Raw genomic sequence first — 41,538 nt, 5'->3', positions numbered from 1 at the left:
CCCCCCAGGGTGAAGGCGGTGTAGCAAGGGTTACGGCGGTCATACCGTGGGGTAAACGCCCGGTCCCATTCCGACCCCGGAAGCTAAGACCCACAGCGCCGAGGGTACTGCACCCGGGAGGGTGTGGGAGAGTAGGTCACCGCCGTAACATCATTACTGGTCGAGGACCCCCAACCACTGGTTGGGGGTCCTCCCGCATTTAACCAACAAAACCCATCACCTGAGACATCACACACCCCGCGACCCACCCCCACCACCGGCACACCCCCCGGGACGTGAGGGAGGAGCGCGCCGGCACTGCGGGACGTGCGGGAGCACCGCAGCGATCCCTGTCAGACGTGCGGCAGCGTCGGACCGATCAGTGCGAAACGTGCGGGGGCGTCGCGCGGGTAGAGTGGTTGCCCATGGATAACCTCTTCAGCCATGCTCCGTCGAGCGCGCCGGAACCTGAGCCGGCCGACGAACTTGATCCCGTCGTCGTCAGTGTCGTGGTCCCTGGCGCTGTCGCCCGGGCGTTCATGGGCTTCACCGAACACACGCACCTCTGGTGGCCGATGGAGGACCACAGCGTCTATGGCCTCGGCTCCTACGTGGAGTTCGAGGAGAGCCTGATCCTGGAGACCTCGGATGATGGCAGGACAGCCGTCTGGGGCTCGATTGATGACTGGCAGCCTCCGCTGTCCTTCCACGCCAGCTGGCACCCCGGAACCACGGCCATGTGGTCCACTGAGCTCCGGGTGGCGTTCAAGGCGGTCGGTGACGGGACGGAGCTGCGTCTGGTGCACAGCGGCTGGGAAGGCGCCGAGGATCCCGCGGCAGCCCGGGCCGACTATGCGGCCGGCTGGCCCGGTGTCCTGGACCGATTCGTCCGGTTCATGGGCGGCGCCGGTACCGGCAGCCCGGACGCCTGAGCGAGCCGTAGACGCACTCCTGGACGACCGCACCCTCTGACGCGGCCGCGCAGCCCGATGCCTAGTTGCGCAAGGGCCCCTGGTCAACGGGGGGAACAGCAGTGCTGGACCGGATCACAAAGCGAGTGGGGTATTCGGTGTCTGCGGCCCCCGCGTCCTCGCCGCCGTCGAGCCCTGCCAGCAGGCGCCGCACGGCCAGCGCGCCCTGGCCCCGCGCGTCCTGATCGATCGTGGTCAGACCGAAGACCTCGCCCAGCTCATGGCCGTCGATGCCGATGACCGAGAGGTCGTGCGGCACGCTCAGGCCGAAATCCCGGGCCGCGAGAATGGTGCCGATCGCCATCTCATCGGAGGCGGCAAAGACAGCCGTGGGACGTTCCGCCGAGCTGCCTAGCAACTGCCGGGCACTGGCATAGGCTCCCTGGATCGTGAAATCGGCAGAGACCTGCCACTCCGGCCGGACGGCCAGTCCCGCATCCCGCATTGCTTTCTTGAACCCTGCCTGGCGGGTCCCCGGCAGGCGGAAGTCCTGCTCATAGGCCGCGTCGCCGGTCATGTGGGCGATCCTGCTGTGGCCGAGCTGGATCAGGTGCCGCGCCGCGGCCTCCGCGATGCCGGAGTCATTGATGCGGATCGTCGAGGCTCCGGGGAGGGGGCCGCCGATCCCCACGATCGGACGGTGGATGGCCAGCAGCTGGTCAATTTCCGCCTCGGAGAGCTCCAGGGATACCGCGATCACGGCGTCCACGCGTTTGCGCAGCAGGAAGTCGTTCAGCACGCTGTGCCGGCGCTCCTGCCCCTCGCTCACGTTGTACAGCGTGAGATCGTAGCCGGCGTCCAGCAGGGTCGCCGAGACGCCTTCGACCACCGAGGAAAAGAACCACCGGTGGACCGAAGGCACCACGACGCCGACATTGTGGTTACGCCCGGAGGCCAGGCTGGAAGCGTGGTAGGACAGGACGAAGCCGAGCTCGGCGGCGGCGGCCCGTGCACGCTCCCGGCTGCGCGCGGAGACGTTGCCCTTGCCGCTCAAGGCGCGCGAAACGGTGGCGATGGAGAGGCCGGACCGTTCCGCGACGTCCTTGATGCCGGGCATTCCTACCCCTCCGTGTCCTCGATGTAGATTTCCAGCCAAACAGTTTCACCTGAGCTTAACTGATCCCCGGCACTGGACATGTCCCCGGCTGCGTAGCCGGCGCCCGGGGGCGTTGAACTGCGCAGCAGAACCCGTCCGGCAGGCATCTCCAGCGGTTCGGAGCCCGTGTTCAGGAGCACCAACGTGGTCCCGTTGAGGAAGGCCAGGCTCGTGTCCGTGCACAGGTCCTCGTACCAGGACAGGGAGCCGCGGCCCATGTCCAACCCGCGGCGCAAATCCAGCATGCGCTTGTACAGGTTCAAGTGCGACGACGGCGAAGCAGCCTGCACATCGCGCGCCAGGCCCGCGAAGCTCTCTGGCTGCGGCAACCAGGGATCCTGCCCGTCGCCGAATCCTGCGTGCAGTTCCCCGCCCCGCCAGGGCAGCGGGACACGGCAACCGTCGCGGCCCAGCCGCGCGCCGCCGGTGCGGGCGAAGGTGGGGTCCTGGCGCCGGGCGTCCGGGATGTCGATTCCGTCCGGGAGGCCGAGCTCCTCACCCTGGTAGAGGTAGGCCCCGCCGGGCAGCCCCAGCATGAACATGGACGCGGCGGCCGCTCGGGACCGGCCCAGCTCCTCGTCGGGCTGCGGGTCCGAGGTGCCGATTCCGTCACCGTCACGCGGCGCCTGGCCGCTGTATCCGAAGCGCGTGGCATGTCGGACGACGTCGTGGTTGGAGAGCACCCAGGTGCTGGGCGCCGCGACGGCGTCCAGCGCCGTCAGGGACTCGGTGATGACGTGGCGCATGCGGTGCACGTCGAGGCCCGCGTGAAGGTACGGGAAGTTGAAGGCCTGGTGCATTTCGTCCGGACGGACCCAGTCGGCCAGGCGGGGGAGCGGGTCCACATTGGCCTCGGCGCAGAGGATCCGGTCGGGGCCGTACTCTGCCAGAATCCGCCGCCACTGGCGGTAGATGTCATGCAGGGCCGGCTGGCCGAACATCGGAGCGTCGTGGCCGGGAAAGCCGTCGCAGCTGTTGCCGTCGGCGCGGCCGCCCCACTCGGGCAGGCCCGGGGCCTTGACCAGGGCGTGCGCCACGTCCACGCGGAACCCGGAAACCCCGCGGTCCAGCCAAAAGCGCAGGACTCGCTCGAATTCATCGTGGACCGCGCGGTTGTCCCAGTTGAAGTCCGGCTGGGAGGAATCGAAGAGGTGCAGGTACCACTGGCCCGGGGCGCCGTCCGGCTCGGTAATCCGGGTCCAGGCCGGTCCGCCAAAGTGGGACTGCCAGTTGTTCGGCGGCTCTTCGCCAAACGTCCCGCGACCGTCCCGGAAGATGAACATGTCCCGCTCGGGGCTGCCGGCGGGAGCGGCCAGAGCTGCCTGGAAGGCCGGGTGCTGGTCCGAACAGTGGTTGGGCACGAGGTCCACGATCATCCGCAGCCCCAGCCGGGTGGCCTCGGCCATCATGGCGTCGAAATCATCCAGGGTGCCAAACAATGGGTCGACGTCGCAGTAGTCGCTGACGTCGTAGCCGGCGTCACGCTGCGGAGACCGGTAGAACGGCGAAAGCCAGACGGCGTCGATGTCGAGTTCGGCGAGACGGGGCAGTTCAGCGGTGATGCCGGCGAGGTCACCGATGCCGTCGCCGTCCAGGTCCCGGAACGAGCGCGGATAAACCTGGTAGATGACAGCGGACCGCCACCACCCGGGGAGCTGGTCTGCGGCGTGCACCGGGGTCAACGGACCCGTCAGGGGGCCGGCCGGGAAGCCGGCCAGCGCGGCGGGGGAGAAGAGAACTGAATCAACGGACATGGCGGTAATCGTAAGCCCCGGCCACCGAAATTGAAAACGCTTCCAGTCATATTCGGCCAAGTATTTTCGGCAAGCGATTGGACTATTGCCGGCCGCAGCCCCGGCGTCCAGACCAGGAAGGGCGGCAAACGGTAACCCCATAGCGCTGACGCGTCGTGAAGCGGCGGGACCCCGCGGCCCCGCTACTGCTCGGTAGACTGACTTTTCAAAGCCGCACTTAGCGTGTACTTTGGAAGCGCTTGCAGCTGTGAGCCACATCACCGACGATGCCACGGGGCTCTGGAATGGACTTCCAGGGCCTTATGCGTGGATGCAGGATTTTATGAAAGGGACACCAATGAAGGTGCAGAACACCCTCACAAACGGGACGACCCGCCGGGTATTCACCGCGGGCGCGATCTCCGCAGTGGCCGCGCTGGCCCTCAGCGCATGCGGCGGCGCCGCAGCCACCGCACCCGCCACCGCGACGGCCAAGCCTGACCTGAAGGCCTCCGGCGCCAGCACGATCACCATGTGGGTCGACGCCGAGCGCTCACCCGCGCTGAAGGACATTACGGCCAAGTTCCAGGCCGACACCGGCATCGAGGTCAAGCTCGTCGTCAAGGACTTCGCCGCAGTCCGCGACGACTTCATCACCCAGGTTCCCACCGGCAAGGGCCCGGACCTGATCGTCGGCCCGCACGACTGGGTCGGCAAGTTCGTCCAGAACGGCGTGATCGCGCCGGTGGAACTGGGCGACAAGAAGTCCGCGTTCCAGGACTCCTCCATCAAGGCGATGACCTACAACGGCTCCGTCTACGGTGTCCCGTACGCGATCGAGAACATCGCACTGCTGCGCAACACGGACCTCGTGCCCCAGAGCGCCAAGACCCTGGATGAAGTCATCGCCAACGGCAAGAAGGCCGTGGCCGACGGCAAGGCGAAGTTCCCGTTCCTCGTCGGCATGGACCCAAAGCAGGGCGACCCGTACCACCTCTACCCGCTGCAGTCCTCCATGGGCTCTGAGGTCTTCGGCAAGTCTGCCGACGGCGGCTACGATCCCAAGCAGCTGCTGATCGGCGACGCTGCCGGCGTCGAGTTCGCCAAGAAGCTGGCCGCCTGGGGCGACGCCGGTGAGAAGATCATCAACTCCAACATCACCGGTGACATCGCCAAGGAGAAGTTCCTGGCCGGCGAGTCCCCGTACTACCTGACCGGTCCGTGGAACGTGCCGGACGTGCAGAAGAAGGGCATCAAGTTCGCCGTCGACGAGCTGCCCACCGCCGGTGACAAGCCCGCCCAGCCGTTCATCGGCGTCAACGGCTTCTTTATCAGCTCCAAGAGCGCCAACGCCCTCGCCACGAACGAGTTCGTCACCAACTACCTCACCACCGAGGCAGCGCAGGACTCGATGTACAAGGCCGGAGGCCGTCCGCCGGCCCTGAAGGCCTCCTTCGAGAAGGCCGCCAGCGACCCCGTCGTGGCAGCCTTCGGCAAGATCGGCGCCGCCGGCGTCCCCATGCCGGCCATCCCGGAAATGAGTGCCGTCTGGGCGGACTGGGGAGCCACCGAGCTCGCCCTCATCAAGGGCCAGGGCGATCCAGCCGCTGACTGGGCCAAGATGGCTGCCAGCATCAAGGCCAAGATCGCGGGCTAATACAGTCAGCCCCCGCGCGGTTCCCCGGCTCCCAAGGACCCGGGACACCGCACAGCACCGGGCCGGGCGGCACACCATGCCGCCCGGCCCGTTCCTGCACCACCCCCAGCTTTCTCCCGAGGACCGTAGACAGCCATGACAGACACCGAACTCCGCCCGGCCGACGATTCCGCCCCCGCAGCACCCGGCAGCCCCGCCGGGAAACCCGCAGGGAAACAAGCAGTGCCCCGCCGCCGAACTTTCGTCCCCGACACCACCAAAGGAACGGTCGCCAAGATCGTGCTGCTGGGCCTCGTGGACGCCGTCGCCGTCTACGTGCTCATGATGCTGTTTCTCAGCCAGTCTTGGGGTGTGCTGGCCGTCGCCGCTGCCGTCGTGCTGGTGATCAACTGGATCTACCTGCGCAAGGGCGGACTGCCCGCGAAGTATCTTGCCCCTGGCGTGCTGTTCCTGCTCGTGTTCCAGGTCTTCGTGGTGTTTTTCAGCGGCTATATCGCCTTCACCAACTACGGCGACGGGCACAACAGCACCAAGGATGACGCGATCGCGGCCATCCAGCTCACGGCGCAAAAGCGCGTTCCCGATTCCCCGGCGTACAAGGCGGCCGTGCTGTCGAAGGACGAGTCCTTCTACCTGCTGTTCACGGACCCGGATGGCAAGATATCCCTGGGCAGCAACGGCAAACCGTTGGAAGAGGTCTCCGGCGCCGGCACGGATTCCACCGGGAAGGCCAACGCCTTGGACGGGTACAGGACCCTGAACTTCCAGGAGATCGTCGCCAACCAGCAGCGGATCCTGGCCATCACCGTTCCGGTCTCGGCCAACCCCGCCGACGGCACCCTGCGCACCGCCGACGGCAGCTCCGCCTACCAGTTCAAACCGGCTTTGAAGTACGACGCCGGTGCCGGTACCTTCACGGACACGGACACCGGCGCCGTCTACCGGGACAACGGCAAGGGAGCGTTCGCCAAGGACAGCGGCGAGACCCTGAGCACCGGCTGGAAGATCGACGTCGGCATGGAGAACTTCGCGCGTGCCTTCACCGATCCGAGCCTCCGCGGTCCGCTGCTCGGCGTCATACTCTGGACCTTCACCTTCGCCGTCGCGTCCGTGGCCCTGACTTTCGCCCTGGGACTGTTCCTGGCGATCACCTTCAACCGCGAGGACCTGCGCGGCAAGAAGGTCTACCGGATCCTCATGATCCTGCCCTACGCGTTTCCGGCGTTCCTCTCCGGCCTGGTCTGGTCCGGCATCCTCAACCCGCAGTTCGGCTGGCTCAACCAGACCCTGCTGGGCGGGGCCACGATCGGCTGGCTGACGGACCCGGTCCTGGCCAAGATCAGCGTGCTGGTGGTCAATCTCTGGCTCGGCTTCCCGTACATGTTCCTCGTCTGCACCGGGGCCCTGCAGTCCCTGCCCACTGAACTGGACGAGGCGGCCCGGATGGACGGCGCCAGCCCGTGGCGGGTCTTCCGCTCCATCAAGCTGCCGCTCCTGCTGGTCTCGATCGCGCCGCTGCTGATCTCCTCCTTCGCCTTCAACTTCAACAACTTCAACGTGATCTTCATGCTCACCGGCGGCGGTCCCCGGTTCGCGGACACGGACCGGGACATCGGGGCCACGGACATCCTGATCACGCTCGTCTACAAGGTGGCCTTCGGGCAGGGCACCGGGCGCGACTACGGCCTCGCCAGCGCCCTGGCGATCATCATCTTCATCATCGTGGCCACTGTCTCGGCCATCAGCTTCAAGCAGACCAAGGCACTTGAGGAAGTGAACTCATGAACGGGCCCGCACAACGCGTCGTCTCCATCACGGACCAGCCGCTGGCCTCCGCCGCAGGCGACAACACACGCGAGAAAATCGGCGCTGACCCCGCGCCCGCCGGCGAGCTCCCAGCCCTCCGGCGCCGCAAGCCCTTCGGCGCCTGGTTCAAGGACAAGGGCTGGCGGCACGTTGTGGGGATCGTGGTCACCATCTTTGCGATCTTCCCACTGCTGTATGTGCTCTCCGCGGCCTTCAACTCCACCGGCACCCTGGTGGGATCCAACGCGCTTTTCAGCCGGATCGATTTCGGCAACTTCACCGAGCTCATGAACAATCCCTCGCGGCCCTTCGCCCATTGGTTCGTCAACACCATGGTGGTGGGCGGCGTGACGTCGGCGGCCACCGTGTTCCTGGGCGCCATGGCGGCCTACGCATTCTCCCGCATGCGCTTCACAGGTCGCCGGATCGGCCTGCTGAGCCTGCTGCTGCTGCAGATGTTCCCGCAACTGCTCGCCGTCGTCGCCATTTTCCTGCTCCTGAGCGGGATCTCCGAGGTCATCCCTGCCCTCGGCCTGGGCAGCCAGCTGGGCCTGATCATGGTGTATCTCGGCGGCGCCCTGGGCGTGAACACCTACCTCATGTACGGCTTCTTCAACACCGTGCCGCAGTCCCTCGACGAGGCCGCGAAGATCGACGGCGCCAGCCACGCGCAGATCTTCTTCGGCATCATCCTGCGGCTCGTCACCCCCATCCTGGCCGTGGTGGGCCTGCTGAGCTTCATCGCCATCTCCGGCGAGTTCGTGATCGCCAGCGTGGTGCTCACGGACCCGGACAGCCAGACGCTCGCCGTCGGGCTCTACTCCTTCGTGGCCCAGCAGCGCTCCGAGAACTGGGGAGTCTTTGCCGCCGGCGCCGTACTGTCGGCCGTCCCCGTGATGGCCCTGTTCCTCTACCTGCAGCGCTACATCGTCAGCGGCCTCACCCAGGGCTCGGTGAAGGGCTAGGCATGCACGGGACGGGCATGACGCTGCCGGGCGGCACGGGCCCCCTGCCGCACCACGACGGCTCGGCTCTCCACGCGCCGGGGCGCGCGGACCTGGGGGCGGAGATCCGCCTGCGGCTCCGCGTGCCCGCCGGCTGGGGGCAGGCCTCCAAGGTGTGGCTCCGGTCAATCCACGACGGCGAGCCCCGCTACGATCCCGCCCGTGCCCTCGGCGAGGCCGACGGCTGGGTCTGGTGGGAGGCCGCCACGGCGGTGACCAACCCGGTGGCCCGCTACCGCTTCCTCTTGGAAGTCCCCGCCGGTGCCGCCGGCGAAGACGATGCGGATGGCGCCGGAACCGGAGCAGAAGCCGGCGGCAGCCTGCGGTACTGGAGCCTGAACGCGCAGGGACTGTTCAGCCGCGACGTCTCCGACTACGCCGACTTCCGCCTCACGACGTTCCGGCCCGGGCCCGAATGGCTGCGCCGGGGCACGATGTACCAGATCTTCCCGGACCGCTTCGCCCGCTCCGCGTCCGCGCTCGGCCCGGCGCGCCAGGTCCCCGACTGGGCCGTGCCGTGCAGTTGGGACGACACCCCCGTGGAGGGCGCAGGCCCGCAGACCCCCTACCAGTACTACGGCGGCGACCTCCGGGGCATCACCGAACGGCTGGACCACATCCAGGCCCTCGGGGCCGACGTCATCTACCTGACCCCGTTCTTCCCGGCCCGCTCCAACCACCGCTACGACGCCGCAACCTTCAGCTGCGTGGATCCGCTGCTGGGAGGGGACGAAGCCCTCGTGGAACTGGTCGAGGCCGCGCACGCCCTCGGCCTGCGGGTCATGGGCGACCTCACGGCCAACCACTCCGGCGCCGCCCACGAATGGTTCCGGCGCGCCTTGGCGGACCCTGCCTCGGAGGAGGCCGGGTATTACTATTTCAACGCCGAGCACACGGAGTACGAGGCCTGGTACGGCGTCCCGTCGCTGCCCAAACTCAACTGGGCCTCCCGCGGCCTGCGCGAGAAATTCGTCCTGGACGACGATTCCCCGGTGGCGCGCTGGCTGCGGCCGCCGTTCAACCTGGACGGATGGCGGATCGACGTCGGCAACATGACCGGGAGGCTCGGCGGAACGGACCTCAACCAGGACGTCGCCCGGCTGATCGCGGACCGGGTCCGCTCGATCAACCCGGATGCCGCGCTGCTCGCCGAGGCCACCAACGACGCCGCACCCGATTTCAGCGGCGAGCACTGGCACGGCGCCATGACCTACTCCAACTTCACCCGTCCGCTGTGGTCCTGGCTGGCCGGGGACGCCCGGCACGTGAACTTCTTCGGCACCCCGCTGCCCGGGCCCAACCGGACCGGCGCCGAGGACTTCCTGGCCACACACCTGGACCTCGCCTCCGCGTTCAGCTGGGACGTGCGACGGCAGAACATGAACGCCCTAAACAGCCATGACACCGCACGGGCGGCCACCGCGATGATCGACGGCGGCCAACGGCTCGGCGCGCTGCTGATGTTCACCCTGCCGGGGGTTCCCGTGCTGTTCGCCGGGGACGAATTCGGGCTCACAGGCGACAACGGGGAGTTCTCCCGGACACCCATGCCGTGGAACGACCCCGGCCGCATCCCCGCCGACCTGCGGGCGGACTACGCGGCCCTCAGCGCGCTGCGCCGGGAACAGCCCGCACTCACCGACGGCGGCGTGCGCTGGCTGTACGCCCACGGGGACGTCCTGGCGTTTGTGCGCGAAACCGCGCAGAGCGCCGTGCTGGTGGTGGTGGCCCGGGCCGGCGCCGGGGTTCGGTTGGCGCCCGGCGCGCTCGCCGACACCCAGCTCGCGGCCCTGGGCCAGCCGCCTGCATACGCGACGGCCCGGGTCAGCGTGACGCTGAGCCCGGACACGGCGACGGAGGCGGAGACGGACACGGACAGGGAGACCGGCACTGGACAGGCACCGGAACTGGAAGCGTCTACCGCGCAGATCAGGGCGGACGGGGCTGGCAGAAGTGCCCTGATCTGCACCCTGGGCCCGGCGGCCGCCGCGTGGGTGCTGCCGGGGACCCGGGTGCCGGCCCCGCAGTCTTAGACTGGGAGCCGGATTCGACCGAACTGGAGACCGCATGCGCAACATCATCGACGAGCTGACCTCTGCCCTGGGCCCGGCGAAAATTGCCGTGGACCCCGCCACCCTGGCCGCCTACGCCGTGGACCAGGCACCCGTCCTGGACTACCAGCTCCCGCAGGCCGTGGTCCGCGCCGAATCGGTGGCCGACGTCCAGGCCACCGTGCGCGCCTGCGCCGCCCGCGGTGTCGCGCTCGTGGCCCGCGGTGCCGGTACCGGCGTCTCCGGCGGCGCCCACGCGATCGAGGGCTGCGTGGTGCTCAGCCTCGAGAGGATGAACCGCATCCTGGACCTCAACCCGGATGACGAGACCGCCGTCGTCGAACCCGGCGTCATCAACGCGGACCTCAACGCCGCCGCCGCCGACCACGGACTCATGTACGCCCCGGATCCGGCGAGCTTCAAGATGTCGACCATCGGCGGCAACGTGGCCACCAACGCGGGCGGGCTGCGGTGTGCGAAGTACGGGGTGACGCGGGACTCGGTCCTGGCCCTCGACGTCGTGCTCGCGGACGGCACCCTGATCCACACCGGCCACCAGACGTTCAAGGGCGTCGCCGGCTACGACCTCACGGGGCTGTTCGTCGGCTCGGAGGGGACGCTGGGGATCGTGGTCGGGGTGACCGTGCGGCTGAAGTACCTGCCGCGCGAGGTCCATACGATCGCCGCCTTCTACCCGGACTTCCGCAGCGCCGCGGCCGGCGTCCTGGCGGTCGGCAAGGCCCGCGTGCAGCCGGCCATCATGGAACTGCTCGACGGCGGCTCGCTCGCCCAGCTCGACGACATCCACGGCTCGGACCTGGCGGCGCGCGGGGCATCCCTGCTGCTGATCCAGACCGACGGCTTCGGCGCGGCGGCCGAAGCCGCGGCCATCCGTCCGGTCCTCGCCGCCGGGGGAGCGGTGGTGACCATGGAAGCCAACGCCGAGGCAGAGCAGCTTGTCGAACTGCGCCGCAACAGCCGCGGAACCGAGGTGGATGACGAATACCGGGTGGGCGAGGACGTGGCTGTGCCGCGCTCGCGGCTGGTGGATTACGTCGCAGAGCTTGAGGCCATCGCGGCCGAGCACCGGGTCCAGCTCAAGGTCGTGGCCCACGCCGGCGACGGGAACCTCCACCCCACCTTCTGGATCGAGCGCGTGGACAACGCCGTGGACGCCGATGCCATGGCCCGGCTCGGCGCCGCCCTGGACAAGTCCATTGCTGTGGCCCTGGCCATGGGGGGCACCATCACGGGCGAACACGGGATCGGGCAGTACAAGCTGCGCTGGCTTGGCCTGGAGCAGAAGGAACCGGTGCGTGAGCTGCAGCGCCGGATCAAGGAGCTGTTCGACCCGGCCGGGATCCTGAACCCCGGAAAGGCGATTTAGCCCGCCCGTGCCATAACGCGCCCGGCGCTGGGATTAGGCGCGTAGCCTAGTCGTCGGAGTCCGGGTATTCGGCGATGGATTCGTCGGCGCCGTAGCGTGATTCCTCGGTTTCCACCTCGAGGATCTTGAGCAGCCCTGTGTCCGGGTTGAGCATGATCGCGGCCTCGTCCCGGCGGTGGCGGAGCTCGTTGTCAATGTAGGACTGTACGGCCTCGGCCAGCGGGATGTGCCGGTTCTCCGCCTCGGACATGTACCAGCGGTGCTCCAGGACCTCGTGCACGGCCTCGGCCGGCTCAAGCTTGCCGGAGAGGTCGCGGGGGATGGCCCGCACGATCGGCTCGAAGATCTGGCTGACCCACAGGTGCGCGCTGTATTCCTCGTCCATGCCCGGGTTGTTGTCGGCCCGGAACGAGTCCATGTCATTCAGGAGCCGGCGTGCCTGGTTCTCCTGGGCGTCCAAGCCGGTCAGGCGCAGCAGCCGGCGCTGGTGGTGCCCGGCGTCGACGACCTTCGGCTGGAGCTGGATGGTGGAGCCGTTCTGCGTGGTCTTGATGGCGTATTCCTCGACATCGAAGCCGAGCTCGTTGAGCCGCCGGATGCGGGCGGCCACCCGCCAGCGCTCGCCGATCTCAAACGACTCCTTGGCCGTCAGTTCGGTCCACAGCCGCCGGTAGCTGTCCATGATGAGCTCGCTGGTGGCCACGGGATCGACCTTTTCCTCGATCAGGCCGCCGTCGAGGAGGTCCATGAGCTCCCCGGCGATGTTGACCCGGGCGATTTCGAGGTCGTACTCGCGCTGCCCGGTGGAGAGATCCGGGTACAGCTCGCCGGTCTCGGCATCCACAAGGTAGGCGGCGAAGGCACCGGCGTCGCGGCGGAACAAGGTGTTGGAGAGCGAGACGTCGCCCCAGTAGAAGCCGATCAGGTGCAGCCGGACCAGCAGCAGCGCCTGGGCGTCGATGAGCCGGGTCAGAGTGTCCTTGCGCAGCATCTGGGAGAAGAGCGCGCGGTAGGGCATCGAGAACTTCAGGTGCCGGGTGACCAGCACAGGGTTCAGCGGCCGGCCCTCGGGGGTGGTGCGTCCGGTGATGACGGCCACCGGCTCCACGCAGGGCACGTCCAGCCGGGCGAGCTTGCGGAGCATGTGGTACTCGTGGCGGGCGACGTGCTCCGAGGTCTCCTTGATGGCGATGACCGACCCGCCAAGATGGGCGAAGCGCACGATGTGCCGCGAGATACCGCGGGGCAGCGCCGCCAGGTACTCTGCCGGCCAGTCCTCGAGGGCGATGTGCCAGGGCAGGTCCAGGAGCTCGGGCTCGGTGGCCGCGGCCGTGATGCTCAGCGAACTGGACGCCATGGAGGCCTTGTCATCATTGGCGCTGGCGGCCTCGAACCGGGGCAGCTTCCCGATCTGACCGTAGTCGGTGGGCTCGTCGTGCCACTGGGCACTGTTTTCCTCGGTCATGTGGGGTTTTCCTCGGTCATGGGTCAATTCTTCCGTGTTTATGGTGCCGCGCCTAACGCGGAGCAGTTAAAGCCCGACGGCGGCCCTCCACTGGGGGAGGACCGCCGTCGGTTGCAGCCTAGGGGGCCGGTGGGGACTAGTCGCCGAGGCGCAGACCGGTCTTGGTGTCGAACAGGTGCACGTGGCCTGACTGCGGGCGGACCCAGATGGACTCACCCTTCATCGGGGGGCGGCGACCATCGACGCGGGCCACGATGTCGTGGCTCGTGCCGTCCAGCGTGGTGTGGCCGTAGACGTAGGCGTCGGCGCCGAGTTCCTCGACGACGTCGACCTCGACCTGGAGGCCTTCGCCCTGGGCGACCGTCTCAAGGTCTTCCGGGCGGGAGCCGAGGGTCACGGTCTGGCCGTGGGCCTCTTCGAGGACGTCGCGCGGGACCGGGTAGACGGTCCCGCCGAACTGCACGCCGCCGTCGACGACCGGCAGTTCGAGGAGGTTCATGGCGGGGGAGCCGATGAAGCCGGCCACGAAGACGTTCTTCGGCTTGTCGTAGAGGTTGCGCGGGGTGTCGACCTGCATCAGCAGGCCGTCCTTCAGCACGGCGACGCGGTCGCCCATGGTCATGGCCTCGACCTGGTCGTGGGTCACATAGACCGTGGTGACGCCCAGGCGGCGGGTCAGGGATGCGATCTGGGTGCGGGTCTGCACGCGCAGCTTGGCATCAAGGTTGGACAGCGGCTCGTCCATGAGGAAGACCTGCGGGTTACGCACGATTGCGCGGCCCATGGCAACACGCTGGCGCTGGCCGCCGGAGAGTGCCTTCGGCTTGCGGTCCAGGTACGGCTCGAGGTCCAGGAGCTTGGCGGCTTCACGGACGCGCTCGGCGCGCTCTTCCTTGCTGACGCCGGCGATCTTCAGCGCGAAGCCCATGTTGTCCGCGACAGTCATGTGCGGGTACAGGGCGTAATTCTGGAACACCATGGCGATGTCGCGGTCCTTCGGCGGAACGTCAGTGACGTCACGATCGCCAATCAGGATGCGGCCGGAGTTGACGTCCTCAAGACCTGCAAGCATGCGCAGGGAGGTCGACTTTCCGCAGCCGGAGGGTCCAACGAGGACCAGGAATTCGCCATCGGCGATGTCAATGTTGAGCTTGTCAACAGCGGGCTTATCGGTGCCCGGGTACAGACGTGTTGCGTTATCAAAAGTAACTGTAGCCACAGTTATCAATCCCTTCACCGGCAGGTACGTGCCGGACGATCCGTAGTGAATGGTCTTTTTATGCAGTTGTTAATTCAATTGTGGGTTTTCATGCGCATACTCCTCGGCCGAAGCCGAGGAGTATCCAGTGACGCCGCACGGTAGCTGTGCGCCACATCACAAACAGAGTATGTCAGATTTGTGGCAATTGGGCCAAAAAGTTACGGATGTCACATGTGATGCTGCCCACCCAGGCCCGCTTGGCGGCCGTTTTTCGTGGCCCCGGCGCTTTGAGGTTCAGGCCCCGACGGCGCGTTTGCGCTCCCGGAGGAGGGCTTCGAGCAGTTCGCAGACGTGCACCGGCGACTCGATCCGGAACTCGGCCCGGGTGAAATCAAGCCCGACTTTCACGCCGAGATCGCCCGGGATGAGGCTGGCCAGGGCGTCCTCGTCAGTGGTGTCGTCCCCTGCGAAGGCCACCGCCGTGGCTCCGGTGGCCTGCCGCAGGAAAGCGATGCCCTCTCCCTTGGAGGCGTGCACCACAGAGGTCTCCAGAACACGGTTGCCGGTTTTGAGGAAGACGCCGCTGCGGTCCTGCAGGACGGCCCGCGCCGCGGCGACGGCGTCCTCGGCGACGTCGTCGGCGGCCAGCCGTGTGTGGAGGACGACGCCGGCCGGCTTGTCTTCCAGCAGGGTCCCGGGGGCCTGTTCGACGATTCCCTCAAGCTCCTTCCGGACTTCGGCCAGGAGTTTCCGTTGGGCGTCGTCGAGCATCAGTTCCGAAGAGCCGGGGCCCATCCAGACCTCGGCGCCGTGGCTGCCGATCAGCAGGGTGTGTTCCGGCGGGGATGCAACGGCCCGCAGGCTGTCCAGGGCGCGCCCGGAGATGAGCGCCGTCGTCGTCCGCGGAAGTCCGGTGAGCTCGGCGAAGGCCGCGGCCGAACGCGGGAGGGCGCGGGCGTCGGCCGCATGGTCCACGAGGGGGGCCATGGTGCCGTCGAAGTCCATCGCCACGAGTAGCTGCTCGGTGCCGGCGATACGGCGCACCGCCTCGAGCAATTCGGGTGAGAGGGAGAGCGGGGCCGTGTCTGAATTACTGGTGTCTGAATTCCTGCCGGTGGCATCAGGAGTCATCGCGCACCACCTTTTCGGCCAGGGCGGCCAGGAAGTCCGAGGACCAGAGGTCGACGTCGTGATCCAGGATCTGCTTGCGCATGGCGCGCATGCGCCGGGAGGACTCGGCCGGCTGCATGTTGACGGCCTTCATGATGGTGTCCTTGAGGCCGTCGATGTCGTGCGGGTTCATCAGCAGGGCCTGTTTGAGCTGGTCGGCGGCGCCGGCAAATTCACTGAGCACCAGCGCGCCGTCGTTGTTTGTCCGGGCGGTGACGTATTCCTTGGCCACGAGGTTCATGCCGTCGCGCAGCGCGGTGACCAGCATGACGTCCGCGGCGAGGTACAGCGCCACCATCTCCTCGATGGGGTAGCTGTGGTGGAGGTAGCGGACGGCGGTGCTCTCCATGGTGTCGTAGGTGCCGTTGATGTGGCCGACGGTGCCCTCGACTTCTTCGCGGAGCAGGCGGTACTGCTCCACGCGTTCCCGGCTGGGGCTGGCCACCTGGATCAGGGTTGCGTCCTGCACGGTGACCTTGCCGTCGGCGAGCAACTCCTCGTAGGCCTTGAGCCGGTGGCGGATGCCCTTGGTGTAGTCGAGGCGGTCGACGCCGAGAAGGATGGTTTTCGGGTTCCCGAGGTCCCGGCGGATCTGGCGGGCGCGCTCAATGACTTCCGGCTTCCGCGCCAGTTCGCTGATCTGCTTGACGTCGATGGAAATCGGGAAGGCCTGGGCGCGGGCGATGTGGGTGGTGTCACCGTCGTTCCCCTTGACGTGCACCTGCTGCTGCTTGACGCTGGCGCCTAGGAAGCGGCGGGCGGAGCGCATGAAGTTCCCGGCGTCGCTGCTGCGCTGGAAGCCCACGAGGTCCGCGCCCAGCAGGCCGTCGATGATTGCCCGGCGCCACGGGAGCTGCGCGAAGATCTCCGGCGGCGGGAACGGGATGTGGTTGAAGAACCCGATCTTCAGGTCCGGCCGGGCCTCCCGCAGCATCTTCGGGACCAGCTGCAGCTGGTAGTCCTGCACCCACACGGTGGCCCCCTCGGCCGCGTGGTGAACGACGGCGTCGGCGAACCTCCGGTTGACCTTCCGGTAGGAGTCCCACCAGGTGCGGTGGAACTCCGGCGGGGCGATCACGTCGTGGTACAGCGGCCACAAGGTGGCGTTGGAGAAGCCCTCGTAGAAAAGTTCGATGTCGGCCGTGCTGAGATGGACCGGGACCAGGTCGATGCCGCCGTGGCTGAAGGGCTTGACCGTTTCATCGGGCGCGCCGTGCCAGCCCACCCAGGCGCCGTCCGTCTTGGTCATCATGGGAGCCAGTGCCGTCACGAGTCCGCCGGGGGAACGGCGCCAGCCGTCCTCGCAGCCCGTGTCCTCGGGAGAGCAACGATCAACGGGCAGCCGGTTGGACACTACGATGAAGTCGAACTGGCCCCCCGCTCCGGCAGCGGTTGCTGCCCCGTCGGTGGCTGTATTCGCCGCTTCAGTGGTGTCTCGTGCGCCGTGATCGGCGCTGTCCGTTGCTTCCATTGGTGCCCCCTGGGCTCGCTCGTGGCTGTCTATCAACCCTAGCTGTACGGAATCTTCCGGGCTATTCGTCCGTTGGGCAGGCGGAGGGAAACTTGAAAGCGCAAGTTCTCGGGTTTCTCCCCTAAAATGATGAAGTTGCCACTGAGTGGACCGCCCCTGGCCGAACGACCCGAGGAACCAATGAGCCCCGCAAACGAACCCCGACAGTCTAAGGCAGAGCGCACCGCTGCGGCGCGCGAGAAAGCCCGTGAGATCCGCGAGGCGCAGCTGAAAAAGGACAAGCGCAACAAGCTGCTGATCGGCTGGGGCATTGTTGCCGCCGTCGTCGCCATCATCGTGATTGTGGCGCTGGTTGTCACGTCCAACATCAAGAACAACGCCCCGGTTGCCGACGAGGGGCCCACCCCGGCCAACGGCAACATCCACGGCGGCGTCACCCTGCTGGCGAACAACCAGGTTGCCAAGACCGATCCGGCCACGGTGAAGCTGTCCGACCTCCCCGCCGCGCCGGCCACGCCGCCGTCGCCGGTTACGGCCCCGGGCGCCGAGGCTGAGGCCGGCAAGCCGGTCAAGGTGGTCCTCTATGTCGACTTCATCTGCCCCGTCTGCAAAAACTTCGAGACGCAGTACAACGAGACCCTCACCAAGCTGCGCAATGACGGCAAGATCACGGTGGAATACCGCCCGCTCGGCTTCCTCGACAGCCGGTCCACCACCAACTACTCCTCCCGCGCGGCCGCCGCTGCAGCCTGCGTCGTGAACGAGTCCCCGGAGAAGTACTCGGACTTCTTCGACCAGTTGTACGCGAAGCAGCCGGCCGAAGGCAGCGCCGGGCTCTCCGATGCCGAGCTGAAGAAGATGGCCACCGGCGTCGGAGCCAAGAGCATCGACCAGTGCGTGGATGACAAGACGTTCCGTCCGTGGGTTAAGCACACCACCCAGGAGGCCGCGGTGATCGGCGTGACCGGAACCCCGACCGTCTTCGTCGAAGGCAAGCAGTGGGGCGTCGGCGACAGCGCCCAGACCCCGTTCGACCAGTACCTCCAGGCCGCGGTCGACGCCAAGAAGTAACCGGACATCACGCGGCCGCAGTTGAAGCGGCTGTTGAGGGCAGCTATTAAAGGCCCGCAGTCGAGGCCCGGCCCCGGATTTTCTCGGGGGCCGGGCCTTCCTGGTGGCCGTCGCGTTGGCCGTTGCTTCGCGGCGGGGGCGTTGCGCGTTTTTCTCACCGGGCGTCGGTGGGCTACCCTTGTCTAGCGTCCTGATATCTGCCCCATTTTGCATCTGATGTGGGTAGGCCGGGCCGCAGGAATGCCTCCTTAGCTCAGTTGGCCAGAGCACCGCTCTTGTAAAGCGGGGGTCGTCGGTTCGAATCCGACAGGGGGCCCCACGAACCCCTCCGTTCCGGCTATTTTGCCCGGACGGAGGGGTTTTTTGTGTGCAAAAACGGAGCACGACACGCCTACAACACGCTTTGCAGGAGTACCGATGCCGCCCGTCGCGCATCTGGGGGCGTAGAAACAATATGCAGACAAGCAGCAAGTCCCGGGGGACCGAATGCCGTCAACACGCGATTCCTTCGAAGTCCTGCTGAGAGCAAGCTAGGCCTACCCTAGGCGGCAGATACCGCACCCTGTGCATCAGTCCGACAGCTGTTGTTTTCTGGTGTGGGAGAGGCGGTAAGAGTCTGTGCCAGTTTCGATGATGGTGACGTTGAACCTGTGGTCGGTGGAAGACTACTCCGTCATCCCGGCCCCTGACCTGCAACAACATAGCGGGGCATAGAAGTCATGGCGCTACTATCATCAAGAGGCCAGGGGGACCGGCCCGAAGACCCTGGGGGAACAATTGAAAAAGATGGCCATCCGTCTCGGCGCCGCCGGGGCCCTCACCGCATTGCTTGCCGGTCTCGCCGTTCCGGCGCACGCAGGCTTCGTGCCGTCCTGCGGCCCGATCGTTGATTCGATCAAGCTCTGCACGGCGCCGGACGGGAGCCAGGAGCCGGTGATGGTCAACACCCCGGTTGCCGGCCCGCGGCCGATTATCGGGGGCGCCCTGCTGGTCGGAAACACCCTCACCGTTTACGACGGCGTCTGGGATCCCTCCAACGCGACGCTCATGCACCAGTGGCTGCGCAACGACGTACCGATCCTGGGCGCCACCGGTACAACGTACCGGCCGACCAGGCCGGACCTCGGAAAGGGCATCCGGGTCAAGACCACGGGCCGTGCTCCGGAGTACAAGGCAACCACCGCCCTGTCGACCAAGACGCCGCCGATCACGGACGCCGCCGGCGCTGTTCCGACTGTCCGGGCGGGGTCTGTAGGCTTCGAACCCCTGGGCGCAGAAGACGGCGAATACTGGCCCGTCGTCGTCGCCCAGCTGGGGGACTGGGGCCCGAATGGCGTCCAGTTCCGGTATCAGTGGCTCCGTGACGGCTCGCCCATCCCTGGCGCCACTGCCCCAAGATTTGATAGGACAACGTGGGGCCCGACGGGGCTGCTCAGCCTCCGCGTCACCGGCTACGCCGCCGGCCTCGACCCGGTCTCCGTGACCTCCGCAGCCAGCCGCGGAACCTTCACCCCCGAGACGCCCGGCGCTGTGGTCACCGGCGGCACCGAGGTGGGGGACATCCTCACCGCTGTCGACCTTCCCTGGTTTGACCACACAGACCGGAACACCAGCGATTGGAATGAGCACCGCTTCCAGTGGATGCGCGACGGCATACGAATTCCCGACGCCAACGAACTGACCTATACGATCACCGCCGAGGACCAGGGCCACACCCTGGAGATGGTGACCACGTCTGGCGGACCGGAGGCCAGCTCCAACCCAGTGACCGTCCCCCCGGCCGCGGGCACCGTCATCCCGGCACCCCCGGCACCCCCGAAGGTTGAGCTGAAGCCGCTGACGAACGTCACCAAGCCTGTCCTGACCGGTGACGCCGTGATTGGCACGGCGATGACCGCGACGGCCGGCACGTGGTCCGAACCTGCCGAAAACCTGACCGTCATCTACTACTGGATGTCCCCGGACGGGAAGGTATCGGCCGCCGGTCCGATGTTCACCCCCAACATGACCCAGCTTGGGACGACGGTCACGCTCATAGCGACCGCCACCGCTCCCGGATACACCACCGCCTGGGCAAAGGTCACCGCGCCCAAGCCCGTGGCCGCGCCGGACCCGACCCAGACCAAAGCCCCGGCCATCCGGGGCAACGCGACCGTGGGGATGGAGCTCTACACCTACACCGGTGACTGGTCCTTCCGTGATTCGGAGGTGAAGGAGTCCCGCCGGTGGCTGCGTGACGGTGCCCCGATTGCCGGGGCCACCGGTCGGCGCTACACCCTCGTAGGGGCAGACTTCGGCAAGAAAATCTCTCTCCGGGTTACCTCCACGCTGGACGGCCGGACACTAAAGATCCAGACGGTCGACGCTTCGGCGAAGGTGGCTGCTGCAGCGTTGAGCTCGGCCACGCCGACGATCGCCGGCACCGTCAAGGCCGGGACAGTGGTGACCGCGAATCCCGGCACCTGGACTTCGGGCACTGCCTTTAAGTACCGCTGGCTGCGCAACGGTGTCCCGATCTCCGGAGCCACGGAGTCGACTTACAAGGTCCGCACGGCCGACAGGGATAACAAAATCACCGTCCGCGTCACGGGCTCCCGGCTCGGCTACACAACCGTCACCCAGACCAGCGGAGCGTACTTCGCCCGCTGACTGGCGGCCTTCCCGGACGTCAACGCAGGAGGACCCCGTCAGTGACGGCGGGTCCTCCTTTGCCGGGGTGCCCGGGCCCTGTGGAAACGCGGCTCAGCTGTAGTCGTGGCGGAGGACGGCACGCAGTTCCTCATTGCGGGTGCCGACCCGGCTGGCCTTGCCGACCTTCTGGTGCCGGGCGAACCGAAGAGGCCACGGCCATCAATCCTGCACCCTGACCTGCAGCGACGTAGCCGCAAACCGATTCCGGGCGCTACTATCATCATGGGCCCGGGGGGACCGGCCCGAAGACTTGGGGGAACAATTGAAAACACAGGCCATTCGTCTCGGTATCGCCGGGGCACTCGCCGCTCTCTCGCTTGCGGGCCTCGCCGTTCCGGCGCAGGCCGATGAGGAAATGTGGGCCACTCCGAACGCAGACTCCTGCGGCCCGGTGGTCGACTCCGTCAGGTTCTGCACGGCGCCGGACGGGCATCCGTACCCGGTGCAGGTCAACGGCGGTGCCGTCGCCGGCCCGCGGCCCGGCATCAGCGGGGCCCTCCAGATCGGCAGCACCCTGACCGTTGTTGACGGTGACTGGGATCCCGCCGACGCGACGCTCACGCATCAGTGGCTGCGCAACGACGTGCCGGTCCTGGGCGCCACCGGTCCCACCTATCTGCTCACCGCGGCGGACCTCGGCAAGGGCATCCGGGTCAAGACCACGGCGGCAGCACCGAGCTATGCAAAGACGACCCTGCAGTCCACCAAAACCGCCCCTGTCACGAACGCCGGCGGCACCGTCCCGTCTGTCGTGTATGCGGGGTACGTTGGTATCTATTCATTTAACACCCACCCGGATAGGCCCAGCCGCCTCGTGTCCGGTGGGGCGAATTTTAAGGGCGCACCGGTCATCTACCGCCAGTACCAGTGGTTCTGCGACGGCAAGCCCATCCCGGGTGCCACCGCGGACATGTTCGACCCGAGGGGCTGCCGTTCAACGGGGCTGTTCAGCGTCAGGGTCACGGGTCACGCGCCCGGGTTCACGCCGGCCACCGTGACCTCTAAACAGCGAAAGGTTTCTGACTTCGATCCAGCCCCCGGCGCCGTGGTCACCGGCGGCACCGGCCTGGGGGACGTCCTCACCGCCGCTGATGATGTTCCCTGGACTTCCAGCCCGCGCCCGCACACCTACCAGTGGCTGCGCGACGGCGTCGCGATTTCCGGAGCCACCGCGCTGACCTACACGATCACGGCCAAGGACCAGGGCCACACCCTGGTCCTTGAGTCCGGTACTTGGTACGACACCCACATCTACTCCAACGCGGTCGCCGTTCCGGCGGCCGGGGAGCTGAAGCAGCTGACGAACGTCACCAAGCCGGCCGTGACCGGGGACTCCGTGACCGGCTCTGTGATGAAGGTGTCGGCCGGCACCTGGTCCGTACCCTCCGACAAGCTGACATTCACCTACAACTGGTTCTCCTCGGCCGGGGAGAGCGTGTCCAGCGGCCCGACGTTCACCCCGGACCAGCCCCAAGTGGGCAAGACCCTCACCGCCCTCGTGGCCGCCTCCGCCCCCGGCTACTCCACCGCTTGGGTACAAGTCACCGCACCCAAACCCGTGACTGCGCGTGAGTCGACGCGGGCCATTAGCGGGACCCTGACCGTCGGGTCGAAAGTGACCTTGACTCCCGACCCCTGGTATGACCGGTCGGGGATCACCTCGGACGTCCACTGGCTGCGCGACGGCGTCCAGATCGCCGGGGCCGACGGCTGGAGCTACATCCTGGCGAAGGCCGACGCCGGCACGAAGCTCTCGGTCAACGTGAACCCGACTACATCGGGCGGCAACGGCCAGACGCTCACCGCTTCGGCGAGGGTGGCGGGTCTGCCCCTGACGTCGGCCATCCCGACGATTGAAGGCACCGTCAAGGCCGGGAACGTCTTGACCGTGAACCGGGGCACCTGGTCCTGGGGAACTGCCTTCACGTACCGCTGGCTGCGCAACGGCGTCCCGATCTCCGGCGCCACGGAGTCGACTTACAAGGTCCGGACCGCCGACAAGGGCACCAAGCTCACCGTCCGCGTCACGGGCTCCCGGTTCGGTTACACGACCGTCTCCCGGACCAGCGCGGCGCGAATCGCCAGCTAACCCACGGCTCCCCGGGCGCGCGGCATGACGTGGTCCGGGGAACTTTGCCCGGTCCATCCCGGCTGCCGCGCAGCCATGAAAGAACAGCCTGAATCGCCTTCGCGGGAGTGCTTAAGCCTGCCGCGGAGGTGCCGGCCTGGGGCCCGGCCGCCCGCTTGGGGTAGCCGACGTCGGATTCGCCCATTCTTGTGAGACAACTGACCGACGCCGTGAGCCCAATAGGGGAGCCGGCATTCACCCAGACGGAAGCGTCCCGGCTTATGATCCGGATAGGGACACGTACGGCTACGTGCGGAATACGGCTAAATCCCAGGCAGTAACGTGCGGGTCCTTCACCCTGCCGTTCGATGGCGGTACAGCCCGTCGGTAACGCTTCAGTTCACCGAAGACAGACGGAGGGCTCATGAAAGTTTCATCCATTACGGCCCGGACCGCCTAGGCCGTCGCCGCGCTCGCGGGCCTCGTCCTGCTCTGTTTGGGTCTGGAGCAGACCTTCTACCTCGGAACAGTCACCAATGCCTTCGAAATCGACCGCACCGGGAATACGTGCATTCTGGCCGGCGCCGTGGTGGGCCTGGTCGCCGTCGGCTGGTCGCGGTACCGGGGCGATGCCTTGTGGGTCACCATCTGGGTGGGGCCCCGGCCCTGATCATCGCCGGGCTCAACCTGATAGCCGGCGACAGCCTGCTGCCTCACATGGGCGCCCTGGCGGCCGTACCGTTGGGACTGGCCGGGATCATCGGCGGCGTCGTCGTCCGGTCGAGCCGCATTCGTTCCTGACCGCCAAACCGGCGCTTGGAGGGTAGGCGGCGGCCGTTTCCGGCGCAACACGGCGGGTCGGCGCACGCGGTGCAGGGCAACGCAGGCACAAAAACGTACGGCCCTGCTCCCGGAGTCCGGGGAGCAGGGCCGTACGGGTTTGGAAATCCGGAGGTTACTCCGGAACCACCAGGGCGGGGGTGTCCTTCCGGATGGTTTCGCCGCGGAAGAAGCCCGGATGCTTTTTGGAGGCGAGGAGCATGATCACGACGCCGAGGGCGAGGATGCCGATCCCCAGGATGAACACCAGGCCCACGCCGAAGACCTCCGAGCCGCTACCGAATTCCGGCGACCAGCTGTCCACAGCGGTCTGGAAGAAGACCACGGTGAGGACGAGGCCGCCCACTACCGGGAACAGGAGCCGCATGAAGAAGTTGCGGACGCTGGAGAACAGGCTGTGCCGGAAGTACCACGTGCAGGCGAATGCGGTGAGGCCGTAGTAGAAGCAGATCATCAGGCCCAGGGCCATGATGGTGTCGTTCAGCACGTTCTCGCTGACCACCTTCATGACGGCGTAGAAGCCGCCGGAGATCACGCCGGCCAGGATCGTGGCGTAGCCGGGGGATCCGAAGCGCTTGCTGACCGTCGCGAAGCGCGGCGGGAGCGCGCCGTAGTGGCCCATCGCGAGCAGGCTGCGGGCGGGGGAGGCCATTGTGGACTGCAGGGACGATGCGGTGCCGGAGAGCACGGCCAGGGACATCAGGATGGCCAGCGGGCCCATGACGGGGGAAGCCAGTGCTGCAAAGATGTTCGACTGGTTGTCCGGGTTGTTGAGGCCGATGCCGTCGGTTCCGGTGCCGGCTACCATCATGGTGGCCACGATCGCGACGAGGTAGAGGGCCAGGACGGCGACCGCCGTCGTGGTTCCTGCCCGGCCGGCCGTGCCCTTGCCGCCCTTGGTTTCCTCGTTCACGGTGAGGCAGACGTCCCAGCCCCAGTAGACGAAGACGGCCAGGGACATGCCGGCGGTGAACTGCTCGAAGCTGCCGATCTTCAGCGGGTTGAACCAGTCCCAGCTGAAGGCGATGGAGGTGCCCGCGTCACCCGAGGCGGCGTGGGTGAGTGCCATGACGACGAAGAGGCCCAGGACCAGCACCTGGAATCCGACCATGGTGTACTGCACGAGCTTTGTGGCGTGCAGGCCGCGGTAGCTGACCCAGACGGCGAGTGCGACAAACACGAGGCACGTAATGATGTTCACGGCCGTGTTGGAGGTCAGGTCCGCGAGGTCGGGGTTGTTGAACATCTGGGCCAGGAAGAGATAGAAGAAGTCCACTGCGACGCCGGCGAGGTTGGACAGGACGATGATGTTGGCAGCCAGCAACCCCCAGCCTCCCATCCAGCCGACGAACGGCCCGAACGCCTTCGTGGCCCACGTGAAGGTGGTGCCGCTGTCCGGGGAATCGGCGTTGAGCTCGCGGTAGGCGAACGCCACCAGGATCATGGGGATGAACGCGACGATGAAGATCGCCGGCAGCTGCAGGCCGACGGCGCCGACCGCCGGACCCAGTGAACTGGTGAGGCTGTAGGCCGGTGCCACGGAGGAAATGCCCAGGACGACGACGGCGAGCAGGCCCAGCTGGCCGCCCTTGAGTCCTTTGCCGGTGATGCCGTGCTTGGAACCGGCCGGATCGACGACGTCGTGCGCGGTGGTGATGCCGTCTTCGCGGCCGATAGTTTGACTCATTGGTGACCTGTTTTCTGGGAAACGGATGATTGCTGTCGGGTGATGCCGTGGATGCCACCGCCGCGGGCGAAGAGATGGCATGCGTCGAAGATGTCGATCATGGCTACTCCAGTGAGACGGGCATCACATAAATGAACTGTGTTCATTTAGTATTGGGGCGATCCCGGCGCGGGGCAAGACCTAATATGAATAAAGTTCATTTATTTATTCGGCGCTGGCCTGTGCCTGCGGCAGGGCAGCGCCGGGACGTGTACCTGCGGCGGGGCCGAGACCTGCGCCTGCGGCCGGCCCTCGGGGCCGGCCCGCCACGGGCGAGCCCTCCCCGCGGCGCGGGCCGTAAGGCCCTAGACCATGGAATGGACACAGCAGACTCTGGGCGTATGACTGAAATGAACCCGGGGCCGGCTCCGGACATCAAGACCGCCCAACTCAAGGAGCAGCCGACGGCGGTAGTACGCGAGACCGTCCCGATGAACGCGCTCCGTGACTTCTTTGGCCGTGCCTTCGGCGCCGTCACGGGCGCGGTCCAGGCGCAGCATGTCCAGCTGGCCGGACCCCCGTTCGCGCTCTATCGGGGGATGCCGACCGACGTCGTCGACGTCGAGGCGGGGTTCCCGCTCGCCGCGCCCTTCACAAACGCCGGCGGTGAGGCCACGACGGTCACGGCCGGGACTCTCCCTGCCGGCCAGGCATACGAGGCACTGCACATTGGTTCCTATGAATCGCTGCAGCACACCTACGGGGCGATCATGGAGCGGATGCGGGAAGACGGAGTGAGTCCGGGGGAGGCAATGTGGGAGTACTACCTTAGCGATCCGGGCGCTGAACCGGACCCGGCAAAATGGCAGACCCTCGTTGTCTGGCCGGTCGCCTGAAATGCCCGCCGGAACAACCGCCGGAAGGATGTCCGGAACGGCGTCTGGAAGCGAGCGGCCGGCGCTGTTGGCGCCGTGTCCACGGCGCTGTTCAGGGCGCCGTTTAGGGCGCCGTTTAGGGCGCCGTTTAGGGCGCCGTTTAGGGGCTTCGCCCCCTGGCTTCCGGTGCCGCCAATGACTCATAGTGTCTGATTGGCCACACTTTTCTTCAACTCCATGCATAATGTCCTAAACTGCTTCACTGAGGTGCCTGAAATGGCGCTGCGCAGCAACGAAAGTGAACCCCGATATGGCTACCGATTACGACGCCCCACGCAAGACAGAAGAAGAGTCTCCCGCTGAGTCACTGGAGGCCCTCCAGGCGTCCCGCGGTGGTGGCGCCCAGACCGCTGTGATCGACGTCGACGAGAACGACACCGCGGAAGGCATCGATCTTCCGGGGGCGGATCTGTCCGGCGAAGAGCTGACCGTCATTGTTGTTCCCGAGCAGTCCGATGAATTCACGTGCTCCTCCTGCTTCCTGGTCCGTCACCGGTCCCAGGTGGCCCGCGAAAAGAACGGCATGAAGTACTGCCGCGACTGCGAAGGCTAAGGAACCAGCTGGCAGTCTGGCTGCCCCCGCAGCGGCTGACACAACACTGATGGCCCAAGACTGATGGCCCAAGACTGATGGCACAGTGAAGCAACTTGAGGCGCCGGACCCGCAAGGGTGCCGGCGCTTCGCCGTTCCCGGCACGGACCGCCGCTCGGCCTGCGATGAGGCCATGGCCTTCGCTGGTGACATCAGTCCGTGATCAGCAACGCGTCACCTTAACAGTTGGGCGCCGAAACGGTCGAGGGCCTCGCCCGCCGCTTCGGGCACGCCTACGCTGAGAGGGTCTGATCGTGCTGGCTGTTCAGCCAGTTTCAGGGGGTGGCGGCTTTGAAAAAGACTCAGGTCAAGAAGACCCGGTTGAAGAAGATCCAAGCGTTGCTTGGGGCAGTGCTGATGGCTGTGGGCCTCGGGGTGCTGTCGCCATCCCCGGCCGCCGCGGACCCCTACTGCGGCCTGGTATGGGGTTCATTGCTCAAGACGGATCCGGCCATGAGCCAGGCCAAAGTGGTCAACGTCCGGACCGGACAGCATTACTGTTTTGACCGGCTGGTCATTGACCTCAACGGCCCCGTGGCTGGCTACACCGTGCGCTACGTTCCCCAGGTGGTGCAGGATGGGTCCGGGCTGCCGGTTCCGCTCCGGGGTCAGGCTTTCATTCAGCTCACGGTCAACGCGCCGGCCTATGACGACGCCGGCAACCCCACCTACAACCCGGCGAACAAGAATGAACTCTCCAACGTGGCCGGGTACCAGACGTTCCGGCAGGTGGCGTGGGCGGGCAGCTTCGAGGGCTACAGCAGCCTCGGGCTGGGGGTCCGCGCGCGGCTGCCGTTCCGGGTCCTTACCCTGCCCGGCCCGGGCTCCGGCTCACGGCTCGTGGTGGACGTCGCGCACTTCTGGTAAGTCCGACGGCGTCGGGCCGCTTTGAGCGGCAGGCGCGCCAGCGGCTGACTACAGGGAGTCGATTTCGGCCCGGAGCGGGTAGTCCCGGCCGTCCAGCACGAGCTGCGTGCAGCGTCCCGTGCCGCGGTTGAGAATGATCGGAGCCATGAGGTTGACCGTCGTGGAACCGGGGGCATGGTTGACCACGATCAGCACCTGGAGTGCCTCCCGCTCGTCGAGCCCGAGAGCCTCCAGAGAGGCTGCCGGGATCGGCGGAGCGTAGCTCGGCGCGAACACGGCGGCATCGGCCAGGAACAGCCGCACCGGGGTGGAAGCGGCCTCCAGCGCGAACAGCCCTGTCGCGCCCTGGACGCTCCGAAGCGAGAAGTCGTGCAGATCCTCAAAGCCCGGCATGGGCGCGGTGAATGTGACGGGCAGGCTGGCGACGGGGGTGTCCATGACGGGGGTGCTCACCGCAGGAAGTCCATCAGGGTGGGCTGCAGGACCCGGGCCGTCGCGGCGAGAGCCACCTGATAGTTGGTCTCCTGGAGTTTCAGGTCCATGATGACACTGCCAAGATCTGCCTTCTCAATGCCCGTCTTCTGTGCATCCAAGGTGGCCTCCAAATCTGTGTTGACGCTGCTGGCGCGGTCCAGCTGGGCTTGGCGTGTTCCGACCTCCGCACGCCCGTTGATCACGTTCTGGGCAGCGGTCGTGAGCTGGCCGGCGAGTGCGGTCACGTCCGTGTTGTTGCGCAGGCCCGCGACAATACCGCTGACGGTCTGGAAGATCGACGAGGCGCCGTCACCGAAGATCGCCGCGCCGTCGGCATCCACCCGGACGGTCTGGGTATCACTGATGCGGCGCTCCACGGAACTGTTGGCAACGCCGTTGAACGTGGGCGGGTTGCCGGGCGTTCCGGCGGTGAACGCGCTGGCGGCATCCGAGCTCCCGGCAAAGATGTTGCGGCCCAAGTGCTTGCTGTTGGCGATCGACAACAGGTCCTTGTTAAGGCCTTCCAGCTCAAGGGCGATTGCGTCCCTGCCCGTCTGGTTGAGCGTGCCGTTGCCGGCCTGGACGGTCAGGTCCTGCATCTTGCGGACCACGTTGGTGGCGTCCGACAGGGCGGAGTCGGCGGCAGTGAGCCAGCTGTCGCCGTCGTCGATGTTCCGGCCGTACTGGGCGGCGGCGGCGATCCGGGAGCGGGTCTGGAGGGCCTGGGCCGTGGCTGCGGGATCGTCCGAGGGCCGGGAGAGCTTGTTCAGCGTGCCGGCCTTGTCCTGCAGCTCGGCGAGCTTGGACTGCTGTGCCTGGAGGTTGCGTTGGGCGGCAGAGGTCATGGTCAGGTTTGTTACCCGGTTCAGCATGGCTACCTTCCTACCAGTCCGGTGTGATTGATCAAAACATCCAGGGCTTCGTCCACGGCTGTCATGACCCGGGCGGCGGCCTGGTAGGCGTGCTGGTTGGTGAGCAGGCTGACGTTTTCCTCGTCCAGGCTGACGGACGCGGACGACGCGCGGTTGGCGAGGGCGGCCGACTCCGAAGCGGTGGTCAGCGACTCATGCTGCTGGGCGCCCCGCGACTGGACGCCGATTCCCGTCACTACGCCGGCCCAGAGGCTGTCCGGGGACCCGGGGCCCGTGCCGAGCTGGGAGATCTTGTCCGCCACGCTGTTGTCCAGCTTCCCTGCGCCGGCGCCAATGCCAATAGCGCTGGCGTCCTGGGGCAGCACGGCGAGACTCAACGCCGCCGGCATGCCCGAGGCGGGGCTGAAGAAATCGCCGGCCACGGCCCCGGTGGAAGTCTGGGCGCCGTTGTGAAGAGCGTTGACGGCGTCCCGCAAATTTCCGGCAAACGTGTTGTACGACGCCGCCGCCTCGGCGATCGCGCCGCCGGTGCCGTTGCTGTTTGCCGGCGCCAGGACGGACAGCGCGCCGGCGATTTCGCCGTCGGTGACCGGTACAGCCTGGCCAGGCCGGTCGGCCCATTCAAGCTGGACCGAAGACCCAAGCGAATCCCCGGACTGGGTGCCCGAGAGGGCCAGAGCCCTGACGGATGTTCCCATGACAAGGGCATTGCCGCCGACATGGATGTCCACCGTGCCGTCTGCCTGTTCGCGCACGGTCCCGCCGGTCAGCCGGGAGATCGTTTCGGTGAGCTTGGCCCGCGCGTCGATGAGTTCGTTGGCCGAACCGCCCGCTGCGGTAGTGGAACGAATGGTGGCGTTGTAAGCGGCCACTTGAGCGGCCGCCGCGTTGACGGCGTCGACGTTGTCCTGGGCCTGCCCGCGAACGCTGCTCCATTGCGCGGTGAGCGACTGGTAACCGGACGAGATCTTGGCGGTGAGCTCATTGCCGGCCTGCAGGAGCTGCCCCGCCGGAGCGGTTTCCCCGGGCTGGTTGGCCGCGCCCTGCCAGGCGGACCAGAACGTCTGCAGGGATGCGGAGATCCCGTTGTCGCCGGGTTCCTGCAGGATTCCCTCGATGCCTTGGAGCACGGAGGACCGGACGCTGGCGAAGCCGGCCTGGGCTCCCGCCGAGCGGACGCCGGCATCCAGGAAACTGCTGCCGAGCCGGGCGATGCCGTCCACGGAAACACCGTTGCCGGACTCCGGGCGGCCTGAGCCGAAAAGACCCGGGGGCGGGGCAGCAATCGAGGACTGCTGAACGCGCTGCCGGGTGTAGCCCTCGGTGGCCGCGTTGGCGATGTTCTGCCCGGCGACGTTCAGGCCCTGCTGGGCGGCGGTCAGCCCCCGGTAGGCGGTATTCAGGGCGCCAAAGGTGCTCATGGTCGCTTCCTTAGAATTGCTTGTCGAAGAGGCGGGAGCCGGCGGTTTCCCCGGTCTTGCCGTGGGCGTCGTAAGTGCCGGCGGCCGCGGCGGGCCGGAGATCGGCCAGGGACTCCTGGGTGGAGCGGACTGCGGTGCGCAGGTACTGCTCGTTGGAGTCGCGCAGTTCCTTGATGAGGGCCGTCTGGCGGGTCAGTGCGGCCAGGTGCGCGGTCAGGACTTCGGACCAGGCACCCTCCGGGGCCGCGGCAGCCAGCTCGCTGAGGGACGCGTCCGACGGCAAACCCCAGGTTTCGGCCACGACGGCGGCCTCGATGGTGCGCGCCAGGCTCGCCTTTGAGAGGTGTTCGAGGACCTGCTCGACTTCTTTGGTGCCGTGAGCCAGCCAGCGGGATTTGCCTGAGGTGAGGAGCAGTTGCTCTTCCTCCAGCTTGAAAGTGAGAACGTCCAGGAGTTCACGCTCCCGCCACAGCAGGGCTGAAAGTTCGTGGATGGCCATGTTCGGGACGGCTCCCTCATGTGTGAATGTAGCGGGCGACAGGTGCGGTGGTGCCGGGGAGGCCGATTGATCGTGCGGACGATTCAGCCACCAGCAGGGTTCGTAGAAACTATCGGCAGGGCTGCGGGATGCGTTAGCAGCAATGAGGCGGATAACAAGGGCGTTCTTGGCAATCGGGCAGGAGCGCGGACAAGAGCGCGTGAACTGGGAAAACTTTTTTCGGATTCCCCTTACCTGAGTTATCCGCCGGGCGATAACTACTCCTGAAGGCCCACGGATGGGCCGTCGCTTACAGTCCCAATCACGGAGGAAACACCATGGGCATGATGATCAACACCAACACGATGGCGAACAACGCCTACCGCAACCTCAACAACACCCAGGACGTTGTGTCCAAGTCGATGGAGAAGCTCTCCAGCGGCCTGCGCATCAACCGTGCTGCTGACGATGCTGCCGGCCTCTCCATCTCTGAAGGCCTGAAGTCCCAGGTCACCGGCTCGGCGCAGGCTGCGCGCAACGCACAGGACGGCATCGGCGTCATCCAGACCACTGAAGGCGCCCTGACCGAAGTCCACTCGATTCTGCAGCGCATGCGTGACCTTGCTGTCCAGGGTGCTAACGACACCAACAACGGCGCATCCCGCACCGCTATCAAGAGTGAAGGTCAGTCCCTCGGCCAGGAGTTGGACCGCCTCACTCAGGGCACCAACTTCAACGGAATCGACCTGCTCAAGGGCGGTTCGCTGAACATCCAGGTTGGCACCGGCGGCACCGCCAACGACACGATCGCCGTCACACTCGGCGACGTGTCAACTGCCGTCGGCGCGCTCTCGGCCAACACCGCTGCAGGCGTTACGGACTTCGATGTCACTAGCAACGCGAACGCGCAGGGCACGATCGGCAAAATCGACACCGCCATTGCTGCCATCTCCGCTCAGCGCGCAGACCTGGGTGCAACCCAGAACCGCCTGGAACACGCCACCAAGACCCTCCAGGTCTCCGGCGAGAACCTGTCGGCCGCTGCGTCCCGCATCACCGACACCGACATGGCCCAGGAAATGGTCAAGTTCACCAAGGCCAACATCATGTCCCAGGCCGGTACGGCAATGCTGGCTCAGGCCAACCAGTCCGGCCAGGGCGTTCTGTCGCTCCTGCGCTAGTCAATAGCGGAACCGTAACAACGGATTCCATGGTCGCCTGTGGCGGTTAGGTCGGGCCCATCCCGCCTGACCGCCACTGGCGTCTGACCTACGCCGCCGGTCACGGCCCCAAACTTTTCCGGAAGGAACCCCTGTGGGAACAGCAATCGACGGACTGTCCAGCGGCCTGGACACAACGTCCATGATTAACTCCCTCATGGCCGTCGAGGCACTGCCGCAGACGCAACTCAAGACGAAGCTGGCCTCCGACCAGTCGATGATCACATCGCTGCAGGGCCTCAACACCCGTCTGACGCTCCTCAACAGCACCGCCTCCGGAGATGCCACCGTCAACGCACTGAATCTGTTCACCGCGAGCACCTCGGCGCCGTCCCTCACCGCCACCGCGAACACCTCTGCGGCGGCCGGGTCCCTCGATGTCACGGTCACCAAGCTCGCGCAGACCCAGGTCGATGTCACCGCAGCGATGGCCTCGTGGCCCGTCGATGCCGGGGGAGCACCCGCGAAGCTGACAATCGTCGATGCCACAGGCAAGCAGACCGAGATCGCCCCGGCCTCCACGTCGCTCGACGACGTCGTCACCGCCATTAACGCCGCTTCCGGAGGCGCCGCCGCGGTGAAAGTCCCGGCCGGCAATGGCACCTACCGCCTCCAGCTCACCGCGACCGCATCCGGTGCAGCTGGCGCGTTTCAGATCTACCAGGGCAGCGCCGCGGACGTCACTGCCGGCACCGCCACGGACCTGATGTCTGATCCTGCCGCCGCCGTCGTGAGGACCGCCCAGGACGCCGAAGCCGTTCTGTACGCAGGCACCGCCGCCGAGCAGAAAATCACCTCGGCAACGAACACTTTCACCAACCTGCTCCCCGGCGTCTCGGTCACTGCGACGGCTGTCAGCGCCGCACCGGTAACCGTGACCGTAGCCAGCGACACCGCGGCGATATCCCAGAGGGCATCGGATCTCGTCAAAGCTGTCAATGATGCACTCGGCTTCATCTCCGACAACAGCTCCGTCACCACCACCACAACCGCGGACGGAACCTCGGCAGCCAAAGGCGGAATCTTCACCGGCAACTCCAGCGTCCGCGCCGTCGGCGATGCCCTGCTCACCGCGATGGCGGCCCCGGTCAACGGCAAGTCCCCGTCCGAGTACGGGATCGTGATCACCCGCGATGGGAACTTCACCTTCGATAAGGACAAGCTGGCGGCGGCGATGGCGAGCGACCCGGCCGGGACCAGTGCCGCGCTCCAGACAATTGCCTCGCGCGTCGCCACCTCGACGAGCAACGCCACAGACCCGGTCCAGGGTTCCGTGACGTCCCTCATCAAGGGTCAACAATCCGAGGTCGCAGACCTGAACGACCAGATCTCGAACTGGGATACGCGGCTAACAAGCCGCCGGGCAACCCTTCAGGCCCAGTTCACCAATATGGAAGTTCTGCTGGGTGGGCTGAAGGCGCAGTCATCGTGGCTTACGGGCCAGCTTGCCGGACTCTCCACGTCGTCCTCGAGCGGAAACTAGCCAATGTCCAGCACCGCTGTCTATCGCCGGGGCCCGGACCGCCCGCTCGGTGACACCCCGGGGATCGCCGATACCAACGCAGTTTGGACCGCGATCCTGGACCGGCTCGAGGCCGACATCGCGGTGGCCTTTTCAGGGGCGGAACCCGAACCTTGGGCACCTCCCGCTTTACCGGGCCCCATCCCGGCCGAGCTGGAAGACCGTGCGCGCCGGGTCTTGAATGCTCAGGAGGAAAGCATTGCCATCCTCACGAAGACCAGGCAGGTCGCCGCAGCGCACCTGGAGGCCCTCAATTTAGTCCCGGCATCGTCTGGAGCAGGCCACGCACTGCTCATTGACGTCCGGGGCTGACATGACCTCTCGTGTGGATGTGACCGCGTCTCACGGGAACCCGCAGGAGATAGTCCAGCATTTTTTGCTAACGCATGACCCCTCGCATGCCGAGAGCAGAAGGTAAGCAGGGATTACCCGAAGCACGGTCACGAAATCGGCCGTGTTGTTCCTACCCGGAAGGCAGGCCGCTATGTCCCATGTGTCCTCCTCGCAGAAGGTTTTCGTGTGGCCTTTCACCACCATCACCATCAAAAGCGAGGGCAACATCGTCACGGTCACGCCAGCCACCAGCTCCATTGACGATGTTGCCGCCGCGGTCAACGGCGCAAATGCCGGCGTCACGGCCAGTAAGGTGCCTGCCGGCGGCGGCCAGTACCGGCTGGAATTTGCGGCGTCCAAATCCGGTGCGGCTGCAACGATCGTCCCCGACTTGAACGGAAAGAGCGCCCACGTAAAATTCAGCGAGCAGGCCGGTGCTTCGGCGGACCTTCCTGCCGGCTGGGACAGCGGGCTCGTCGCCCGAAAGTCCGTTCTGCAGCGTTCGCAGGCCGCACTCGAAGTGTCACTCAGTGAAATTAAGTCCCAGTCTGCCTGGCTCTCCTCGCAGATCTTCGGTCCCTCCACAGGAAGCACACCAGCATGAGCACCACAAGCTTTGGAAGCGCAGCCCAACGGAACCAGTACCTGGCGGATTCTGTGCTCTCCGCTCCTCCCGCACGCCTCCTGACCATGCTCTACGACCGCCTTCTGCTGGATCTTGGACGGGCCGAGAGGGCCCAGCAGGGCGCCAATTGGCCGGTCGCCACGGAAAACCTCCTGCATGCACAGGCCATCATTGCTGAATTGACCTCGTCCTTGAAGGTCGACGCCTGGGACGGTGCCGACGGACTCCTCGGCATCTACAACTACGCCTTCACCGCGCTGGTTAACGCCAACATCCAGCGCGACCCGGCCCTCACACGGGAGGCAATTGACCTCCTGGAACCCCTGCGCCAGGCCTGGCATGAAGCCGCCGCGTCCGTTCCGGCGCCACCGGCAGTCCCCTCCGCAGCGGCTGCACCCGCCTTTGCCGGCACCGGGACCTGGAACGCCCAGCCGGGAACAGGTGGCGGGAGCCTCGGTTTTGGCTAACCAGACCGACACGGAGTCCGGCCTTGGGGAAGCCGGATCCACCAACGCCGCATCACTTCCTGCGGAGGCCATGCCCGTCGACGCCGGCTTGGCCGCTTGGATGGCTGTCTTGGACGTGCTTGAAATGGCGGTCCAGGCTGCCGAGCGCACCCTCAAGGATCCGCTGGGCCCGCTCGCCATAGCAGCAGGATCCGTCGCGGAGCCCCGGGCGGAAAAACGCTGGTCCCCGCCGTCGCTGCCCGGGCCGCTGCCGGCCGCAGCACGGCGCCGCGCCGTCGCCCTGGCCGCGGCCCAGGAACGCGTTGCCCTCAGGCTGGAGGAGGCCCGGCAGGACATGGCCCGGCAGCTCCAGGCAGTGTCCTCAGTACCGGGCGTCGGAGACCCGTCCAGTGCGATCTACCTCGACGTGAACGGCTGAAGTTTCCTCGGCCCGAATCTTTCGGATAACAGTCGCATTTTCTCCTAACGCGGCGCTGACCAGTGCCGATAACCACTGTAAGAGCACGGATCGCTCGTTTACCGGCCACGGATTGGCCACCCTCACCTTTCCCAGGCAGGACTCTGTGCTCGAATCCGTGACTTCCGCCGCCCTGGCCAGCGCCATGGACGGGTTGGCATTGCGCCAGCGCACTATCGCGAACAACATCGCGAACGTCAACACACCGAATTACCACGCGAAGCGCGTCAGCTTCGAGGACGCCCTGGCGGCGTCAGTGCAGTCCGGGGACGGCCACGTGCAGGCAACGACGGCGGAATCCCTGGAACCCACCCAGCTGAACGGCAACAACGTCAACCTGGACACCGAGACCCTGTCCAACATCGACACCGTGCTGCGCTTCCAGTTCGCCGCCCGCGCCGTCAATAACGAATTCACCGCCATACGCTCCGCCCTGAGGACCAGCTGATGACCTTCGACATGATCGGCATCGCCGGCTCCGCCCTCACCGTCCACCGCAAGTGGCTCGATGCTGTCTCGGACAACCTCGCCAACATGAACAACGCCTCCGCCACCAGCGGCCCCGCTTTTCAGGCCCGTTACGTCGAGGCCGCCGAAGGGTCGGACGGCTCCGGCGTGTACGTCAAGAGCACCCAGCTCGGCAGCGCCGCGGGCCGGATCGTTTACCAGCCGGACCACCCGCTGGCTGATGCCAACGGCAACGTGAAGTACCCGGACATCGACATGGCAGAACAAATGGGCGCGCTCATCATCGCCCAGCGTGGCTACCAGGCCAACGCGCAGGTGGTGGACCGCGCCCGCGAAACGTACACGGCCGCCCTTGAGATTGGACGCTCCTAATGACTGTTGCCCCCATCGCCCCCGTCCAGGGTGTCCTGCCGACCAATTACGTCGGCGGCGCCAGCCCTGTCGCCGGCACGGACGGCTCCGCCTTCGCCACCTCCCTCACCGGTGCGGTGGACAACCTCCAGCAGCTGCAGTCGACGTCGAACCAGCTGGCTGTCTCCGCCGTCACCGGCAACCTGGACGACATCCACAACGCCACGCTCGCCGCCACGCGCGCCCAGGTCACGCTGGAACTCATGTCCACGGTGCGCAACAAGGGCGTTGACGCGTTCAACGAGATCATGAGGATGCAGGCCTGATGCCTCCGCAGATATCCGCGTTCTTCCAGCGCGTCGGCACGGGCCTGAAGAGCTTCACCGCCGGCCAGCGCACCCTCGCCGTGATCGGTGCTGCCCTGCTGGTGGTGGGCATCGTGGCCCTGTCCGCCTGGCTCACCCGCCCGGCCCTGACCCCGCTGTTCTCCGGCCTGAAGAGCACCGATGCCAGCGGAATCGTGGATCAGCTCAAAAAGGACAACGTTCAGTACGAACTCAGCGACGGCGGCGCCACCATCCTGGTCCCGCAGGACAAGGTTTACGACGAACGGCTCAAGGCGGCCTCCGCCGGCCTGCCGACCGCCGCAGCAACCGGGTACTCCCTGCTGGACAAGATGGGGGTGACGTCCTCGGAATTCCAACAGTCCGTCACCTACAAGCGGGCGCTCGAAGGGGAACTCGCCAGCACCATCGAAGCCATGGACGGCGTGAAGACCGCCGCCGTCCGGCTCGCGATCCCGGAAAAGACCGTCTTTGTGTCCAAGACCCCCGACACCACGGCCTCGGTCTTTGTCGAAACCGCCGCGGGGACCACACTTTCCAGCGACAAAGTGCAGGCCATCGTCCACCTGACCTCCGCCGCGATCGAGAACCTCAAGCCGGACAACGTGTCGGTGGTCGACTCCCAGGGCAATGTGCTCTCTACTGTCGGAGGGGGCGCCACAGGCTCGACCTCCAAGCAGGCCAGCGACTACCAGAACCGCACGTCCGACGCCGTGAAGGCAGTCCTGGACCGAGTGGTGGGCCCCGGGAATTCCACGGTAGCGGTCGCCGCCGACGTCACCGGGGAATCCGCGCAGCAGACGAGCGAAACGTTCTCCAACACCGCCGGCGCCCTGCCGCTGAGCGAATCATCCAAGACCGAGAAATACACGGGAACCGGGGGAGGGGCCGCGGGCGTCCTCGGCCCGGACAACATCGCGGTTCCCGGCGGTACCAGTGGCAACGGCAACTTCGATTCCACCACCGAGACCAAGAACAACGCCGTCAACAAGGTCACCGAGGACCGGGTCATCCCGGCGGGAGCCGTCAAACGCCAGACCATTTCCGTAGCGGTCAGCCAAGCCGCCGCCAACGGCCTGAACCTCGTGTCGCTGAAGAACCTCGTCACCTCCGCAGCCGGCGTCGACGCCACGCGCGGCGACGTCGTCACCGTTGAGGTGGTGCCGTTCAGCACCGCGGCCGCCGATGACGCCGCCAAAGCACTCGCCGAGGCCCAGGCCAACGCGGAAGCCGAAAGGCAGGCCGCGTTCTTCGGAACCCTCGTCACGGCCGGCAGTATCCTGCTCGGCCTGCTGATCCTTGCCCTGGTGGTCACGATCATCCTGCGGCGCCGCCAGAAGCGCGAGCCCGTTGACCTCGGTGAACGCCTGGATCTGGAGATCATGCCGGTGGTCGCGCCCGTCACCGCCCTTCCGCCCGCCCCGGCGACGTCGGCGATCCCGATCACCGCACTGCCTCCGCTTCCGGGACCGACCACCGAGCAGCTGGAGTCCGAGCAACGCCGGCTGGAGATCGACAACATGGTCGCCGCCAACCCGGAACGGGCGGCAGACTACCTGCGCAGCCTCATGGATGACAGGCAGCCGGCATGAAACCAGCCGATACCGTCCTGACCGGCACCCAGCGCGCCGCCGTCGTCCTGATGCAGATGAGCCCCGAGAACGCCGCCAAGGTCATGGCCCAGCTCACTGACACGGAGGCGGAGGAGATTGCCGCCGAGATCGTCAAGCTCCGCAAAGTGGACCCGGACGTCGCCGAACAGATCATGAAGGACTTCCACCAGGCCGCGCAGACCAACTCCCGCCAGGCCCGGGGCGGCCGGGAACTCGCCGAAGGCCTGCTCGAGGCGTCCTTCGGCTCGGAAAAGGCGGCCGGACTCATCAACCGCCTCACGGTCAACATGGCCGGCAAGTCCTTCGAGTTCCTCGAAGACATCGAACCCGTGCAGATCCTGGCCCTGATCGACGGCGAACTGCCGCAGACCATCGCCCTGGTCCTGGCCCACCTCAGCCCGCGCAAGGCCTCGGCCGTCATGTCCGGGCTGCCCGGTTCGCTGCGCGCCGACGTCGCGCTCAGCATCGCCACCATGGGATCCGGCGCGCCCGAGGCGATCGGGATCGTCGCCGATACCCTCAAACTCCGCGGCGGCGCCGCCGTATCCCAGCAGGCCTCAAAGGTGGTGGGCGGCATCCAGCCGCTGCTGGAGATCATCAACCGGACCGACGCCGGCACGGAACGATCCGTGCTGGACGGCCTGGACTTGCTCGACCCCGACCTCGCGGTGGAGATCCGCGCCCAGATGGTGACGTTCGACGACATCGTGAAACTGGAACGCCGCGACGTGCAGTTGGTGCTCCGCGGCCTCGACGCGTCTGTCCTGGCGATCGCCATGAAGGGCGCCTCCGAGGCGGTCCTGGAAACCATCACCACCAACGTCTCCGGGCGCAACCTCGAAATCCTCGAATCCGAGATCGCTGCCCTTGGCCCGCTGCGTGCCTCGCAGATCGAAGAGGCCCGCGCCGCCGTCGTCCGGTCCATCCGCGAGCTCGAGGCCGACGGCCAGGTCACCATCCAGCGCGGGGACGAAGAAGACTATGTCTACTGACAGCGGCGCGGCCCCTGCCCCGGCGCGCGTCGTCTTTCCCTCGCTGCGGGCGAACGGGCCGGCCGCCGAACAGGCCGGCTACACCGAGGGCCACGCCGCAGGCTACGCCGCCGGCGTGCGGGCCGCCGCGAAGGAACAGCGCCGCTGGCGGGACCGCATGGCCGCCGAACAGGCCGCCTCCCTGGCCGCCGGGCAACAGGACCTGGACCGTGCCGTGCGCGCCCTGGCCGTCGCCCGGAACGACTTCGCCCACCGCAACGTGCAGGCCCTGCAAGACGCCGAAGAGATCCTGGCACGTACCGCGCTGGAACTGGCCGAGGCCATCCTCGGCTACGAACTCGCCGAAGGCACCAGGACCGCTCGCGCCGCCCTGGCACGTGCCCTCTCCGGGAGCGACAGCGCCACCGTGCTGGCGATCCGGCTGCACCCTGCAGACATCGACGTCCTTACCCGGGAAGGGCAGGAACTGCCCGCCGGGCTGCCGCTCGTCCCGGATCCCTCCTTGGGCCGGGGCGACGCGAAGGTCGAATACCAGCAGGGCTGGTTCGACGCCGGCCTGCGCAGTTCCCTGGAACGTGCCCGCACGGCCCTGCTGGGGGAGTCCGGGCAGGCCGCCGCCGGTCCTGGCACCGGCGATATTGGCGGCGGACTGCCTGCTGGCGGCCTTCCCGGCACCGGCGCCTATCGGGGCCAGGCATGATCGCCGAGTGGCGCCCGAAGGGTGCCGACTACGCCGCCGCGCTGGCCGCGGCTGCCCCGCAGAGGGTCGGCGTCGTCACCTCCGTCGTTGGGCTGGGCCTTGAAGTCTCCGGGCTCGACTGCGCGCTGGGAGACCTCATCACGGTGGGGGAGAACCCCGGCCTCGACGCCGAAGTCGTGGCCGCGCTGGAGGGCTCCGTCCGCTGCATGCCGCTGGGCCGTCTCGCCGGTGTGGCCGCCGGAGACCCCGTCCGCGCCAAGGGCGGCGCCGTGCTGGTCCCCACCGGCCGGGGCCTCTTCGGCCGGGTCCTTGACGGGCTCGGACGTCCGATCGACGGCAAGGGTCCGCTGCTCAGCGGTCCGCGCGTGCCGATTGACAACGAGGCGCCGAACGCCATGAAACGTGCCCGCATCGATACGGCACTGCAGACCGGGGTGCGCGTCCTGGACACCATGACGACGCTCGGCAAGGGCCAGCGCATGGGCCTGTTTGCCGGGTCCGGCGTCGGCAAATCCTCCCTGCTCTCGATGATCGCCCGCGGCACCGACGCCGAGGTTTCGGTGATTGCCCTTGTCGGTGAACGGGGCCGCGAAGTCCGGGAGTTCCTCGAGGATGACCTCGGCGCCGCCGGCCTGGCGCGCTCCGTGGTGGTGGTCGCCACCTCCGACGAACCCGCCCTCATGCGGATGCGCGCAGCCTTCACCGCCACCCGGATCGCCGAGTCCTTCCGCGACCAGGGCCAGGACGTGGTCCTGATGATGGACTCCCTCACCCGAGTAGCCATGGCCCAGCGCGAGATCGGCCTCTCAGCCGGCGAGCCTCCGGCCACCCGGGGCTACCCGCCGTCGACCTTTTCCATCCTGGCCCGTCTCCTGGAACGCGCCGGCACTGCCGAAACCGGCTCCGTGACCGGCATCTATACCGTGCTGGTGGACGGTGATGACCACAACGAGCCCATCGCCGACGCGGCCCGGTCCATCCTGGACGGTCACGTCGTGCTGGACCGCAAACTGGCCGTCACGGGGCATTTTCCGTCCGTGGACGTGCTCGGATCGGTGTCCCGGGTGGCCAGCAAGGTCAATGCCCGGCCGAACCTCGACGCTGCCGCCACACTCCGCCGGGTCCTCGCGGCCCGCAAGGGCGCACAGGACCTGATCGACGTCGGCGCCTACCAGGCCGGGACCAACCCGCTGGTGGACGCCGCGCTGAACCACGAGCACGAGGTCAGCGCGTTCCTCCAACAGCCGATGGACGAATCCACGGCGCACTCCGAGTCCTGGCAGCGGCTCGGCTACCTTACTTCGATCCTGGGAGCAGAAGCATGAACCGCGAATTCTCTCTGGCAGGGCTCCTGCGCCTCCGCCAGCTCCAGCAGGACCAGGCAGCCACCGGACTGGCGCGCGCCCGCTCACGCTCCAGTTCCGTGCGGGTCCGCGAAGCCGCCGCCCGCCGCGAGCTTGCCGCTACGGACGACCCCATC

The 41,538-nt window shown here is 66.9% G+C and carries 38 protein-coding genes, 1 tRNA gene and 1 rRNA gene (1 of these 40 cut by a window edge); 29 read left to right on the top strand and 11 right to left on the bottom strand.

Going from position 1 to position 41,538, the window contains the following annotated elements; translation table 11 throughout:
- Positions 1–31: 31 nt before the first annotated feature.
- Both rrf and C9424_RS11915 read left to right on the top strand, forming a co-directional pair.
- Positions 32–148, top strand: a 5S ribosomal RNA gene (rrf, locus tag C9424_RS11920).
- A 256-nt stretch (positions 149–404) separates the two neighbouring features.
- On the top strand, positions 405–911 hold the full coding sequence (locus C9424_RS11915) for an SRPBCC domain-containing protein (protein WP_116767029.1): 507 nt from the start codon (positions 405–407) through the stop codon (positions 909–911).
- A 61-nt stretch (positions 912–972) separates the two neighbouring features.
- Here the strand turns inward: C9424_RS11915 and C9424_RS11910 are convergent, their stop codons facing one another.
- Together C9424_RS11910 and C9424_RS11905 are read right to left on the bottom strand one after the other, a co-directional pair.
- Positions 973–2,007: a LacI family DNA-binding transcriptional regulator gene (locus tag C9424_RS11910; RefSeq protein ID WP_116767028.1), complete on the bottom strand. Its 1,035-nt coding sequence runs from the start codon at positions 2,005–2,007 to the stop codon at positions 973–975.
- 2 nt (positions 2,008–2,009) lie between these two features.
- On the bottom strand, positions 2,010–3,800 hold the full coding sequence (locus C9424_RS11905) for a glycoside hydrolase family 13 protein (RefSeq protein WP_237563420.1): 1,791 nt from the start codon (positions 3,798–3,800) through the stop codon (positions 2,010–2,012).
- Positions 3,801–4,137: 337 nt separating this feature from the next.
- Here C9424_RS11905 and C9424_RS11900 point away from each other — a divergent pair, with 337 nt between their 5' ends.
- The 5 genes from C9424_RS11900 to C9424_RS11880 all read left to right on the top strand — a co-directional run bounded on the left by C9424_RS11900 (position 4,138) and on the right by C9424_RS11880 (position 11,684).
- Positions 4,138–5,436, top strand: a complete 1,299-nt coding sequence (locus tag C9424_RS11900) for a sugar ABC transporter substrate-binding protein (RefSeq protein ID WP_116767027.1) — start codon at positions 4,138–4,140, stop codon at positions 5,434–5,436.
- Between the two features lie 135 nt (positions 5,437–5,571).
- Positions 5,572–7,221 (top strand): ABC transporter permease subunit, encoded by a 1,650-nt coding sequence (locus C9424_RS11895; protein ID WP_116767026.1) that lies wholly within the window; start codon positions 5,572–5,574, stop codon positions 7,219–7,221.
- Complete coding sequence (locus C9424_RS11890) at positions 7,218–8,207, top strand: sugar ABC transporter permease (RefSeq protein WP_116767025.1); 990 nt, start codon at positions 7,218–7,220, stop codon at positions 8,205–8,207. The genes C9424_RS11895 and C9424_RS11890 overlap by 4 nt, the downstream gene beginning before the upstream one ends.
- Before the next feature lie 2 nt (positions 8,208–8,209).
- Positions 8,210–10,279 (top strand): glycoside hydrolase family 13 protein, encoded by a 2,070-nt coding sequence (locus C9424_RS11885; RefSeq protein ID WP_237563419.1) that lies wholly within the window; start codon positions 8,210–8,212, stop codon positions 10,277–10,279.
- Between the two features lie 34 nt (positions 10,280–10,313).
- Complete coding sequence (locus tag C9424_RS11880) at positions 10,314–11,684, top strand: FAD-binding oxidoreductase (protein WP_116767024.1); 1,371 nt, start codon at positions 10,314–10,316, stop codon at positions 11,682–11,684.
- Between the two features lie 46 nt (positions 11,685–11,730).
- Here C9424_RS11880 and C9424_RS11875 read toward each other — a convergent pair whose 3' ends face one another.
- The 4 genes from C9424_RS11875 to C9424_RS11860 all read right to left on the bottom strand — a co-directional run bounded on the left by C9424_RS11875 (position 11,731) and on the right by C9424_RS11860 (position 16,991).
- On the bottom strand, positions 11,731–13,149 hold the full coding sequence (locus tag C9424_RS11875; protein ID WP_116767023.1) for a DUF4032 domain-containing protein: 1,419 nt from the start codon (positions 13,147–13,149) through the stop codon (positions 11,731–11,733).
- A 136-nt stretch (positions 13,150–13,285) separates the two neighbouring features.
- Positions 13,286–14,368, bottom strand: coding sequence for an ABC transporter ATP-binding protein (locus C9424_RS11870; protein ID WP_116767022.1), 1,083 nt, complete (start codon positions 14,366–14,368; stop codon positions 13,286–13,288).
- Positions 14,369–14,644: 276 nt separating this feature from the next.
- Complete coding sequence (gene otsB / locus C9424_RS11865; protein ID WP_116767021.1) at positions 14,645–15,481, bottom strand: trehalose-phosphatase; 837 nt, start codon at positions 15,479–15,481, stop codon at positions 14,645–14,647.
- Positions 15,471–16,991, bottom strand: a complete 1,521-nt coding sequence (locus tag C9424_RS11860; protein WP_116767020.1) for an alpha,alpha-trehalose-phosphate synthase (UDP-forming) — start codon at positions 16,989–16,991, stop codon at positions 15,471–15,473. Before C9424_RS11860 ends, otsB begins: the two co-directional genes overlap by 11 nt.
- Before the next feature lie 180 nt (positions 16,992–17,171).
- Between C9424_RS11860 and C9424_RS11855 the strand changes: the two genes are divergently transcribed.
- The 5 genes from C9424_RS11855 (at position 17,172) to C9424_RS21435 (ending at position 23,491) form a co-directional block, all read left to right on the top strand.
- Positions 17,172–18,062, top strand: coding sequence for a DsbA family protein (locus C9424_RS11855; protein ID WP_116767019.1), 891 nt, complete (start codon positions 17,172–17,174; stop codon positions 18,060–18,062).
- A 242-nt stretch (positions 18,063–18,304) separates the two neighbouring features.
- A tRNA-Thr gene (locus C9424_RS11850) sits at positions 18,305–18,381 on the top strand.
- A 467-nt stretch (positions 18,382–18,848) separates the two neighbouring features.
- Positions 18,849–20,711: a hypothetical protein gene (locus tag C9424_RS11845; RefSeq protein WP_237563418.1), complete on the top strand. Its 1,863-nt coding sequence runs from the start codon at positions 18,849–18,851 to the stop codon at positions 20,709–20,711.
- 304 nt (positions 20,712–21,015) lie between these two features.
- Complete coding sequence (locus tag C9424_RS11840) at positions 21,016–22,842, top strand: hypothetical protein (protein WP_116767017.1); 1,827 nt, start codon at positions 21,016–21,018, stop codon at positions 22,840–22,842.
- Positions 22,843–23,317: 475 nt separating this feature from the next.
- A complete protein-coding gene (locus C9424_RS21435) occupies positions 23,318–23,491 on the top strand; it encodes a hypothetical protein (protein WP_161958225.1) in 174 nt (57 codons plus the stop codon).
- A gap of 285 nt (positions 23,492–23,776) precedes the next feature.
- Here the strand turns inward: C9424_RS21435 and C9424_RS11835 are convergent, their stop codons facing one another.
- Positions 23,777–25,348, bottom strand: coding sequence for an APC family permease (locus tag C9424_RS11835; protein ID WP_237563417.1), 1,572 nt, complete (start codon positions 25,346–25,348; stop codon positions 23,777–23,779).
- A gap of 380 nt (positions 25,349–25,728) precedes the next feature.
- Here C9424_RS11835 and C9424_RS11830 point away from each other — a divergent pair, with 380 nt between their 5' ends.
- The 3 genes from C9424_RS11830 (at position 25,729) to C9424_RS11820 (ending at position 27,721) form a co-directional block, all read left to right on the top strand.
- Positions 25,729–26,223 carry a GyrI-like domain-containing protein gene (locus tag C9424_RS11830; protein ID WP_237563416.1) on the top strand — a complete coding sequence of 165 codons (495 nt, stop codon included), beginning with the start codon at positions 25,729–25,731 and terminating at the stop codon, positions 26,221–26,223.
- Between the two features lie 289 nt (positions 26,224–26,512).
- Positions 26,513–26,815 carry a DUF4193 domain-containing protein gene (locus C9424_RS11825; RefSeq protein WP_090956868.1) on the top strand — a complete coding sequence of 101 codons (303 nt, stop codon included), beginning with the start codon at positions 26,513–26,515 and terminating at the stop codon, positions 26,813–26,815.
- Positions 26,816–27,175: 360 nt separating this feature from the next.
- A complete protein-coding gene (locus C9424_RS11820) occupies positions 27,176–27,721 on the top strand; it encodes an AMIN-like domain-containing (lipo)protein (protein WP_442862031.1) in 546 nt (181 codons plus the stop codon).
- A gap of 48 nt (positions 27,722–27,769) precedes the next feature.
- Here the strand turns inward: C9424_RS11820 and fliW are convergent, their stop codons facing one another.
- Genes fliW through C9424_RS11800 form a run of 4 tightly spaced genes read right to left on the bottom strand, consistent with a single transcriptional unit; the run spans position 27,770 to position 30,987 of the window.
- Positions 27,770–28,174 (bottom strand): flagellar assembly protein FliW, encoded by a 405-nt coding sequence (gene fliW / locus C9424_RS11815; RefSeq protein WP_116767016.1) that lies wholly within the window; start codon positions 28,172–28,174, stop codon positions 27,770–27,772.
- On the bottom strand, positions 28,171–29,067 hold the full coding sequence (gene flgL, locus C9424_RS11810) for a flagellar hook-associated protein FlgL (RefSeq protein ID WP_116767015.1): 897 nt from the start codon (positions 29,065–29,067) through the stop codon (positions 28,171–28,173). The genes fliW and flgL overlap by 4 nt, the downstream gene beginning before the upstream one ends.
- A 2-nt stretch (positions 29,068–29,069) precedes the next feature.
- Entirely contained in the window at positions 29,070–30,488 is a 1,419-nt protein-coding gene (gene flgK / locus C9424_RS11805) for a flagellar hook-associated protein FlgK (RefSeq protein WP_116767014.1), read from the bottom strand.
- A gap of 10 nt (positions 30,489–30,498) precedes the next feature.
- Entirely contained in the window at positions 30,499–30,987 is a 489-nt protein-coding gene (locus tag C9424_RS11800; protein WP_116767013.1) for a flagellar protein FlgN, read from the bottom strand.
- Positions 30,988–31,304: 317 nt separating this feature from the next.
- Here C9424_RS11800 and C9424_RS11795 point away from each other — a divergent pair, with 317 nt between their 5' ends.
- The 14 genes from C9424_RS11795 to C9424_RS11730 all read left to right on the top strand — a co-directional run.
- On the top strand, positions 31,305–32,147 hold the full coding sequence (locus C9424_RS11795) for a flagellin N-terminal helical domain-containing protein (RefSeq protein WP_202615840.1): 843 nt from the start codon (positions 31,305–31,307) through the stop codon (positions 32,145–32,147).
- Between the two features lie 133 nt (positions 32,148–32,280).
- Positions 32,281–33,669, top strand: coding sequence for a flagellar filament capping protein FliD (fliD, locus tag C9424_RS11790; protein ID WP_116767012.1), 1,389 nt, complete (start codon positions 32,281–32,283; stop codon positions 33,667–33,669).
- A 3-nt stretch (positions 33,670–33,672) separates the two neighbouring features.
- The gene (locus C9424_RS11785; RefSeq protein ID WP_116767011.1) at positions 33,673–34,020 is read left to right on the top strand and encodes a hypothetical protein; all 348 of its coding nucleotides are present in this window, start codon (positions 33,673–33,675) and stop codon (positions 34,018–34,020) included.
- Between the two features lie 172 nt (positions 34,021–34,192).
- A complete protein-coding gene (locus tag C9424_RS11780; RefSeq protein WP_116767010.1) occupies positions 34,193–34,645 on the top strand; it encodes a flagellin hook IN motif-containing protein in 453 nt (150 codons plus the stop codon).
- Positions 34,642–35,133, top strand: coding sequence for a flagellar export chaperone FliS (gene fliS / locus C9424_RS11775; protein WP_116767009.1), 492 nt, complete (start codon positions 34,642–34,644; stop codon positions 35,131–35,133). Before C9424_RS11780 ends, fliS begins: the two co-directional genes overlap by 4 nt.
- On the top strand, positions 35,126–35,551 hold the full coding sequence (locus tag C9424_RS11770) for a hypothetical protein (RefSeq protein ID WP_133247515.1): 426 nt from the start codon (positions 35,126–35,128) through the stop codon (positions 35,549–35,551). Before fliS ends, C9424_RS11770 begins: the two co-directional genes overlap by 8 nt.
- Positions 35,552–35,696: 145 nt before the next feature.
- Entirely contained in the window at positions 35,697–36,038 is a 342-nt protein-coding gene (locus tag C9424_RS11765; protein ID WP_116767042.1) for a flagellar basal body rod protein FlgB, read from the top strand.
- Positions 36,038–36,430, top strand: a complete 393-nt coding sequence (locus C9424_RS11760) for a flagellar basal body rod protein FlgC (protein ID WP_116767007.1) — start codon at positions 36,038–36,040, stop codon at positions 36,428–36,430. The genes C9424_RS11765 and C9424_RS11760 overlap by 1 nt, the downstream gene beginning before the upstream one ends.
- Complete coding sequence (gene fliE / locus C9424_RS11755) at positions 36,430–36,735, top strand: flagellar hook-basal body complex protein FliE (protein ID WP_116767006.1); 306 nt, start codon at positions 36,430–36,432, stop codon at positions 36,733–36,735. The genes C9424_RS11760 and fliE overlap by 1 nt, the downstream gene beginning before the upstream one ends.
- Entirely contained in the window at positions 36,735–38,345 is a 1,611-nt protein-coding gene (gene fliF, locus C9424_RS11750; RefSeq protein ID WP_116767005.1) for a flagellar basal-body MS-ring/collar protein FliF, read from the top strand. The genes fliE and fliF overlap by 1 nt, the downstream gene beginning before the upstream one ends.
- Positions 38,342–39,358 carry a flagellar motor switch protein FliG gene (gene fliG / locus C9424_RS11745; RefSeq protein WP_116767004.1) on the top strand — a complete coding sequence of 339 codons (1,017 nt, stop codon included), beginning with the start codon at positions 38,342–38,344 and terminating at the stop codon, positions 39,356–39,358. The genes fliF and fliG overlap by 4 nt, the downstream gene beginning before the upstream one ends.
- Positions 39,348–40,058, top strand: coding sequence for a FliH/SctL family protein (locus tag C9424_RS11740; protein ID WP_116767003.1), 711 nt, complete (start codon positions 39,348–39,350; stop codon positions 40,056–40,058). The genes fliG and C9424_RS11740 overlap by 11 nt, the downstream gene beginning before the upstream one ends.
- Positions 40,055–41,383: a FliI/YscN family ATPase gene (locus tag C9424_RS11735; protein ID WP_116767002.1), complete on the top strand. Its 1,329-nt coding sequence runs from the start codon at positions 40,055–40,057 to the stop codon at positions 41,381–41,383. The genes C9424_RS11740 and C9424_RS11735 overlap by 4 nt, the downstream gene beginning before the upstream one ends.
- Positions 41,380–41,538: the 5' portion of a flagellar FliJ family protein gene (locus tag C9424_RS11730; RefSeq protein WP_116767001.1), read on the top strand. 276 nt of this gene lie beyond the right edge of the window; the window shows 159 of its 435 coding nt (coding positions 1–159); it begins with the start codon at positions 41,380–41,382; its stop codon lies off the right edge, out of view. The genes C9424_RS11735 and C9424_RS11730 overlap by 4 nt, the downstream gene beginning before the upstream one ends.

It is taken from the genome of Arthrobacter sp. H-02-3, from assembly GCF_003097355.1.
Classification (GTDB): Bacteria; Actinomycetota; Actinomycetes; order Actinomycetales; family Micrococcaceae; genus Arthrobacter; species Arthrobacter humicola.
The sequence above is the reverse complement of the archived record's forward strand: the minus strand, read 5'-3'. Positions and strand labels throughout refer to the sequence as shown.

Excerpts from the sequence above, each read along its gene's own strand:
- fliG (WP_116767004.1), top strand. The coding sequence starts at position 38,342 with ATGAAACCAGCCGATACCGTCCTGACCGGCACCCAGCGCGCCGCCGTC.
- fliS (WP_116767009.1), top strand. The coding sequence starts at position 34,642 with ATGAGCACCACAAGCTTTGGAAGCGCAGCCCAACGGAACCAGTACCTG.
- C9424_RS11835 (WP_237563417.1), bottom strand. The coding sequence starts at position 25,348 with ATGAGTCAAACTATCGGCCGCGAAGACGGCATCACCACCGCGCACGAC.
- C9424_RS11795 (WP_202615840.1), top strand. The coding sequence starts at position 31,305 with ATGGGCATGATGATCAACACCAACACGATGGCGAACAACGCCTACCGC.
- C9424_RS11735 (WP_116767002.1), top strand. The coding sequence starts at position 40,055 with ATGATCGCCGAGTGGCGCCCGAAGGGTGCCGACTACGCCGCCGCGCTG.
- flgK (WP_116767014.1), bottom strand. The coding sequence starts at position 30,488 with ATGAGCACCTTTGGCGCCCTGAATACCGCCTACCGGGGGCTGACCGCC.
- C9424_RS11880 (WP_116767024.1), top strand. The coding sequence starts at position 10,314 with ATGCGCAACATCATCGACGAGCTGACCTCTGCCCTGGGCCCGGCGAAA.
- C9424_RS11905 (WP_237563420.1), bottom strand. The coding sequence starts at position 3,800 with ATGTCCGTTGATTCAGTTCTCTTCTCCCCCGCCGCGCTGGCCGGCTTC.
- C9424_RS11780 (WP_116767010.1), top strand. The coding sequence starts at position 34,193 with ATGTCCCATGTGTCCTCCTCGCAGAAGGTTTTCGTGTGGCCTTTCACC.
- C9424_RS11875 (WP_116767023.1), bottom strand. The coding sequence starts at position 13,149 with ATGACCGAGGAAAACAGTGCCCAGTGGCACGACGAGCCCACCGACTAC.
- otsB (WP_116767021.1), bottom strand. The coding sequence starts at position 15,481 with ATGACTCCTGATGCCACCGGCAGGAATTCAGACACCAGTAATTCAGAC.
- fliF (WP_116767005.1), top strand. The coding sequence starts at position 36,735 with ATGCCTCCGCAGATATCCGCGTTCTTCCAGCGCGTCGGCACGGGCCTG.
- C9424_RS11845 (WP_237563418.1), top strand. The coding sequence starts at position 18,849 with ATGGCCATCCGTCTCGGCGCCGCCGGGGCCCTCACCGCATTGCTTGCC.
- fliE (WP_116767006.1), top strand. The coding sequence starts at position 36,430 with ATGACTGTTGCCCCCATCGCCCCCGTCCAGGGTGTCCTGCCGACCAAT.
- C9424_RS11900 (WP_116767027.1), top strand. The coding sequence starts at position 4,138 with ATGAAGGTGCAGAACACCCTCACAAACGGGACGACCCGCCGGGTATTC.
- C9424_RS11760 (WP_116767007.1), top strand. The coding sequence starts at position 36,038 with ATGACCTTCGACATGATCGGCATCGCCGGCTCCGCCCTCACCGTCCAC.
- C9424_RS11910 (WP_116767028.1), bottom strand. The coding sequence starts at position 2,007 with ATGCCCGGCATCAAGGACGTCGCGGAACGGTCCGGCCTCTCCATCGCC.
- C9424_RS11740 (WP_116767003.1), top strand. The coding sequence starts at position 39,348 with ATGTCTACTGACAGCGGCGCGGCCCCTGCCCCGGCGCGCGTCGTCTTT.
- flgL (WP_116767015.1), bottom strand. The coding sequence starts at position 29,067 with ATGCTGAACCGGGTAACAAACCTGACCATGACCTCTGCCGCCCAACGC.
- C9424_RS11785 (WP_116767011.1), top strand. The coding sequence starts at position 33,673 with ATGTCCAGCACCGCTGTCTATCGCCGGGGCCCGGACCGCCCGCTCGGT.
- C9424_RS11855 (WP_116767019.1), top strand. The coding sequence starts at position 17,172 with ATGAGCCCCGCAAACGAACCCCGACAGTCTAAGGCAGAGCGCACCGCT.
- C9424_RS11800 (WP_116767013.1), bottom strand. The coding sequence starts at position 30,987 with ATGGCCATCCACGAACTTTCAGCCCTGCTGTGGCGGGAGCGTGAACTC.
- C9424_RS11915 (WP_116767029.1), top strand. The coding sequence starts at position 405 with ATGGATAACCTCTTCAGCCATGCTCCGTCGAGCGCGCCGGAACCTGAG.
- C9424_RS11885 (WP_237563419.1), top strand. The coding sequence starts at position 8,210 with ATGCACGGGACGGGCATGACGCTGCCGGGCGGCACGGGCCCCCTGCCG.
- C9424_RS11825 (WP_090956868.1), top strand. The coding sequence starts at position 26,513 with ATGGCTACCGATTACGACGCCCCACGCAAGACAGAAGAAGAGTCTCCC.
- C9424_RS11890 (WP_116767025.1), top strand. The coding sequence starts at position 7,218 with ATGAACGGGCCCGCACAACGCGTCGTCTCCATCACGGACCAGCCGCTG.
- C9424_RS11830 (WP_237563416.1), top strand. The coding sequence starts at position 25,729 with ATGACTGAAATGAACCCGGGGCCGGCTCCGGACATCAAGACCGCCCAA.
- C9424_RS11895 (WP_116767026.1), top strand. The coding sequence starts at position 5,572 with ATGACAGACACCGAACTCCGCCCGGCCGACGATTCCGCCCCCGCAGCA.
- C9424_RS11860 (WP_116767020.1), bottom strand. The coding sequence starts at position 16,991 with ATGGAAGCAACGGACAGCGCCGATCACGGCGCACGAGACACCACTGAA.